Origin of the sequence: Sulfitobacter sp. W002 (assembly GCF_025142135.1) — a bacterium.
Taxonomy (GTDB): Bacteria; Pseudomonadota; Alphaproteobacteria; order Rhodobacterales; family Rhodobacteraceae; genus Sulfitobacter; species Sulfitobacter profundi.
The window spans coordinates 3,290,899-3,348,016 of record NZ_CP081126.1; the positions used below are offsets into that span (position 1 = coordinate 3,290,899).

55 protein-coding genes and 1 riboswitch (2 of these 56 running past the window's edge) are annotated in these 57,118 nt (G+C 62.1%); of the genes, 17 read left to right on the plus strand and 38 right to left on the minus strand.

Translation table 11 applies throughout. The features are described 5' to 3' along the window. The 5 genes in view from cobA to cbiT are tightly spaced (each overlapping or abutting the next) and all read right to left on the minus strand, a layout consistent with a single transcriptional unit that may run on beyond the window. Positions 1-372, minus strand: the 5' portion of a protein-coding gene (gene cobA / locus K3758_RS16360; protein WP_259946583.1) for a uroporphyrinogen-III C-methyltransferase. It extends 354 nt beyond the left edge of the window; the window shows 372 of its 726 coding nt (coding positions 1-372); it begins with the start codon at positions 370-372; its stop codon lies off the left edge, out of view. Continuing rightward, a complete protein-coding gene (locus K3758_RS16365) occupies positions 372-1,694 on the minus strand; it encodes a cobyrinate a,c-diamide synthase (protein ID WP_259946584.1) in 1,323 nt (440 codons plus the stop codon). The genes cobA and K3758_RS16365 overlap by 1 nt, the downstream gene beginning before the upstream one ends. After that, positions 1,691-2,476, minus strand: coding sequence for a precorrin-4 C(11)-methyltransferase (gene cobM / locus K3758_RS16370; RefSeq protein ID WP_259946585.1), 786 nt, complete (start codon positions 2,474-2,476; stop codon positions 1,691-1,693). The genes K3758_RS16365 and cobM overlap by 4 nt, the downstream gene beginning before the upstream one ends. Further along, the gene (locus K3758_RS16375) at positions 2,473-2,850 is read right to left on the minus strand and encodes a cobalamin biosynthesis protein (protein ID WP_259946586.1); all 378 of its coding nucleotides are present in this window, start codon (positions 2,848-2,850) and stop codon (positions 2,473-2,475) included. The genes cobM and K3758_RS16375 overlap by 4 nt, the downstream gene beginning before the upstream one ends. After that, on the minus strand, positions 2,847-4,028 hold the full coding sequence (gene cbiT / locus K3758_RS16380) for a precorrin-6Y C5,15-methyltransferase (decarboxylating) subunit CbiT (protein ID WP_259946587.1): 1,182 nt from the start codon (positions 4,026-4,028) through the stop codon (positions 2,847-2,849). The genes K3758_RS16375 and cbiT overlap by 4 nt, the downstream gene beginning before the upstream one ends. Between cbiT and K3758_RS16385 the strand changes: the two genes are divergently transcribed. Further along, the gene (locus K3758_RS16385; protein ID WP_259950130.1) at positions 4,027-4,776 is read left to right on the plus strand and encodes a cobalt-precorrin-6A reductase; all 750 of its coding nucleotides are present in this window, start codon (positions 4,027-4,029) and stop codon (positions 4,774-4,776) included. The two genes, cbiT and K3758_RS16385, sit on opposite strands and share 2 nt — an antisense overlap. Here K3758_RS16385 and cobJ read toward each other — a convergent pair. The 10 genes from cobJ to K3758_RS16435 form a co-directional block, all read right to left on the minus strand. Continuing rightward, on the minus strand, positions 4,752-5,486 hold the full coding sequence (gene cobJ, locus K3758_RS16390) for a precorrin-3B C(17)-methyltransferase (protein WP_259946588.1): 735 nt from the start codon (positions 5,484-5,486) through the stop codon (positions 4,752-4,754). The two genes, K3758_RS16385 and cobJ, sit on opposite strands and share 25 nt — an antisense overlap. Beyond that, positions 5,483-6,214 (minus strand): precorrin-2 C(20)-methyltransferase, encoded by a 732-nt coding sequence (locus K3758_RS16395; protein WP_259950132.1) that lies wholly within the window; start codon positions 6,212-6,214, stop codon positions 5,483-5,485. The genes cobJ and K3758_RS16395 overlap by 4 nt, the downstream gene beginning before the upstream one ends. A 2-nt stretch (positions 6,215-6,216) precedes the next feature. Then, positions 6,217-6,846 (minus strand): precorrin-8X methylmutase, encoded by a 630-nt coding sequence (locus K3758_RS16400; protein ID WP_259946589.1) that lies wholly within the window; start codon positions 6,844-6,846, stop codon positions 6,217-6,219. Next, on the minus strand, positions 6,836-7,984 hold the full coding sequence (gene cobG / locus K3758_RS16405; RefSeq protein ID WP_259946590.1) for a precorrin-3B synthase: 1,149 nt from the start codon (positions 7,982-7,984) through the stop codon (positions 6,836-6,838). The genes K3758_RS16400 and cobG overlap by 11 nt, the downstream gene beginning before the upstream one ends. After that, the gene (cobN, locus tag K3758_RS16410) at positions 7,981-11,223 is read right to left on the minus strand and encodes a cobaltochelatase subunit CobN (protein WP_259946591.1); all 3,243 of its coding nucleotides are present in this window, start codon (positions 11,221-11,223) and stop codon (positions 7,981-7,983) included. The genes cobG and cobN overlap by 4 nt, the downstream gene beginning before the upstream one ends. A gap of 6 nt (positions 11,224-11,229) precedes the next feature. Further along, positions 11,230-12,264: a cobalamin biosynthesis protein CobW gene (cobW, locus tag K3758_RS16415; RefSeq protein ID WP_259946592.1), complete on the minus strand. Its 1,035-nt coding sequence runs from the start codon at positions 12,262-12,264 to the stop codon at positions 11,230-11,232. Further along, on the minus strand, positions 12,261-12,635 hold the full coding sequence (locus K3758_RS16420; RefSeq protein WP_259946593.1) for a DUF1636 domain-containing protein: 375 nt from the start codon (positions 12,633-12,635) through the stop codon (positions 12,261-12,263). The genes cobW and K3758_RS16420 overlap by 4 nt, the downstream gene beginning before the upstream one ends. Positions 12,636-12,707: 72 nt before the next feature. Next, on the minus strand, positions 12,708-13,205 hold the full coding sequence (locus K3758_RS16425) for a hypothetical protein (protein ID WP_259946594.1): 498 nt from the start codon (positions 13,203-13,205) through the stop codon (positions 12,708-12,710). A gap of 11 nt (positions 13,206-13,216) precedes the next feature. Beyond that, positions 13,217-13,900 (minus strand): CbtA family protein, encoded by a 684-nt coding sequence (locus K3758_RS16430; protein WP_259946595.1) that lies wholly within the window; start codon positions 13,898-13,900, stop codon positions 13,217-13,219. 223 nt (positions 13,901-14,123) lie between these two features. Beyond that, a complete protein-coding gene (locus K3758_RS16435) occupies positions 14,124-14,294 on the minus strand; it encodes a CbtB-domain containing protein (RefSeq protein WP_082849519.1) in 171 nt (56 codons plus the stop codon). Positions 14,295-14,327: 33 nt separating this feature from the next. Further along, positions 14,328-14,545, minus strand: a riboswitch (cobalamin riboswitch). Positions 14,546-14,710: 165 nt separating this feature from the next. On the opposite strand from K3758_RS16435, the gene K3758_RS16440 reads away from it, so the two are divergent. Beyond that, complete coding sequence (locus K3758_RS16440) at positions 14,711-15,712, plus strand: PAS domain-containing protein (RefSeq protein WP_259946596.1); 1,002 nt, start codon at positions 14,711-14,713, stop codon at positions 15,710-15,712. Positions 15,713-15,715: 3 nt separating this feature from the next. On the opposite strand, the gene pncB is transcribed toward K3758_RS16440, so the two are convergent. Together pncB and pncA are read right to left on the minus strand one after the other, a co-directional pair. Next, positions 15,716-17,008, minus strand: coding sequence for a nicotinate phosphoribosyltransferase (gene pncB / locus K3758_RS16445; RefSeq protein ID WP_259946598.1), 1,293 nt, complete (start codon positions 17,006-17,008; stop codon positions 15,716-15,718). A gap of 69 nt (positions 17,009-17,077) precedes the next feature. Further along, positions 17,078-17,674, minus strand: coding sequence for a bifunctional nicotinamidase/pyrazinamidase (pncA, locus tag K3758_RS16450; protein WP_259946599.1), 597 nt, complete (start codon positions 17,672-17,674; stop codon positions 17,078-17,080). A 98-nt stretch (positions 17,675-17,772) separates the two neighbouring features. Between pncA and K3758_RS16455 the strand changes: the two genes are divergently transcribed. Then, on the plus strand, positions 17,773-18,672 hold the full coding sequence (locus tag K3758_RS16455; protein WP_259950134.1) for a rhodanese-related sulfurtransferase: 900 nt from the start codon (positions 17,773-17,775) through the stop codon (positions 18,670-18,672). Positions 18,673-18,678: 6 nt separating this feature from the next. Here the strand turns inward: K3758_RS16455 and K3758_RS16460 are convergent, their stop codons facing one another. The 5 genes from K3758_RS16460 to K3758_RS16480 all read right to left on the minus strand — a co-directional run bounded on the left by K3758_RS16460 (position 18,679) and on the right by K3758_RS16480 (position 24,012). Continuing rightward, on the minus strand, positions 18,679-20,007 hold the full coding sequence (locus K3758_RS16460) for an FAD-binding oxidoreductase (protein ID WP_259946600.1): 1,329 nt from the start codon (positions 20,005-20,007) through the stop codon (positions 18,679-18,681). After that, on the minus strand, positions 20,004-20,825 hold the full coding sequence (locus K3758_RS16465) for an ABC transporter permease (RefSeq protein WP_120352052.1): 822 nt from the start codon (positions 20,823-20,825) through the stop codon (positions 20,004-20,006). The genes K3758_RS16460 and K3758_RS16465 overlap by 4 nt, the downstream gene beginning before the upstream one ends. After that, entirely contained in the window at positions 20,822-21,697 is an 876-nt protein-coding gene (locus K3758_RS16470; RefSeq protein WP_120352053.1) for an ABC transporter permease subunit, read from the minus strand. The genes K3758_RS16465 and K3758_RS16470 overlap by 4 nt, the downstream gene beginning before the upstream one ends. Positions 21,698-21,699: 2 nt before the next feature. Further along, positions 21,700-22,827, minus strand: coding sequence for an ABC transporter ATP-binding protein (locus tag K3758_RS16475; RefSeq protein ID WP_120352054.1), 1,128 nt, complete (start codon positions 22,825-22,827; stop codon positions 21,700-21,702). Positions 22,828-22,926: 99 nt separating this feature from the next. Beyond that, entirely contained in the window at positions 22,927-24,012 is a 1,086-nt protein-coding gene (locus tag K3758_RS16480; RefSeq protein ID WP_259946601.1) for a polyamine ABC transporter substrate-binding protein, read from the minus strand. A 145-nt stretch (positions 24,013-24,157) separates the two neighbouring features. Here K3758_RS16480 and K3758_RS16485 point away from each other — a divergent pair, with 145 nt between their 5' ends. Both K3758_RS16485 and K3758_RS16490 read left to right on the plus strand, forming a co-directional pair. Further along, positions 24,158-24,859, plus strand: a complete 702-nt coding sequence (locus tag K3758_RS16485) for a GntR family transcriptional regulator (protein ID WP_259946602.1) — start codon at positions 24,158-24,160, stop codon at positions 24,857-24,859. A gap of 75 nt (positions 24,860-24,934) precedes the next feature. Further along, positions 24,935-26,329 (plus strand): aspartate aminotransferase family protein, encoded by a 1,395-nt coding sequence (locus K3758_RS16490; RefSeq protein ID WP_259946603.1) that lies wholly within the window; start codon positions 24,935-24,937, stop codon positions 26,327-26,329. Positions 26,330-26,362: 33 nt separating this feature from the next. Here the strand turns inward: K3758_RS16490 and K3758_RS16495 are convergent, their stop codons facing one another. From K3758_RS16495 to dapD, 7 genes are all read right to left on the minus strand, one after another. Then, entirely contained in the window at positions 26,363-27,658 is a 1,296-nt protein-coding gene (locus tag K3758_RS16495; protein ID WP_259946604.1) for a lytic murein transglycosylase, read from the minus strand. A 101-nt stretch (positions 27,659-27,759) separates the two neighbouring features. Then, entirely contained in the window at positions 27,760-30,024 is a 2,265-nt protein-coding gene (rnr, locus tag K3758_RS16500) for a ribonuclease R (RefSeq protein ID WP_259946605.1), read from the minus strand. A 32-nt stretch (positions 30,025-30,056) separates the two neighbouring features. Continuing rightward, entirely contained in the window at positions 30,057-30,626 is a 570-nt protein-coding gene (locus K3758_RS16505) for a TIGR04282 family arsenosugar biosynthesis glycosyltransferase (protein WP_259946606.1), read from the minus strand. Then, positions 30,623-31,768, minus strand: coding sequence for a succinyl-diaminopimelate desuccinylase (gene dapE / locus K3758_RS16510; protein ID WP_259946607.1), 1,146 nt, complete (start codon positions 31,766-31,768; stop codon positions 30,623-30,625). Before dapE ends, K3758_RS16505 begins: the two co-directional genes overlap by 4 nt. A gap of 101 nt (positions 31,769-31,869) precedes the next feature. Continuing rightward, entirely contained in the window at positions 31,870-32,208 is a 339-nt protein-coding gene (locus tag K3758_RS16515) for a hypothetical protein (protein ID WP_067622327.1), read from the minus strand. Between the two features lie 75 nt (positions 32,209-32,283). Continuing rightward, a complete protein-coding gene (locus tag K3758_RS16520) occupies positions 32,284-32,538 on the minus strand; it encodes a GlsB/YeaQ/YmgE family stress response membrane protein (RefSeq protein WP_259946609.1) in 255 nt (84 codons plus the stop codon). 56 nt (positions 32,539-32,594) lie between these two features. After that, positions 32,595-33,422, minus strand: coding sequence for a 2,3,4,5-tetrahydropyridine-2,6-dicarboxylate N-succinyltransferase (gene dapD / locus K3758_RS16525; RefSeq protein WP_067940927.1), 828 nt, complete (start codon positions 33,420-33,422; stop codon positions 32,595-32,597). 173 nt (positions 33,423-33,595) lie between these two features. Here dapD and K3758_RS16530 point away from each other — a divergent pair, with 173 nt between their 5' ends. Next, positions 33,596-34,459: an LOG family protein gene (locus tag K3758_RS16530; RefSeq protein ID WP_067622333.1), complete on the plus strand. Its 864-nt coding sequence runs from the start codon at positions 33,596-33,598 to the stop codon at positions 34,457-34,459. 20 nt (positions 34,460-34,479) lie between these two features. On the opposite strand, the gene K3758_RS16535 is transcribed toward K3758_RS16530, so the two are convergent. Continuing rightward, the gene (locus tag K3758_RS16535) at positions 34,480-35,445 is read right to left on the minus strand and encodes a nitronate monooxygenase family protein (RefSeq protein ID WP_259946611.1); all 966 of its coding nucleotides are present in this window, start codon (positions 35,443-35,445) and stop codon (positions 34,480-34,482) included. 3 nt (positions 35,446-35,448) lie between these two features. Then, on the minus strand, positions 35,449-37,062 hold the full coding sequence (locus tag K3758_RS16540; RefSeq protein ID WP_259946612.1) for a GMC family oxidoreductase: 1,614 nt from the start codon (positions 37,060-37,062) through the stop codon (positions 35,449-35,451). A gap of 278 nt (positions 37,063-37,340) precedes the next feature. Between K3758_RS16540 and K3758_RS16545 the strand changes: the two genes are divergently transcribed. The 3 genes from K3758_RS16545 to K3758_RS16555 all read left to right on the plus strand — a co-directional run bounded on the left by K3758_RS16545 (position 37,341) and on the right by K3758_RS16555 (position 42,716). Continuing rightward, positions 37,341-40,541, plus strand: coding sequence for a CHASE domain-containing protein (locus K3758_RS16545; RefSeq protein ID WP_259946613.1), 3,201 nt, complete (start codon positions 37,341-37,343; stop codon positions 40,539-40,541). A gap of 138 nt (positions 40,542-40,679) precedes the next feature. Continuing rightward, positions 40,680-42,332, plus strand: a complete 1,653-nt coding sequence (locus K3758_RS16550) for an ATP-binding protein (RefSeq protein WP_259946614.1) — start codon at positions 40,680-40,682, stop codon at positions 42,330-42,332. A gap of 12 nt (positions 42,333-42,344) precedes the next feature. Then, positions 42,345-42,716, plus strand: a complete 372-nt coding sequence (locus K3758_RS16555) for a response regulator (protein WP_067622348.1) — start codon at positions 42,345-42,347, stop codon at positions 42,714-42,716. Between the two features lie 91 nt (positions 42,717-42,807). Here the strand turns inward: K3758_RS16555 and K3758_RS16560 are convergent, their stop codons facing one another. The 5 genes from K3758_RS16560 to K3758_RS16580 form a co-directional block, all read right to left on the minus strand. Then, the gene (locus tag K3758_RS16560; protein ID WP_067940935.1) at positions 42,808-43,167 is read right to left on the minus strand and encodes an Hpt domain-containing protein; all 360 of its coding nucleotides are present in this window, start codon (positions 43,165-43,167) and stop codon (positions 42,808-42,810) included. Continuing rightward, the gene (locus K3758_RS16565; RefSeq protein ID WP_259946617.1) at positions 43,164-44,135 is read right to left on the minus strand and encodes a PleD family two-component system response regulator; all 972 of its coding nucleotides are present in this window, start codon (positions 44,133-44,135) and stop codon (positions 43,164-43,166) included. The genes K3758_RS16560 and K3758_RS16565 overlap by 4 nt, the downstream gene beginning before the upstream one ends. Before the next feature lie 286 nt (positions 44,136-44,421). Beyond that, positions 44,422-45,792, minus strand: a complete 1,371-nt coding sequence (locus K3758_RS16570) for an aspartate aminotransferase family protein (protein WP_132443896.1) — start codon at positions 45,790-45,792, stop codon at positions 44,422-44,424. Positions 45,793-45,839: 47 nt separating this feature from the next. After that, on the minus strand, positions 45,840-47,324 hold the full coding sequence (locus K3758_RS16575; protein WP_259946618.1) for an NAD-dependent succinate-semialdehyde dehydrogenase: 1,485 nt from the start codon (positions 47,322-47,324) through the stop codon (positions 45,840-45,842). A 128-nt stretch (positions 47,325-47,452) separates the two neighbouring features. Continuing rightward, positions 47,453-47,986, minus strand: a complete 534-nt coding sequence (locus K3758_RS16580; protein WP_240791552.1) for an Lrp/AsnC family transcriptional regulator — start codon at positions 47,984-47,986, stop codon at positions 47,453-47,455. A gap of 22 nt (positions 47,987-48,008) precedes the next feature. Here K3758_RS16580 and K3758_RS16585 point away from each other — a divergent pair, with 22 nt between their 5' ends. The 8 genes from K3758_RS16585 to doeB all read left to right on the plus strand — a co-directional run bounded on the left by K3758_RS16585 (position 48,009) and on the right by doeB (position 56,028). Continuing rightward, the gene (locus K3758_RS16585; protein WP_259946619.1) at positions 48,009-49,391 is read left to right on the plus strand and encodes a PLP-dependent aminotransferase family protein; all 1,383 of its coding nucleotides are present in this window, start codon (positions 48,009-48,011) and stop codon (positions 49,389-49,391) included. 131 nt (positions 49,392-49,522) lie between these two features. Further along, positions 49,523-50,533 (plus strand): TRAP transporter substrate-binding protein DctP, encoded by a 1,011-nt coding sequence (gene dctP, locus K3758_RS16590; RefSeq protein ID WP_259946620.1) that lies wholly within the window; start codon positions 49,523-49,525, stop codon positions 50,531-50,533. A 76-nt stretch (positions 50,534-50,609) separates the two neighbouring features. Continuing rightward, positions 50,610-51,248: a TRAP transporter small permease gene (locus K3758_RS16595; RefSeq protein ID WP_206054276.1), complete on the plus strand. Its 639-nt coding sequence runs from the start codon at positions 50,610-50,612 to the stop codon at positions 51,246-51,248. A 3-nt stretch (positions 51,249-51,251) separates the two neighbouring features. Then, a complete protein-coding gene (locus tag K3758_RS16600; protein WP_259946621.1) occupies positions 51,252-52,538 on the plus strand; it encodes a TRAP transporter large permease in 1,287 nt (428 codons plus the stop codon). Between the two features lie 12 nt (positions 52,539-52,550). Next, positions 52,551-52,991, plus strand: a complete 441-nt coding sequence (locus K3758_RS16605) for a universal stress protein (RefSeq protein ID WP_132443899.1) — start codon at positions 52,551-52,553, stop codon at positions 52,989-52,991. Between the two features lie 17 nt (positions 52,992-53,008). Next, the gene (locus tag K3758_RS16610; protein WP_259946622.1) at positions 53,009-53,800 is read left to right on the plus strand and encodes an aspartate/glutamate racemase family protein; all 792 of its coding nucleotides are present in this window, start codon (positions 53,009-53,011) and stop codon (positions 53,798-53,800) included. 60 nt (positions 53,801-53,860) lie between these two features. Beyond that, positions 53,861-55,042, plus strand: a complete 1,182-nt coding sequence (gene doeA / locus K3758_RS16615) for an ectoine hydrolase DoeA (RefSeq protein WP_067938832.1) — start codon at positions 53,861-53,863, stop codon at positions 55,040-55,042. Beyond that, positions 55,039-56,028: a N(2)-acetyl-L-2,4-diaminobutanoate deacetylase DoeB gene (gene doeB / locus K3758_RS16620; RefSeq protein ID WP_259946624.1), complete on the plus strand. Its 990-nt coding sequence runs from the start codon at positions 55,039-55,041 to the stop codon at positions 56,026-56,028. Before doeA ends, doeB begins: the two co-directional genes overlap by 4 nt. Before the next feature lie 15 nt (positions 56,029-56,043). Here the strand turns inward: doeB and K3758_RS16625 are convergent, their stop codons facing one another. Next, positions 56,044-57,003, minus strand: coding sequence for an ABC transporter ATP-binding protein (locus tag K3758_RS16625; protein ID WP_259946626.1), 960 nt, complete (start codon positions 57,001-57,003; stop codon positions 56,044-56,046). Further along, positions 57,000-57,118: the final stretch of an ABC transporter ATP-binding protein gene (locus tag K3758_RS16630; RefSeq protein ID WP_259946628.1), read on the minus strand. The gene runs 859 nt beyond the window's last position; 119 of the gene's 978 nt are visible here — the last part of the coding sequence; its start codon lies beyond the right edge, outside the window; the stop codon is at positions 57,000-57,002. The genes K3758_RS16625 and K3758_RS16630 overlap by 4 nt, the downstream gene beginning before the upstream one ends.

The window sequence follows — 57,118 nt, forward strand, 5'->3', positions numbered from 1 at the left end:
GGCGGCGGCTGAGGCGGCGGTAACGCCCGGTACGATCTCGAAAGGGATACCGGCGGCCCGCAGCGCGATAATCTCTTCTTCCAGCCGCCCGAACATGCCGCTGTCACCGGATTTCAACCGCACGACATTCAGCCCGGCCTGAGCGTGATCGACCAAGACCCGGCTCACATGATCTTGCTTGGGCGAGGCGCGCCCCGCCCGTTTGCCCACGCCAATGAGGTCCGCATCGGCCCGCGCGTGCTCCAAGATCGGCCCCGCGCTCAGGTCATCGAACAGCACCACATCAGCCGCCTGCAACCGCGCCACGGCTTTGACGGTCAGCAGTTCCGGATCACCCGGACCGGAGGAGACGAAGGAAACAAAGCCCCCCATCACAGCGCCGCAATCATGTGAAAGAACGTCCCCGTGGCACGCCCGCCGCCCGCGAACTCACGCACCGAACCAGTCTCGGGCACCTCAAGATCATTGGCGTCGGTGATGCGGGCCAACGGCGCGTCGGGCTCGGCAAGGATCGTGGCATAGTGGAACTCATGGCCCCGCAATTCGGCCCGCGCGGAATGGCCGGGGATCGGCGCGTTAAGATCGGCCTGACGGTAGCCCAGATGCATCTTGCGCTTGGCGAAAGAGGTCTCCAGCCCCAAAAGCCCCGCCATCGCGTGCCGCGTGCCTTCTTTGTCGATGATACCTGCACCCATCGCCATATAGCCCCCGCATTCTCCATGCACGGGACGCGTCTCGGCAAAATCGCGCAGCCCCTTGCGGAAATGCGCAGCGGCGGCAAGCTTGCCTGCATGAAGCTCAGGATAGCCGCCCGGCAGCCAGCAGCAGTCGGCGCTGTCGTCGGGGGCCTCATCCGCGAGCGGGGAGAAGGGCAAAACCTCTGCCCCCGCCGCGCGCCATCCCGCCAGCAAATGCGGATAGACAAAAGCAAAAGCGTTGTCCTGCGCCAGCGCGATGCGCTGTCCGGGTGGGGTGATCTGTGCCGGTGCAGGCGGGTTCTGCAAAGTGCCCCGCGCGGCGGCCCGCAGGGCGGGGACATCGACATGAGCGGCCACGAAAGCCGCTGCCTGTCCCAGCAGATCGGGCAGGTTCTCCTGCTCTCCGGCCTGCACCAGCCCGAGGTGCCGCTCTGGCATTTCGATCTCGACCCGGCGTGGGAGCGCGCCGAAGACTTCGATGCCAACAGCTTCCATCCCCGCGCGGACCAAGGTCTCATGTCGGGGGGAGGCGACGCGGTTTAGCACCACGCCTGCCAATTCTACATCGGGCCGCATTTCGCGAAAGCCAAGCGCCGTCGCCGCCACCGATTGCGCTGCCCCCGACACGTCGAGCACCAGCACCACCGGCCAGCCCATCAGCGCCGCGACATCCGCGCTCGCCCCATTGCCACAGGCTCCCGGTTTGGCCACACCGTCAAACAGCCCCATCGACCCTTCGCCAAGGATCAACTCGGCCCCATCGGCATTGCCGACAAGCCCTTCGATCCGGGCGCGGTCCATCGACCAACTGTCGAGGTTGAATGACGCCCGCCCCGATGCTGCCGTGTGAAAGGCCGGATCAATGTAGTCCGGTCCACTTTTAAACGGCTGCACCGCGACACCTTCAGCGCGCAGCGCGGCCAGCAGGCCCAGCATTAGGGTCGTCTTGCCGGTGCCGGAAGCGGGGGCGGAAATCAGTAGGCCGGGGGGGATCATGAGGAGGTCTCCGGGAAACGCGGCTCGGCCCCGACGGGGCGAAAGCGGCGGTCATAATCAGCGGCGTAAAGGCGGCTTTCGCCGAAATCTTCAGCGCCGAGGGCATGACCCACGAGGATCAGTGCGGTGCGGGCCATCTCCTCGCCGACCTCGGTGCGCAGGGTCGACAGCGTCGCTTTGACGATGCGTTGATCGGGCCAGCTTGCGCGCCAGACCACTGCCACGGGGCAATCGGCACCGTAATGCGGGGTCAGGTCTTCGACGACTTTATCCAGCACATGGACCGACAGATGGATGGCCAGCGTCGCGCCGGTGCGGGCGAAATTAGCGAGCGTCTCGCCTTCGGGCATCGCCGTAGCGCGACCCGAGGTGCGGGTGAGGATTACCGATTGCGCCACGCCCGGCAGGGTCAATTCGGCCCCCAATTCGGCCGCCGCAGCAGCGAAGGACGGCACCCCCGGCGTTACGTCATAAGAGATGCCCATCTCGCGCAAGCGGCGCAGCTGTTCGCCCATCGCGGACCAGACCGACAGATCACCGGAATGCAATCGCGCCACATCATGCCCTGCGGCATCGGCGGCGGCGATCTCTTCCATGATATCGTCCAGCGACAGCCGCGCGGTGTTAACGATCCGCGCGCCTTCGGGGCAGTGGCTCAGCAGCGCTTCGGGCACCAGCGATCCGGCATAAAGGCAGACCGGGCAGGCCGCGATCAGGTCGCGCCCGCGCAGGGTGATAAGATCCGCCGCCCCCGGGCCCGCTCCGATAAAATGTACAGTCACGGTGTTTTTCCTTTCGTCTCGGCAATCGCCGCTGTGGCCATGGCATCGCCTGAAACAACGCGCTCGGCAACCAATACGGCTCCCGGTCCGGCAGCGGCCAATGCGGCGGCTTCCGAGAGTGACCCGGTGCCGAAGCGGTCTTCGATCCGGGCCGATTGCGTGGGGGTTATCATGCGGGCCAAATCTTCGGTGGTGATGCCCAGCCCCGGCACGCCCAACTCTTGCGCAAAGTCGCGGAACACGGTCGCACGGGCCTTGGCCGCCTCGGTCACCAGCGCGTCGATCTTGAGGCCCTCGGGGTTTGCCCGTGCCAGCGCATCGCGCAGCGAGGCGACGCTTGCCGCGCCCCGAAATCCGATCCCGGCCATTCTCATAGTGTCACGCTCCATTGTACCACGGGCCGCAGCGGCTGCCAGCCGCGCATCCTGCCAAGCGGTGCGGCCTGCGCCAGTTCGATCCGCAACAGGGTGCCGCCATGCGCCGCGTGAAGCTGCGCCAAAAGCGCTTCGGTTTCCAGCGTCACCCCATTGGCGACCAGCCGCGTGCCTGCTGGTAGCGCAGGCAAGAGGGCATCGTAAAGCGCCGCGTTCCCGCCACCCCCGACGAAGACCACGTCAGGCAAGGGATGCCCCGCCCAGACCTCCGGTGCGCGGCCATGGGCGACCTGCATCCGAGCGGGCAGGCCGAAATCTGCGATGTTGCGGGTGATATTCTCCACCCGCGCGGCGTGCTGCTCAAAGGCGATGGCGTGGCCACTGGCGAGGCAGAACTCAACCGAGACAGAGCCGCTGCCCGCGCCGATGTCCCACAGCAGGTCCCCAGGCCGGGGGGCGAGGGCCGAAAGCGTCAACGCCCGTACTGGCGCTTTGGTGATTTGGCCATCGCTGGCAAAATACTCGTCCGGCAGACCGGGGGTGCGGGGCAAGCCGATACCTTCGGGCAGCTCCACCCCAACGGCCACAGGCGCCTGCACATCCGTCAGATCAAACCCATCCGCCTGCACCGCGCGCAGCCGCGCATCAGGGCCGCCGAGCCGTTCGGCCACATGCATTTGCGCCGTACCTGCGCCCTGTTCGCAAAGGAAGCGTGCCAATGCCGCAGGCGCATCGCCATCGCGCAGCAGACAGATCATCCGCCCTTTGGGACGCAACGTACCGCGCAATTGCGCCAGCGGTGCCGCGTGTAGCCCGTGGCAGGTGACCTCCTCCAACCGCCAGCCAAGCGCATTGGCCACCAGCGAGAATGTCGAGGGCGCGGGCAGGCTGCGCCATTCGCCGGGCTGCAACGCACCGACAATACTGCCGCCGGCGCCAAACCAAAAGGGATCGCCCGAGACCAGCATCACCACCCGCCTACCCCGCTCGGCCAGCACCGGCCCGACCGAGAAAGGCAACGGCCACGCCCGCCCGCGCGCGCCTGCGCTTGCCCGCTCGAGATGACGCGGCCCGCCAAAGATCACCTCGGCCCCAGCCAGCGCCGCGCGGCTTGCCGGGGGCAAGGCATCCGCGCTATCGTCGGGCATTCCGATGATGCTGAGCCAAGGGTCACCCATTATGCGCGTCCTTCTTTTGGGTGGCACCACCGAAGCCAGCGCCCTGGCGCGCGCCTTGGTCAAAGCCGAGATCGACGCAGTGTTTTCCTATGCCGGGCGCACCGATAAGCCAGTGGCCCAGCCCCTGCCCACCCGCGTCGGCGGGTTTGGCGGCGTGGCCGGGCTGGTGGCCTACCTCAAGGCCGAGGCGATCACACATGTCGTCGACGCCACCCATCCTTTTGCCGCAGGAATGAGCAACAACGCCTTTGTCGCCTGCGCCCGACAAGACCTGCCGCTGGTGCGGTTTGAGCGCCCCCCGTGGGAACCGCAGGAGGGGGACGATTGGACTTTCGTGCCCGACCTCACCGCGCTGCCCGCGGCCCTGCCCGACAGCCCGGCGCGGGTGTTTCTGGCCATCGGCAAGCAACAACTGGCGCTTTTCGCTGCGAAACCGCAGCACCGCTACCTCCTGCGCCTCGTCGATCCGCCGCGCGACCCGCTGCCGCTGCCACGGGCAACGGTCGTGCTGGCGCGCGGACCCTTCGACGTGGCGGGAGATACCTCGCTGATGCAGACCCATGCGATCACCCATGTGGTCGCCAAAAACGCCGGTGGCAGCGGCGCGCGGGCCAAGCTGGATGCCGCCCGCGCGCTTGGCCTGCCGGTGATCTTGGCCGACCGGCCCGACCTGCCGGGCGAGGTGGCTGCCAATGATGTGACCGAGGTGATGCATTGGCTACATCATACCGCGCTGCGCGGCGTATAGACATAGCGCCCGACCCGGCGCGTCGCGGAATTGCCGACGATAACCACGGTGCGCATATCAGCCATTTCAGGTGCCGCTTCGCCCAGCGTGACGGTGTTGAACGCCTCTTCGGGCGTGGTCACGGCGCGGGCGAAGGTGATCAGCCGATCCGGCCCGCATTCGGCGCGCAGGATCTCCAGCGCTTCGGCGAATTGATGCGGGCGCGACTTGCTGCGCGGGTTGTAGAAGGCCATGGCGAAATCGGCCCGCGCGGCCATCCGCAGACGGTGCTCGACCATCGTCCACGGCTTAAGGTTATCGCTAAGGTTTATCGCACAGAAATCATGACCCAAAGGCGCACCGAGCCGTGCCGCCGCCGCCAGCATCGCTGTGATACCGGGCAGGACGCGAATGTCGACACTCTCAAACGCCGGGTCACGCTCCACCGCCTCAAACACCGCCGAGGCCATGGCAAAGACGCCCGGATCACCCGACGACACCACCACAACCCGCGCGCCGGCTTGCGCCAATTGCAGCGCATGGGTCGCGCGGTCCAGCTCCACCCGGTTGTCAGTGGGGTGCAACGTCAGCCCGTCGCGGGGGGCGACGCGGGCAACGTAGGGAATATAGCCGATGACATCGGTGGCCTGCGCCAGCGCCTCGGTCACCTCGGGCGTCACAAGCGCGTCGTCACCAGGCCCAAGGCCCGCGATATGAAGGATGCCGCTCATGTGTCTGCCTCCGGTCTGCGGCCTTGGCCATGGACCAAGACGATCGCGAAATAGGGGCAATCGTCGTCGGCCACTTCGGAGAGTTTCGCCACCCGCTGATCGGGCATGGTGCCACGCTCCACCAGCCATGCGTCGTCCAGCTTGCCCGCCGCCGCGAGTGCTCGGCGCACAGTTGGCAGGTTGCGGCCCGTCTTCATCACCACCAGCGCATCGGCGCGTTTCATATGCTCAGTCAATTCGGCCTCAGGCAAAGTGCCCATGAGCACAGTCATCACGTCATCACCCCAAGTGAAGGGCGTATCCAGCGCGTTCCAGCAGCCCACCATGCCGGGGATTGCGGGCAGCACCTCAACCTCGGCGCGGCCCTGAAGCCGGGTGTGCAGATGCATGAAGGAGCCGTAGAAGAAGGGATCGCCCTCACACAGCACGACCACTTCGTGATCCTGCGCCAGTGCTTCGAGCCGGTCGGCCCATTCTTCGTAAAAGGCGACCATCTGGGCGCGATACTCGGGCGAATCAAACCGCAGTTCCGTAGTTACGGGATATTCCATCGCGTATTCCACTACGTCGTCGCGCAGCATCCCCTCGACGATCCGGCGCGCTTGGCCCGCGCGGCCCTTCTTGCGGAAATACGCCAGATGCCGCGCGCCGCGAATGGCACGGTCGGATTTCACGCTCATCAGTTCCGGGTCGCCGGGGCCAAGGCCCGCGCAGATAACCTTGCCCATCTTCATTCCACCCTGCTTGCCAACGCATTTACCGCCGCCACGGTGATCGCCGAGCCGCCCAAACGCCCCTGCACGATCATCGACGGTACCGGCAAGTCTTGCATTAAGGCCTCTTTCGATTCCGCCGCGCCGATGAAGCCCACCGGGCAGCCGATGATTGCCGCCGGGCGCGGGCAATCGGGGTCTTCGAGCATGTTGAGCAGGTGAAACAGCGCCGTGGGCGCATTGCCGATGGCCACCACGGCGCCTTGCAGATGGGGCCGCCACAGTTCCAGCGCGGCAGCAGAGCGGGTGTTGCTCATCTTCGCGGCCAGTGCTGGCACCGAAGGGTCGCGCAGGGTGCAGATCACCTCGTTCTCGCGCGGCAGGCGTTTGCGGGTGATGCCTTCGCTGACCATATAGGCGTCGCAGAGGATCGGCGCGCCGTCCTCCAGTGCCGCCCGCGCGGCCACGGCCATGCCTTCGGAAAAGCAGATGTGCTCCTCCAGCCCGACCATGCCCGCGGCGTGGATCATGCGCACGGCGACGATCTCTTCCTCGGGGGTGAAGCGCTGCAGCGCCGCCTCGGCCCGAATCGTGGCAAAGGACTGGCGGTAAATCTCGGCACCGTCGGTGATATAGCTATGGGGCATCGGCGGACTTTCTAAAGTGAGAGGCGATGGCGGCGGGGGTTAGCCCGCGCAGATCAGGGGCCGCATCGGCGCGGCCATTGCGGATGAGGTCATATTGGTCCCGCGCAGTGGCGGTCAGGGTGAGGTCTGTGGCAAGCGGTGCAGCACAGCCCTTGGCGCATCCTGAGATATGCAGGCATTGGCCTTGCGGCACCGAAGCGACAAGGTCGCGCGCCAGTCCGCGCGTCTCGCCGCGCGCTTGGGCGCAGCCGGGCGCGCCGATACAGGCGACGACGCGCAAGAGTGGGTCGGCGGCATCGGTGATGAGGCTGGGCAAGTCGGGGAGCTCGGTAGCGCCTTCGATCAGCACCATCCGCCACGGAGTCAGGCGGAGCGGGCCAAGGTCGGCAAGCGCGGTGAGCGTTTCTGCGTCCATTTGCCCAAAAGCGCATGCGACCAGCGCCCCTGTTGGGTAGAGGCCTAGCGTCGGAGTGCTGAGGCCGCTTTGGCGGGGATGGTTGAAACCGGAAGGCAAGGTCGCCCCTGCCGCTAAGGCGTGCGCGGCACGGGTGGCATCCTGCGCGCGAACCCATGTGGCCAACGCGATGGCTTCGGCCACGGCGGTATCGCGGGAAACCGGTTTGCCCAATGTCGCCCCCTCGGCGCAAAGTAAAAGCTGCCCATCCGCCGCCCGCTCAAAGCGAATGTCGGCGGGGTCTGCCTGCAACACTGGCTGTGGCCCTGCATCGACCGCATAGCCGAACTTGCTCGATACATCGGGCAGCGCGTGGCTCTGCGCGGCGGCGGTCAACTGCTGGGTCAGATGATCCGTATCATCGCCCGCTTGCCAGAAGGGCGTCACCATGAGGTTGCGCCGCCGTTCAGCCCCCTCATCCACATCGATCAATGCCTGCGCGCGCAGCGCGTCGATCAGCCCCTCATGCCGCGCGGGATCAATCCCGCGCAGTTGTAGATTGGCCCGGTTCGATAGATCGAACATTCCGTTGCCATAACGCAGCGCCAGCTCTGCCACGCCGCGCGCTTGAGCCGGGGTCAACCGCCCCTGCGGCACCCGGAGGCGGACCACCAACCCATCGCCGGACAGCATCGGGCGCAACGCGCCGGGGCACCAGCCCTTGATGACGGGGGCCCTGCTCACTCCACCCCGTCCAAGGTGGCCGAGATCGAATTGCGGCGCGTCACCCAAAGGCCAGCGTCCCGAAGGGCCGCAAAACGGTCGCGCATGGCCTGCAGCGCGGCAGGGTTCTCAGCCTCCATGAAGGCCACAAGATCGTCGCGGCCCAGCGTGGCGTCGAAATAAAGGTCAAAGAGATGCGCAGGCACCTCGCGTGTCAGATGCGCAAAGGCGGCAAGGTTGTCGAGCGTCGCCGCCACCTCTGCCGCGCCGCGAAAACCGTGGCGCATCATGCCGCTGGCCCAGCCGGGGTTGGCGGCACGGGCGCGCACAACGCGGGCAATTTCCTCGGGCATGGACCGCGCGCGGGGGCTACCAGCGCGGGTGTGATCAAGGTGGTACATCGCGGGCTTCTGCGCACCCAGATGCGCCATCGCGGCGGCAAAACCACCTTCGTGGCTGGCATAGTCCGACGCGAGCAGGATATCGCTTTCGGCCAAGTCCTGCACATGGGCAAAGCCATCGGCGCGGTGCAACTGCGACTCCAGCGCGGCGCGGTCTTGATGCGCTTCGCCTTGGGCGTTGATCGCCCATTCGGAGCCGCTCAGCCACGCCTCCCCCGCCGCCGCGCGGCCTGCGTCGGAATAGTCTTGTAACGCCGCTTCCATGTTCACGCCGTAAAGGCCGGGCTTGGGGCCAAAGACGCGCGGCGTGCGGGTGAGGTAGGGGTTCATGTCGGGCGCTTCTTCGCGTTCGGCCAATGCTGCGGCGCCTGCCTCAAATATCTGCCCCAGCCCCGGAAACACATCCCGGAACAGGCCCGAAATGCGCAGCGTCACGTCGATGCGCGGACGGTCCAGCAAGGTCAGCGGCAACACCTCAAAGCCCGAAACCCGCTCGCTGCCTTCGTCCCATTTCGGCGCGAGCCCCGCGAGATGCATGGCCATAGCGACCTCTTCGCCAGCGGTGCGCATGGTGGCGGAGCCCCAAAGGTCAATCACCAGCCCGCGCGGCCAGTCGCCGTTGTCCTGCAAATGGCGCCGCAGCAATTCTTCGGCCAGTTTCACGCCCTGCGCATGAGCGGCCCGGCTGGGCACGCCGCGCGGATCGACGGCATAGAGGTTGCGCCCCGTAGGCAGCACATCCGATCGCCCGCGATAGGGGGAGCCGGAAGGGCCAGCGGTGACGCGCCGCCCTGCAAGCGCGGTCAGCAGCCCATCCCATTCGCCCTCTCCCGCGCCAAAAATGTGGAGGCCGTCGCCGTATTGGCTTTCCTTGATGTCGCAGACGAAGGCGTCAATCCGGGTCAGCGCCTCGGCCGAGGAACTGGCAGCATCGAGGCCAAGGTCATCTTCGACCCCCGCCGCCTGCGCCTCGGCGCGGATCGTGTCGACCAGACGGTCGCGGCGCGCGGGGTCGAGCCCGTCGGCGGTGGAATATTCATCCAGCAGCCGTTCCAGACGCAACAGCCCCTCGGGCGTTTCGCTGTCTTTTAACGGGGGTGGCAGATGGCCCAAGGTCACAGCACCGATGCGCCGCTTGGCCTGTGCCGCTTCGCCCGGATCGTTGACGATAAACGGATAGATCACCGGCAGATCGCCGGTCAGCGCCTCGGGCCAGCAGTCGTCCGACAGGGCCACGGCCTTGCCCGGCAGCCATTCCAGCGTGCCATGCGCGCCGATGTGCACCAACGCGTGGTGCCCCTGTGCGCGCAGCCATAAGTAAAACGCCACATAGGAGTGGCGCGGGGTGCGGGCGAGGTCGTGATAGCTGTCTTCGCGGTCCGTCAGATCGCCGCGTTCGGGTTGCAGCGCGACCAGCGCGTTGCCGCAGGTTTGCGCGGCGAAGTGGAAGGCACCGTCTTGAACCAGCGGATCATCCTCAGCCGCGCCCCATGCGTCGCGAAGGTCATCGCGCAGCGCCTGTGGCAGGTTGGCTAAGGCGGCGTGATAGTCGGCAAGCGGCCAAGAGATACGCTGTTCGGTGAGACTCCGGCCAAAGCCGATTTGCGGCGTGACGCTATAGCCCTCGCCCGCCAGCCGCATCAGCATGTCTTCGACACTGGCCAGCGCGTCGAGCCCGACCGCGTGGGCCAATTGATCGTCCCGCCCCGGATAGGTCGAGAGCACCAGTGCCAGCTTGCGCCTGTCCGCAGAGGTTTGCGCCAGCAGCTGCCAGCCAAGTACACGCTCAACGACCGCTGAGATCCGCGCATCCTCGGCCCGGTGGGCAAAGCGGGAATATTGCAGATCGGGGTCGCGTTTTTCCGGGCTTTTGAAACTGACGACGCCGGTGAAGATACGGCCATCCACTTCGGGCAGAACCACATGCATCGCCAGATCGGCGGGCGAGAGGCCACGCTCGCTTTCGTCCCAATCGCGCCGCCGCGCGGTCGAAAGCGCCACTTGGAAAACCGGGCATCCCGGCGCGTCGAGTGGGGAGGTCCCGTCATCCCCGCGCCCCGAAAAGGCGGTGGCGTTGACGATTGAAACGGGTTCCATCGCGGCAAGCGCATCGCCCAAAAAGGCCCGCGCGGGATCGGACTTGAGCGAAGGGACAAACAGCCCGATGGCGTTCAGCCCCGCCGCACGCAACGCGCGGATCAGCGCATCGACGGGCGCGGTATCGGCAGCCAGCAGGTAGCTGCGGTAGAAGGTGATAGCAACCGTGTCGCCCGCCGCATCAGCGAAGGAAACAACACCTTGGTCAGGGTCGTAGTAGCCGCAGTCGGGCACCGTTTTCGTGCCCATCACCGGCCCGGCATAGAACCCCGCCGCCAGCGCCATTTGCGCAAGTGCGGCCTGCGCCGCCACTGGCCCGCCCGCGTCACATAGATGCGCAAGACGGCGCAGGGTAGAGACAGGCAGCGTTGAATGCGCGTCCAGCCCCGGGTCTTCGCGCCCATCGGCGGGCAGCACGGCCAGTGCGATGTCATTCCGGCGGGCGAAATCTTGGACCTGCATGATGCCGTAGGGCCAATAGTTCTCGCCCCCGATGAGGCGGATCAGGATGCCCTTGGCCCCGGTCAGCGTCTGTTCGATGTAGTTGTCGACCGATGCAGGATGCCGCAGCGCCACAAGGTTGCACAACCGCAGGGAGGGCAGCTTGCCCTCCTTGCCGCCACCGCGATGCCAGCCTGCCGCGAAAGCGCCCAGATCACTGTCGGAAAACGACAGCACCACCAGATCAGCAGGCGTTTGGCCCGGATCATAGGGGGTGTCGGTATCCTCCAACCCGTGGCTTTCGCGAAAGACGACATGCATGCTCGGTTAGGCTCCCAATACGTCGCGTATCGCGGCGAGGTTGATGTCGTCATGTTCGGCGATGACCACCAAATGCCCGGCGCGCGGATCGCTGCCCCATGGGCGGTCGAACTGCTGACGCACCCGCGCGCCCACGGCCTGCACCAACAGGCGCATCGGTTTGCCCTCGACAGCGACATAGCCTTTGACGCGCAGGATGTTCTGTTCGCGCGCAAGCTGTTCGATTGAAGCCACCAGTGCATCGACATCCGCCACTTCCGGCATCGGGATCACCACGGTTTCAAAATCGTCATGCTCGTGATCGTCGTGGCCATCATGATGCGAGGGGCGCGCGGCGAGGTCGTCTTCGGCAGCGGCGTTGAGGCCCAGCACGACCTTGGGGTCAATCACGCCTTCGGTCATCTCAAGGATCGGAATCTCGCGCGGGCTTTCGTCTTCGATCACCTTGCGTGCCTTGGCGAGCCCTTCTGGACCGGCCAGATCGGCCTTGGACATCAAGATGATATCGGCGCAGGAGATTTGATCTTCGAAAACCTCAGACAGCGGGGTTTCGTGGTCAAGGCTGTCATCGGCCAGACGCTGCGCGTCTACAGCAGCGACATCGGCGGCAAAAGTGCCCGCCGCCACGGCCTCGGCATCGGCCAGCGCGATGACGCCATCGACGGTGATCTTCGAACGGATCGCGGGCCAGTCAAAGGCCTTGAGCAGCGGTTTCGGCAGGGCCAGACCGGAGGTTTCGATCAGGATGTGATCGGGGCGGGTCGGCAGGGCCATCAGCGCTTCGATGGTCGGGATAAAGTCATCCGCCACGGTGCAGCAGATGCAGCCATTGGCCAGCTCGACGATGTTTTCAGCCGGGCAATCCTCAATGGCGCAGGATTTCAGGATGTCGCCATCGACCCCCACGGTGCCAAACTCATTAACCAAAACGGCAAGGCGACGCCCGCCTGCATTGGTCATCAGGTGGCGGATCAACGTGGTCTTGCCCGCGCCGAGAAAGCCGGTGATGACGGTAACGGGAATTTTGGCGAGATCGCTCATGCGGAAGGCTCCTGCGGCAGGGTCAAAGGGGGGATACGCGCAAGGCTTTGCTTGCGAAAGATAACAGGGCGTTCGCGCCATGGCACCAGCCCGTCTTCGGTGGCGGCATAGGCGGCGGCTCCGGCAAGGATGTCGGCGGCGTCTTCCTTGGTCAGACGGCCATAGACATAGGACCATTTGCCCGGCGCAGACAGCGCCACGGCGGCCCCCTGCGAACAGGCGGAAAGACATTGCACCGGCACGATGGTCACGCCCTCGGGCGCGCCTGCGGCGTCGAGGGCGGCTTGAAGCTGCGCGCCGGGGCGCGGGGCGTCTTCTTCTAACACCTCACCGGCGCGGCAGGTCATGCAGACATGTAGGGTCGTGCTCATTGATCTGGTCCCATCGGGTTATGCGTGCCGGGTATGCGCTCCGGCCCGTTATGAAAAGGGGAAGCGGGGCGATTATTCAACTGTCAGCACCTCGCGCGCGGTAATCGGCGCACCGTTTACCGCCAAGGGGCGGTGGTCATTGGCGTTGAGCGTGACCTCAACTGTGACCGCGCCCTTGGGCAGATCAGGCAGATGCAGCCATGGGCCATAAAGCCGCCCGATCTTGGCACCGTTGACATAGACATGGGCATGGCCCTCGCCCGGTTGGTTGTCCCCGCTGGCGTTTTGCGGGGCAAAGGCAAAGCCTTCGGTCTCTACGTAAAGGTTATGGCCTGACATTGGGTCAGGTGTCACGCGGATCGCGAGGCTGGGGGCGTCTTCGGCGGCAAGCGCGATAGGCTGGCCGTGCATACGTGCGTGGTCTGCGCCGCCGTGGTCCATCCCGCCATGGGCGGCAGGGTCGCCATGGTCATGGCCGTCGAAGGTCACACCGTTGCTTGCGGCGATGGCAAAACCGATGCCACCGCCAAAGACCAACCCGATGGCGAAAAGCGCCAGTGATCTGTCCATCTTGACCTCCCTCAGGCGCTGCGCGCGCCTTCACGTTGCCAAAAGAACCCGGCGAAACTGCCCAGCAGCACCCATGCGGCAAGGCCGATGCCAAGCGCGCGGGCGGCGAACAGCGCGCCGATCTCGGTGGGCACCGGGCCGCTGAAACTGTCGGGCTCGGGTGCACCGACGACATGCGGGGCCATCAGCAACACCGCCGCGCCGATCCACGCGGCCCAACCATTGCCGAAGGCCAGCAGCCAGAGCGCCACCAGCGCCGCCCCGGCCGTGGCAAACCACCAGATTTGCCGCGCGGTAATGTCTGCTGCGGCCACGCCGGGCACCTCGGGCGCAAGGCTGAAGCCCGGCGCGAGGTGGAAAGCAACGAAGCCCGCCACCCCCCAAAGGATACCCCAGCGGCCATCAATCATCGCGCCGCGATCTTCGCCAAAGCTCATCGCGCCAAGTAGGATCAACGCATAGGCAGTATAGGTCAGCATGGTGAAGATCAGGCTCAGCCCATCGCGGACAGCGTCGAAACCGGGCAGATCGGGATGCGCGCTGACCGCGTCGGCACCGAAATGCACAAGTGCGCCGGTCTCATAAAGTTCGGCGTGCAGCAGAACGGGCTGCACGAAATAGAGCTGCAACAGGCCGGTCAGCAAACCGGCAGACGCCCCGGCAAAGAGGGCGGAGGTTAGGAAACGAGAGAACATCGAAATGGTCCTTGGATACGAAATGAAAGACGGCGCCGCGCATAAAGCGGACCGAGGGCATCACCAGACCTCGAGACATGGCAGTACCCTTCCCGCCGCAACAAGCGATGGGAGATTGGCACGGCTAGTCAGCGAAAGGCTGGCAAAAGCAGACGGACGGCAGATTCACAGATAGCCGGACTGCGTGTTGGCAGCCCGGACCCCTGTGATAGTGACGTGGCGCTTAGTGGCAGGGAAAGCCTGTCGCGTGGCGTACGTCATGGGCGGCATCGTGCAATGCTGCGGCCTGCACATGGCCAGTCAGAGCCATCAGGGCAACGCCCAGCACAGCGGCAAACAGTGCCGGTACGAGTTTGCTGCGCGTGGCGCCGGCGGTCTTAATCATCGTCGTCATATTCATTCTCCTTACCGTCACACCCGACGGCATCTAGCGTTTCACTTGCCTGGCAGGTCTCCTGGCTCGCGGGTCGTGACCTTTGCCCGCCTTCCCCGTCCGAATGGACAAGTGGCACGAGGGGCATTGGCTCACCGCTTACAGTCGCGGGGGCGGCTTCGGCTTCGGGGTCATGCGACCCCTTACTGAATTCCCTTTTCGGTCCCACACCAAAAGGCGCTTCTCGGGACACCAAGCGCCCTCAATTACGCATTTTCGACCCTTCATGACAAGCCGCATTTATTGAGCACGACGAAACGCGATCGCGCATACAGCATCTAGTAGACAAATATGGCCCAAACCCCAGTATGCGGGTTGACCCAAAAGCCACGCGCGGGGCACATTGTCGGCCAGTTTCGAGCGAAGGGCGGCAATTCATGAACGACAAGACGGTTTTGGCCGCTCGGCAGACCCTGACCGATGACGTTTTAGGCAAGGTCGTGCGCTACGCCCGCTTGCCGTTGTGCATCACCGACCCGACCCTGCCGGACAATCCGATCGTCTATGTTAATGAGGCTTTCACCGATCTTACCGGCTATCGCTTGGAGGAGATCGTCGGGCAAAACTGTCGCTTTCTGCAAGGGCCGGATACCAAGCGCGAAAGTATCGACGCAGTGCGCAACATCCTGTTGGATCGCCGGGTCGATACGGTCGAGATCGTGAACTACCGCAAGGACGGCAGCCGCTTTCTGAACGCCCTGCAACTGGGCCCTATCAATGACGAAGACGGCAACCTGATCTATTTCTTCGGCTCGCAACTCGATGTCTCCGAACGCCGCCGATTAGAAAGCGAGCACCGCAAACTGGCCGATGATGAGTTGCTGCACCGGCTGCGCAACATTGTGAACGTCATGACCGCCATGGTCCGTTTGACCGCCCGCGAAGAACCGACCCCAGCAGCCTTTGCCAACAAGGTGATCGACCGGCTTTCGGCTTTGGGCGCGGCGCATTTCGACACGATTGGCCGCAGTGACCAGCAAGAGGTGGATTTCAAGACCCTGATAGGGCCGATCATTCGGGCCTATACCTCGGCCACCGAAGAGCAGATCAACCTCTCGGGGGCGAACCCGCTGATTTCGCACCGCCTCGTCTCGCCCCTGACGCTGGCCCTGCATGAGCTGGCGACAAACGCGGTGAAACATGGCGCGCTCAGCACCGAGACGGGGCGGGTGTCGCTGGACATCGCGCTTCTTCAAGCGCCCGCCCGGTTGCGATTCGTTTGGCAGGAAATCGGTGGACCAGAGGTGACGAAATCCGACCGCGACAGCGGCTCGCGGATCATCCAGTCGCTGACCCGCGCGGTCGGTGGCACCTTGCAATACGATTGGCAGCCCGACGGATTGATAGCCACGGCGGAATTCCCGATTGGTCAGGATTGACCCTTAGACGATCACCTGCTGCGCGGCCTGCTCTCCCACCCCGAAGACCCGTTTGTAGCGCGCGATTTCATCTGCCGGACCCATCGCTTTGTTGGGGTTGTCCGACAGTTTAACCGTGGGCCGCCCATTGGCGCTGACCGCTTTGCAGACAAGGCTGAAGGGTGCCAGCGCATCATTCGGCACCAACCCGCGGAAGTCATTGGTCAACAACGTCCCCCAGCCGAAGGAGATTTTCGCCTTGCCCGCAAACTGCGCGTGCAATTCCTTGATCTTGTCGACATCCAGCCCATCGCTAAAGATCACCCGCTTGGTCGTCGGGTCTTCGCCGCGCGCGCGCCACCAGTCGATGGCCGTCTGCGCCGCCGTGGCCGGATCACCGCTGTCGACGCGGATGCCGGTCCAGCCCGCCAGCCAATCCGGCGCGTGATCAAGGAAACCCTTTGTGCCGTAAGTGTCGGGCAAGATGATCCGCAGATTGCCTTCGTGTTCGTCATGCCAATCCGACAGCACGTCATAGGGCGCGCGGGCGAGTTCGGCATCATCATCGGCCAGCGCGGCATAGACCATCGGCAACTCATGCGCGTTCGTACCGATCGCCTCTAGCTCACGCATCATGGCAATGCGGCAGTTAGAGGTGCCGGTGAACGCATTGCCCAGCCCCTCGTGCATCGCCTGCACGCACCAATCCTGCCAGAGGTACGAATGCCGCCGCCGGGTGCCAAAATCAGCGATCGAGAGGTTATCCACCTCGCGCAGCGCTTCGATCTTTTCCCAGACGCGGGTCATGGCACGGGCGTAAAGCACCTGAAGCTCGAACTTACCCATCGGGTCGAGCGCGGCGCGGCTGCGCAGCTCCATCAGCACCGCCAGCGCGGGGATCTCCCACAGCATGACCTCGTGCCATTTGCCTTCAAAGGTCAGTTCATATTGATCGCCCTTACGCTCCAGATGATAGGGCGGCAGGCGCATGCCTTCGAACCACTCCATGAAATCGGGGCGGAACATCTGGCGTTTGCCGTAAAAGGTATTGCCGCGCAGCCAAGTGCTTTCGCCCCGGCTGAGGCTGAGCGAGCGGATATGATCCAACTGCTCGCGCAGTTCGCCTTCGTCGATCAGCTTGGCCAACGGGATATGGGTAGAGCGGTTGATCAGGCTAAAGGTGACCTGCGTGTCCGGCTTGTTGCGAAACACCGACTGGCACATCAGCAGCTTATAGAAATCCGTGTCGATCAGCGACCGCACGATGGGGTCGATCTTCCACTTGTGGTTATAGACGCGGGTGGCGATGTCGACCATGGGAGGTTCCTTATTGCGTGCCCCTTCATGCCAAGGGGGTGGGCAGATGGGCAAGGGGAAAGCGGCGGATTAGGCCAGCGTCACCCCCGCCGCGCGCATGCCTTCGCGGGCTTTGGCAAGCGATCCATCCAGATCAATGGCGCGGCACAGGTCTTCGCGCACATCGACCTTGAACCCAAGTTTTGCCGCGTCCACAGCCGAGAAGTTTACGCAGAAATCTAGCGCCAGCCCCACCATGGTCAGCCGCTCGATCCCGCGTGTGCGCAGGTAGCCTTCGAGCCCCGTGGGCGTGCGGTGGTCATTCTCGAAAAACGCTGAATAGCTGTCGATCTCGGGGTTATAGCCCTTGCGGATGATCAGATCGGCGCGGTCGGTTTGCAGCTCGGGGTGGAACTGCGCGCCAATGCTGCCTTGGATGCAGTGATCGGGCCAAAGTACCTGCGCGCCGTAGGGCATGTTGATGACCTCGTAAGGCCCGTTGTTCTTATGCGATGAGGCAAAAGACGAATGCCCGGCCGGATGCCAGTCCTGCGTCAGGACCACGGCGTCAAACTCGGGCATCAGCGCGTTGATGCCGCGCAGAATCTCATCGCCTTGCGGCACTTCCAGCGCGCCGCCGGGGCAGAAATCATTTTGAACGTCGATCACGATCAGGGCATGGGTCATGGGCATTCTCCTTACCAAAAGGGGTAGGGCTGCGGATGGGGTAGGTCAATGGCACGCGCCGGATTGAGCTTTGCCGCCGAAGCGCTTATTTGACGCTCATGTATACCATCGCCGCCCTATATCACTTCACCCGCTTCGACGATCCCGCCGCGCTCAAACCCGCGCTTTTGGCGCTTTGCGAGGCGCAATCGGTCATGGGCACGCTGCTGTTGGCCCCCGAAGGGGTGAACGGCACCATCGCCGGGCCGCGTGCCGGGATCGACGCGGTGATCGCCCATCTGCGCGCCCTGCCCGGCTGCGCCGATCTGGAGTGGAAAGAGGCCACCAGCGACAAGCCGCCTTTTGGCAAGATGAAGGTGCGGATCAAACGCGAGATCGTGACGATGGGCCAGCCCGATGTCGATCCGCGCGCCAAGGTTGGGCATTACGTCGACCCCAAAGAATGGAACGACTTGATCCGCTCTCCCGATGTGGCGGTGATCGACACGCGCAACAATTACGAAGTGGCCATCGGCACCTTTGAAGGGGCGGTCGACCCGCAGACCGAAAGCTTCGGCGAATTCCCCGAGTGGTGGGAGGCGAACAAAGACCGCTTCCACAACAAGAAGATCGCGATGTTCTGCACCGGCGGCATCCGTTGCGAAAAGTCGACCAACTATCTGATCGGTCAGGGGGTTGAAGATGTCTTTCACCTTAAGGGCGGCATCCTGAAATACCTTGAAGAGGTGCCTGAACAAGAAAGCACGTGGGAAGGCGATTGCTTTGTCTTCGACAACCGCGTGAGCGTCGGCCATGGGCTGCGCGAAGGGCCGCATATGCTCTGCCACGGGTGCCGCCGTCCGATCCTGCCTGACGATACGACACACCCCGCCTATGAGGCTGGCGTGTCCTGTCATCAGTGCGCGGAGGAGACATCGGACGCCGACAAAGAGCGGTTCCGCGAGCGTCAGCGGCAGATCATGCTGGCGAAAGAGCGTGCAGCGTCGGAGCAGGATTGAGCGCCGTCAACGATCCGACAGCGCGAACCCCGCATAGGCAAAAGGCATGACCGCCCGGCGAAAGCGGCCCAACTCGAACCGTGCTAGCGGGGCGCGCATGGGGGCTGGATAGGGCCGCTCTGGCGTCTTGCCGCGTACCAGATCAGCCAAAAGCGCACCGGAATAGCTGGCCATCGCCACGCCATTTCCATGATAGCACAGCCCCGCGAACATGCCCGGCTGATCCGGCACCTCGCCCACAAAGGGCATGCGGTTGCGGGCGATACAGACCATTCCGGACCATCCATGCGGTGTCTCTACATCGCGCCACGCGGGGAACATCGCCTCGAAATCTGCCCGCGCGCGGCGCAGGGCGCGCGCCTCGGACGCCGGGTTAGACAGCAGACCGCCGCGCACACCGAACAACATGCGATTGTCAGGCATCAGCCGGAAGTAATGAAGCAGGTGGCGGCTGTCATAGCAGGCCTGTCGGCTGGTCCAGCCTTGGGCAGACAACTCTGCCTCGGTCATTGGGCGGGTCACGATCACGCTGGACTGCGTTGGCATGTAACGCGCGGCAAGCCATGGCGGCAGGTCGTCGGATGAATAGCCGTTGGTGGCGATGATCACCCGCTCGGCGCAGATGCGGCCCTTGGGGGTGGTGACATCGAATGTACCATTACGCCGGGTCACGTTGAGGGCTGGGCTGTTGTGATAGATCGTGGCACCCGCGTCTTCGGCGGCCTGTGCTAGGGCGGTCACATATTTGCGGGGGTTCAGGCCAAATCCAATCGGCACGGTGATCGCACCTTCGAAGCCCGCGTTTAGCCCCTCTGCGGCCAAATCGGCCTTTTCGGTCAGCCGTGCCGTGACGCCGTAATTCTCTGCGTAATAATCCAGCTTGCCGCGCATCTCATCGAAATCGCGGGGGCGGTGGGCAAGCTGGGTTTCGCCTTGGGAATGACGGTCTACGTCGACATCGCGGGTGGTGATGAAATCCTCCACCTGCCGGATCGCTGCCCTCTCGGCCTGCCGCCAGCCGAGCCGCTCTTGCCGCCCGAATTTGCGGTCGAGCGCCGCATCGTCGAGCATCCCGCCGCCCAAACAGCAAAAGCCCCCGTTGCGGCCAGATGCGCCAAAGCCCACACGCTCGGCCTCCAGCACCGTGGCCCCTACCCCGGCTTGCGCCAGATGCAGCGCCGCGTTGAGACCGGTGAACCCGCCGCCGATGATCACCACGTCGACCTGCCCGTCGCCCTGCTGCGCCGGCCGGTCCGGCGCGGCGCAGGTTTCATCCCACCAGCAGTCCGCGCGCGGTGCCTCGGAATAGGCGAAATCCGCGTAGATGCGCCTCATGAGGCGGGCCGTTCCGCCGCACGGGCCTCCTCTTGCGCACGTAGGCTGGAGCGTTTGCTGACCAACGACGCGGTGATGACCCCCACGGTGACGATGGCGATCATGATCGTCGACAGCGCGTTGATCTCAGGCGAGACGCCCAAACGCACGGCGCTGAAGATTTTGATCGGCAGCGTCGTCGCCGACGGCCCGGCGGTGAAGGAGGCGATCACCAAATCATCAAGGCTCAGCGTGAAGGCCAAGAGCCAGCCCGAGATCACCGCAGGCGCGATGATCGGCAGGGTGACCAGACGAAATGCCTCCCAAGGGGACGAGCCGAGATCGAGCGCGGCCTCCTCCAACGAGCGATCGAAAGACACCAGCCGCGAAGACACAACGACCGAGACGTAGCACATCGAAAAGGTCGTATGCGCCAGCACGATAGTGAGCACGCCGCGGTCCAGCCCGATGCCGATGAACAGCAAAAGCAGCGACAGACCGGTGATCACTTCAGGCATCACCAGCGGCGCATAGATCATGCCGGAAAACAGCGTTCGCCCCATGAACCGCCCGCCGCGCACCAGCACATAGGCGGCCATCGTGCCCAGCACCGTGGCGATTGACGATGAAATCACCGCGACCTTGATTGTGACCCAAGCGGCGTTCAAGAAGGCTTCGTTTTGCAGCAACTCGCTATACCAGCGGGTCGAAAAACCGGCCCAGACCGTCACCAGTTTTGAGGCGTTGAAGCTGTAGATCACCAGAATGATCATCGGCAGGTAAAGAAAGGCAAACCCCAGCGTCAGCGAGGTCACGTTGAACCATGTCATCCGCTTCATTGTTCGGCCTCCGCCTGTTTCTGCTGGTTGCGCTGGAACAGGATGATCGGGATGATCAGGATCAGCAGCAAGATCACGGCAACGGCGCTCGCCACCGGCCAGTCGCGGTTGTTAAAGAACTCTTCCCAAAGCACTTTGCCGATCATCAGCGTGCCCGACCCGCCCAGCAGCGAGGGGATCACGAATTCGCCCAAGGCGGGGATGAAGACCAGAAAACTGCCCGCCACGATGCCATTGCGCGACAACGGAATCGTCACCAGCCAGAAGGCTTGCAACCGCGAACAGCCCAAATCCTCAGCCGCCTCGTTTAGCGATTCATCCAGACGGTCCAGCGCAGCGTAAATCGGCAAGATCATGAACGGCAGATAGGTATAAACGATGCCGATATAGACTGCCGTATTGGTATTAAGGATCTGTAAAGGCTCTGCCGTTAGACCCAACCCCATCAGCAATTGATTCAGGAGCCCTTCGTTGCTGAGAATGCCCATCCACGCATAGACGCGGATCAGGAAGGAGGTCCAGAAGGGTAAGATCACCAACATCATCAATGTGGCGCGCCACTCTTCGGGGGCGCGGGCCATGCCGTAGGCGATAGGATAACCGACCAACAGCGTAAAGACGGTCGAGACCACAGCGATGCGCAGCGAACTAAGGTAGGCTTTCCAATACAGATCGTCGGAGGCGAGGAAGGTGAAATTCTCGAAATCCAATTGGGCGATCAGCGCGCCGATGCCATCCTTGATGGTCGGCGTGTAGGGCGGAATCGCCAGCGCCGTGTCAGACAAGGAGATTTTGAAAACAATCAGGAAAGGCACCAAAAACAGCGCCAGCAGCCAGAAATAGGGGACCGCGATCAGGGCGAAGCGACGCATATTCATTGCGCCAACAAGACGCCTGCGGTGGCGCTCCATGAAATCCAAACAGGGTCTTCCCAAGTGATGTCACGCCGCGCGATGCGCCGGGTGTTAGCGGTCTGCGCCTTGATCACCTGCCCGCCGGGCAGTTCGACGTGATAGGTAGAGAGGTTGCCCAAATACGCGATGTCGAGCACTTTGCCCTGTAGCGCATTGGGCGCATCCTCGGGCCGGTCGGTCGAGATACGAATTTTCTCAGGTCGGATCGCCAGATGGGCCTGCTGCCCCTCGCTGAACGGCACGGCAGAGGTCGCGGTCAGCGGCGGCTGCCCGTCGATCCAGTTCAGATGATATTGGTCTTGGCCAATGGCCTTGGTGCTGGCTTCGATGATGTTCACGTCGCCGATGAAGTCGGCCACGTAGACGGAATTCGGTGCCTCATAGATTTCAGCCGGGGTGGCCACCTGAATGACGCGCCCCTCGTCCATCACCGCCACGCGGGAGGCGACGGTCATCGCCTCTTCTTGGTCGTGGGTCACGATGACAAAAGTGGTGCCGGTGGATTCTTGAATATCCATCAGCTCGAACTGGGTGTCTTGGCGCAGCTTTTTATCGAGCGCGCCCAAGGGTTCATCCAAGAGCAAGAGCTTCGGCGCTTTTGCCAGCGACCGGGCCAGTGCAACGCGCTGCCGTTGGCCGCCGGAGATCTGATGCGGTTTACGGCGGGCGAATTTCTCTAGCCGGGTCAGTTTCAGCATCTCGGCCACACGGGCCGCAATCGCGTCCTTGTCCATTTTGTCGCGGCGCAGACCAAAGGCGATGTTGTCCCAGATGCTGAGATGCGGGAACAGCGCATAGGACTGGAACATCATGTTCACCGCCCGTTTGTTCGGCGGCACCGGGCCGATGTCTTGCCCGGCCAGTTCGATCTGCCCGGAGGTTGGGTTTTCAAACCCCGCCAGCATCCGCATCATCGTCGTCTTGCCGCAACCCGACGGGCCCAGCAGAGCAAAGAATTCCTGCGCATAAATGTCCAAAGACAGGTCGTCGATGGCGACGAATTCACCGAATTTCTTGGTTACATTCTTAAAGCGAATGAGCGGTTTTTCGTCGGGGTCGTTCCAGGGGGCGAAGACGGTTGGGCTCACGGTTGAGGCATCCTTTGATCGGGCTTTGCTCGGGCTTTGATCGGGTCGCGGGGCAAGAAAAAGGGGCGCGACCAGACTGGCCGCACCCCCTGTCTCAGATCAGGTACCAGACTTAATCTTGGTCCAGAGCCGGGTCACCACGCGCTGCACTTTCGGCGGGTAGGGTGTGGTGGTGAACAGGTTGTCCAGCGCCGCTTCGGAAGGGTAGATCGCCGGGTCGCCGATCACATCCTCGACCAAATGCTCTTGCGAGGCCTTGTTGCCGTTCGCGTAGTACACGTAGTTCGACGCTGCCGCCATATTCTCGGCGTCCATGATGAAGTTCAGGAACTTATGCGCGCCCTCGGGGTTCGGCGCGTCGACCGGGATGGCCATCTGGTCGAACCACATCTGCGCCCCTTCGGAGGGGGCGTTATAAGCGATCTCAACGCCGTTGTCAGCTTCGGCCGCGCGGTCGCGGGCCTGTAGAATATCGCCGGACCAGCCGACTGCGACGCAGACATCACCGTTGGCCAAAGCATTGATATATTCCGAGGAGTGGAATTTTTGGATGTGGGGGCGGACCGGCATGAAGACCTCCTCCGCCTTTGCGATCACATCGGGGTCATGGCTGTTGGGGTCTTCGCCGATGTAGTTCAGCGCCGCCGGGATCATCTCGGCCGGGGCATCAAGAAAATGCACGCCGCAATCGGCCAGTTTCTCCATATTGGCAGGGTCGAAAACCAGATCCCAGGAATCAACCGGGGCGTCTTCGCCCAAAGCCTCTTTGACTTTGCCGAGGTTTACGCCGATGCCTGTGGTGCCCCACATGTAGTTGATCGAATGCGCGTTGTCGGGATCATATTGTTCGGTCCGCGAGGAAACCACATCCCACATATTTTCAAGGTTGGGCAGCTTGGAGGCGTCCAGCGGCTGAAATGCACCGGCAGTGATCTGGCGCTGCAGGAAGGTGCCCGAGGGGACAACCACGTCATAGCCCGACCCACCGGCCAGCATTTTGGTCTCTAGCACTTCGTTGCTGTCGAACACGTCATAGACCAGTTCGATGCCGGTCTCTTCTTCGAATTTATCCAGCAGGGATTCGTCGATATAGTCCGACCAGTTGTAGACGCGGACCGTTTCGGCAGTGGCGGCACCTGCCGTCAAGGTGGCGACGGCGACGCTGCTTAGTAGCACATGTTTCATTTCATACTCCCGTTAGACAGGTCGGGTTGATCCCCACCTTTCGTCAATTTGATCAAGTTTTGCCTCCTCGGGCAAGATGGTTTATGCTTTCATGCAGAATGAAATGCTGCAACACACGGCGAAACAAGACGGAAAGACCGCTCCCATGGGTTCAGAAAAGACCGATCCGAGACTGCTTCCCGCCGCCGATGCGGCGGTCAAGACACCAATCCATCAGCATGTTTACGAACGTCTGCGCAAGATGATTCTCTTTGGCGATTTGGCCCCCGGACAGGGGGTTACGATCCAAGGTCTGACCGCCGCGTTAGATGCGGGCATGACGCCCGTGCGCGAGGCCATCCGACGCCTGATATCCGAAGGGGCGCTGACCCATTTGGGCAACCGCCGTGTCACCGTGCCAGAGCTGACCCACGCCGGGCTGGAAGAGCTAGGATTCATGCGTGAAACGCTAGAGCCGGAACTGACCAAACGCGCCGCAAATCGCATGACAGACGGCCGTTTGAACGCTCTGCATGATTGCGACAGCGCGCTGAACCTTGCCATAGATCGGGGCGATGTCGGTGGCTATCTGATGCAGAACTACAGCTTTCACAGGATGATCTACGACCTTGCCGAAGCGCCCATCATGGCCGCCACGGTGGACCGGTTGTGGCTGCGTTTCGGCCCCTCGCTTCGCGTGGTTTGCGGGCGCTATGGCACCAGCAATCTGCCCGACAAACACGCAGAACTTCTCGCGGCTTTTGCCGAGGGCGACGCCGCATTGGCGGGTGAGGTCATGACAGGCGATGTTGCACAAGGAATGACCCAAATCCGCGCCGCCCTTGATGGGTTGCCCATTCCGCGTTGATTCGATTGACATGCTATAATTTGATCATATTCTGCAGCGAAGCTTATTTTTCACGCAGATAGAAGGTGCACAGACATGCCGCCCATTACGAATCACCTCCCCACCGCGGACCTTCAGGCGCTTGATGCGGCGCATCATATGCATCCTTTCACCACCAATGATGATTTGGGCGACAAGGGCGCGCGCATCATCACACGGGCCAAGGGCATCTATTTGACCGACAGCGAGGGGAATGAAATCCTCGATGCGATGGCGGGGCTGTGGTGTGTGAACCTTGGCTATGGCCGCGAAGAGATGGGCAGGGTCGCCGCACGGCAGATGAACGAACTGCCCTATTACAACACCTTCTTCCAAACGACCCATGTGCCCGCCATCGCGCTGGCCAAGGAACTGGCCGACCTCGCCCCCGGTGATTTGAACCATGTCTTTTTCGCCGGGTCCGGATCAGAGGCGAACGACACCAACCTGCGCATGGTCCGCACCTATTGGGCGCAAAAGGGCAAGCCAGAGAAGAGCCACATCATCAGCCGCAAGAACGCTTATCACGGCTCCTCCGTCGGGTCGGCCAGTCTGGGCGGCATGACCTATATGCATGAGCAAGGCGGCCTGCCGATCCCCGGCATCCATCACATCGGCCAGCCCGATTGGTATGCCGAGGGCGGGGATATGTCGCCCGAGGACTTCGGCCTGAAACGGGCGCAGGAGCTTGACGCGAAGATCGTCGAACTAGGCGCGGACAAGGTTGCCGCCTTCATTGCCGAACCCGTGCAGGGCGCCGGCGGGGTTGTCATTCCGCCCAGCACTTACTGGCCTGAAATCCAGCGCATTTGTGAAAAGCACGACATTCTGCTGATCGCGGACGAGGTGATCTGTGGCTTTGGCCGGACAGGCAACTGGTTCGGCTCGCAAACTATGGGGATCAAGCCGCATATCATGACCATCGCCAAGGGGCTCAGCTCGGGCTACGCGCCGATTGGCGGGTCGATTGTGTGTGACGAAGTGGCCGAGGTCATCAACGCCTGCGAATTCAACCACGGCTACACCTATTCCGGTCACCCGGTCTGTGCCGCCGTGGCGCTGGAAAACCTGCGCATCATGCAAGAAGAGAACATCGTCGACCATGTGCGAGACGTCGCCGCCCCCGCGCTGAAAGAGGCGCTGGATAAGCTGGGAGAGCATCCGCTGGTTGGCGGGGTCAACGTCTCTGGCCTGATGGCGTCTCTGCCGCTGACGCCGGATAAGGAAAGCCGTGCGCAATTCGCGGATGGGGGCGTCGCTGGCTACACCTGCCGGGAGCATTGCTTTGCCAATAATCTGGTAATGCGCCATGTCGGCGACCGGATGATCATCTCTCCGCCGCTGGTCATCACGCCCGAAGAGATCAAAATCTTCGCCGAACGGGCAACCAAGGCACTGGATGCGACCTATGCCGATCTGAAAGACAAGGACATGCTCAAAGCTGCGTCCTAAAATATCGGGCTGCCCCCAATCGGGGGCGGCCCCTCACTCGGCGCGCAGTCGGGCCAGCAGCCGGGGGGAGGCATAGCCATCGGGCGCGATCCCCTCGGCCTTTTGATAGCTGCGCACGGCATTGACGGTCAGCGGCCCGATCTTGGCGTCGATCTTTTGCGTGTCAAAACCCGCCTTCGTCAGCAGGGTCTGCAATTCGATCCGCTCATCAAAGCTCAGCGCGCGGTCCTCGCGGGGCCACTCTTGCTTTATCTCCCCGGCGCCACCGATCCGGTCGGCCAGATGGCCCACCCCGATGACATAGGCATCCGCCGTGTTATAGCGCTCGATCACCGCGAAATTCGGGAAGATCATAAAGGCCGCGCCCTGCGCGCCTGCGGGCAGCAAGATCGACGCAGGCCCGTGATCCGCCACCGTGTCGCCATTCAACGCGGTCACGCCAAGGTCGGCCCATTCCGCCGGGGTCTTGGTCACCTCCCGGTCGGCCAGCAGATAGTCGAACCCCTCGGGCAGCGCCACTTCGACCCCCCAAGGCTGGCCCGTCGTCCAGCCGAAATGCTTGAGATATGCCGCGGTAGAGGCCAACGCATCGCTGGGGTTGTCGCCCCAAATGTCCCGCCGCCCGTCACCGTCCCAATCGACGGCATGGGCGTGGAAGGACGACGGCATGAACTGCGTATGCCCCATCGCGCCCGCCCAAGAGCCGCGCAACTGCTCTGCATCGGTATCGCCCGCCTGCAAAATACGCAGAGCGTCCAGCAGTTCGCCCTCGAAAAACTCCGCCCGCCGCGCGTCATAGGCGAGAGTGGTCAGCGAATTCAGCACGCTGTCGCCGCCCCGGAAACTGCCGTAGGCGCTCTCAAGCCCCCAGATCGCGGTGACGATCTCTTTCTCCACGCCGTATTTGATTTCGATATCTTCCAGCGTGCGCTCCCACTGGGCCAACGCCTTCTGCCCGTTCTGCACCCGCAGGTCCGAGGTCGCGGTGTCGAGGTAATCCCAGATCGTTTTGGTAAACTCCGACTGGTTGCGGTCGCGGCGGATCACCTCGGTATCATAGAGCACCGTATCCAGCGCGCGGTCAAAGACATCCGGGTCGATGCCCTGCTGCAGGGCGCGGGGCCGGAATTCCGTTACCCAAGCGCGCAACCCGGCCTCATCGCCGGCGGCCTCTGGGGTGGCTTGCTCTGCCGGGGTGGCGGAAACAACCACGGCCTGTGACGTGCGCGGCGCGGGCCGCGTGGATTCAGCAGGACCAGACCCAAAGGCCGGAGCCCCCATGCCTGCGGTCGCAAGAATGCCTGAAATCATTGCGTAGTGCCGGATCATAATCGCCTCACCTCATAGAGTTGCGACAAATCCTATGCCCGCCCCGCCCCGGTGGAAAGGGAGGGGCGCGACCATCCGCGAAGCTCCGCCTGTTTGCCGCCTCAGCGGCGGGTGCGGGTCACTTTGCGCTTGATCTTGTCCTTCTTGCGCTTGGCTTTCACAGCCTTGCCGCGCGGATTGCGGCCCGCGGGGCTTCGGCTGCCACTCCCACCCTGCTTGACCTTTTTATCTTCGATCTCAAGCAGTTCCAGTGCGATGCCCCCGGTGACGGGCACCGCCTCGGCCAGCCGTACGGTCACCCGTTGGCCGATGCCGATGATCATGCCGGTATCGGACCCCATCAGCGTCTGCGCCTCTGGATCATGGTGAAAGTACTCGCGCCCCAAAGACCGCATCGGCACCAGCCCATCCGCTCCAGTCTCGTCCAGCTTCACGAAGGCCCCGAACCGGGCGATGCCGCTGATCCGACCGGTGAACTCATTGCCCACACGCTCTGACAAGAAGGCGGCGAGGTAGCGGTCAGTCGTGTCGCGCTCTGCCACCATTGAGCGCCGCTCGGTGTCCGAGATATGCGCGCCGGTCTGTTCCAGCCCTTCGATCTCTTCCGGGGTCAAACCGTCCTTGCCCCAGCCATGCGCCGTGATTAGCGCACGGTGCACAATCAGGTCGGCATAGCGCCGGATCGGAGAGGTAAAATGCGCATAAGACCGCAGGGCGAGGCCAAAGTGCCCGATATGCGCGGGCCCGTAATAGGCCTGCGTCATCGACCGCAGGGTGCTGAGGTTGATCAGCTCCGCATCATTCGTCCCCGCCGCCTGATCCAGCAGGCGGTTAAGATGCGCGGTCTGCAAAACCTGCCCCTTAGCCAGCGTAAAGCCTGCCGCCTGCGCCGTTTCGCGCAATGATTCCAACTTCTCCGGAGAGGGTTCCTCGTGAATGCGGAACAGCAGCGGTGTCTTCTTCTTGATCAGCGTTTCGGCGGCGGCGACATTGGCCAGCACCATGAACTCTTCAATCAGCTTATGCGCGTCGAGCCGTTCGCGGAAATTGACCGATTTCACCTTGCCGTCGTCACCCAACTCAATCCGGCGCTCTGGCAGGTCCAACTCCAGCGGTTGCCGCTCGGCCCGCGCGGTTTTCAGCGCGGCGTAGGCGGCATAAAGCGGTTTCAGCACAGGCTCCAACAGCGGGCCGGTGCGGTCGTTGGGGTTGCCGTCAATGGCGCCCTGCACCTCTTCGTAATGCAAGGATGCAGGCGAGCGCATCAGCCCGCGATGGAACGTATGGCCGATCTTGTTGCCCTTGGCATCCAGCACCATACGCACGGCGATACAGGCGCGCGGGACACCTTCGTGCAATGAGCACAGATCGCCCGACAGGCGATCCGGCAGCATCGGCACAACGCGGTCGGGGAAATAGGTCGAGTTGCCCCGTTTGCGCGCCTCGATATCCAGCGCTGAACCGGGCGTGACATAGGCCGCCACATCCGCGATGGCGACCCAGACGACATGACCGCCTTCGTTCTTGGGGTCCTCATCCGCATGGGCATAGCAGGCGTCATCATGGTCGCGTGCATCGGACGGGTCGATGGTGACCAGCGGCAGGTCACGCAGGTCTTCGCGGCCCTTAAGGCCCTGCGGTTTGGCGGCATCGGCCTGTTCGACCACCTTATCGGGGAAATCATCGGGAATGCCATGCTGGTGGATCGCGATAAGCGACACCGCGCGCGGCTCTGACGGGTCGCCCAACCGCTCGACAATACGCGCACGGGGGGAGCCCATGCGCCCCTTTGGCCCGGCCTGCTCGGCTTCGACCAGCTCACCGTCTTTGGCCCCGTGGGTATGGTCCGCCCCGACGCGCCATTCACGGTCAGCGCCCTTGTCGATCGGCACGATCCGCCCGCCCTCGGCAGCCTTGCGGAAGATGCCCAACACCTTTTTCGGATTGCTGCCAATGCGGCGGATCAGCCGCGCCTCATAATGGTGGTCTTCGCCTTTCACCAGCGTCAGCCGTGCCAGAATGCGGTCGCCTTCGCCAAGGGCGGGATCACTGTCGCGCGGGATCAGTAGCACGACGGGCTCTTTCCCCTCGCCATGCCATTCCATCGGCTTGGCAAACAGATCACCATCCTTGTCCGGCCCGGTGACCAGCAGCACCGACACAGGCGGCAAGCGATCCGGATCCTGATAGCTGCGCTTGCGCTTTTCCAGATGGCCTTCGGCCTCTAGCTCTTTCAGCACGCGCTTGAGATCGATCCGCGCGGCGCCTTTGATGCCAAAGGCTTTGGCGATGTCGCGCTTGGCGGTCAGCGTGGGGTTCTGTTCGATCCAGTCGAGGATCTCGGATTTGCTGGGTATCTTGCTCATACCTCAGCAGGTAGCACGCAGCCCCCCTGTCGTCATGGCAAATCGTGAATTTCGTCCACGTCGCGCAGGGTTGAGACTTCGGCGATGCGGTAGCCCGGCAGGGTCGCGCGGCTGTCGGCCAGCGCGTGCGGGCCGGACCAGCGTACAGCGTCGAACAGGCTAGGCGGTGCGCGGCGGGGGTGTTTCAACCCCACCAGCCAGTAGCCCCCATCGGGCGCGGGGCCAAAGACCGCGTCATGTTCGCCAAGCGCGGCAAAGGCCCGCGCAAGTTCCTTGCGGTTGATGCCCGGAATATCCGCCCCGATCACACAGGCCGGGCCGGGTGCTGCGCGCAGCATCCGTGCCATGCGATCGCCCAGATTGCCCCTGCCCTGCGGCCAGCGGGGCAAATGCGCGGGCCAAACCCGGCTTTGCAGCCCTTCGATATCCGGCGCGACAGCCAGCACCACCTGCCAGCGCGGGTCTTCGATGCGGCGCAGCAGACGGCGCGTCTGATGGCGAAACCACCACGCCGCGCCGACCATGCCAATGTCGCGTCCCAGCCGGGTTTTCACCCGACCGGGATGCGGCTCTTTTACCATAACGATGAGCGTTGGTTTCACGTGAAATAATTCCGCAGCACGCGGGTGTAGATGGATTTGAGCTGTTCGATATGTTCGACCCGCACATGTTCATCGACTTGGTGCATGGACTGGCCGACCAAACCGAACTCGACCACCGGGCAATGCGCTTTGACAAAACGCGCGTCCGAGGTGCCGCCGGTGGTCGAGAGTTCCGGCTTCACCCCAGTCTCCGCCTCGACCGCGCCCGAAACCAGATCGGACAGAGCGCCCGGCGGGGTGATAAAGCTCTCGCCGGAGATCTTGATCTCCACCTCCACCTGTAGGCCGAATTCCTCGGCGATTTTGTCCGCTTCGCCGCGCAGCCAATCGCTGAGGCTTGCGCCTGAATGGTGGTCGTTGAACCGGATATTCACCGCGCCGCGGCACTGCGCCGGGATCACGTTGGTGGCTTTGTTGCCGGTGTCGACCGTGACAACCGCCAGCGTGGATGGATCGAAATGATCGCTGCCCTGATCCAACTCATGGCTGTCCAAACGGTCCATCAGCCGCATCATCGCGGGAAGCGGGTTGTTGGCGCGGTGCGGATAGGCCGCGTGGCCTTGTTTGCCCGTCACCTTGAAATGCGCGTTCATCGACCCGCGCCGCCCGATCTTAATCATGTCGCCCATGGTTTCGGGGCAAGTCGGCTCCCCCACAAGGCAGACATCCATCCGTTCGCCGTTTTCGGCCATGTAGTCCAAAAGCGCTGTTGTCCCGTCGAGCGCGTCGCCCTCTTCGTCCCCGGTGATCGCCAGCACGATGGCGCCATCGGGCGGTGTGTCCTTCACAAAATCAACCGCCGCCGCGACAAAGGCCGCCACGCCGGATTTCATGTCGGTGGTGCCGCGGCCATACATGGTGCCGTCTTTGATCTCGGCTCCGAAGGGGGGCATCGACCAATCGGCCTCATCCCCGATGGGGACCACATCGGTGTGACCGTTAAAGCCGAAAGACTTGGTGTTGCCCTTGTTGCCCCAGCGGGCAAAAAGGTTGCAAATGCCGCCCCGGTCCACGCGGGTACAGTCAAACCCCGCCGCGCCCAGCACCTCTTCCAGCACTTCCAGCGCACCGTCGTTGACGGGGGTGACAGAGGCGCAGCGCACCAGTTTTGCGGTGAGATCAACAGGGTCGAGACCGGACATATCGGCTCCTTTTCAGGGGTTATCGCTTGTCCGGTAACTTGTGTGGGCAAATCGCGCCGATGCCAAGGGGGCGCACTGCAATTCCCTGTGTGGGGCCGTGGTCAGTCGAAAAACGGGGTCATTTGGGCGACGATGACCGAGTTTTCCTCTAGTGCGCGCTGCATCAACTCACGCTCTTCGCCGTCGATCTCTTGGCCCTCGGCCTCGCGCTCTTCCAGCGTGCCATAGCCGGTCACGTCCAGCGGGTTGGTGTCGGCCTGTTTGAGGATCGCCACGGTCTCTCGCACGGCTTCGGCCTCGTCGATACCAGAGGCGAAACACATCAGCGCGGCCCCGGTGGCCTTGTCGGGCAGGCCATCGCCATCCTTGCGGCCGATCTGAACCAAAAGGGTAAAGACCTGCTGGCGCGAAGGTTTCTTGGTTTTCTTGGGTTCAGACATGATTAGGGCCGCCGATTGCTTTCGGCAGCCCTAACCTTTTCGCTCAGATTTGGAAAGGGGCCGCGCCCCTCGCCGTTAGGTCCTGCCGCGGACCAACCGTGTGACCCAGATCAGCAAGCAGGCACCGATGATGCCGACCACCAACTGACCGAACCAACCGCCCAGCGTGCTGCCAACGATCAGCATCAAGAGCCAGTTCGCGACCAAGGCACCAACGATGCCGAGGATGATGTTCATGATCAAACCCATGTCCGATTTCATGATTTTTTCTGCGATCCAGCCTGCAAGGCCACCCACGATGATTGCGGCAAACCAACCGATACCCGTCATGTCGTTAATCTCCTTTGAATTCAGGTCTCAACGCAATGGCAGGGCATTTGGTTCCCTCAGTCGCGCAGCAGCTCGTTGATCGAGGTTTTGGAGCGGGTCTTGGCGTCCACCCGTTTCACGATCACGGCGCAGTAGAGGTTCACGTTGTTCTTTGATGGCATGGTGCCTGCGACGACAACCGACCCTGCGGGCACTTCGCCATACATGATCTCACCGGTTTCGCGGTCAACGATCTTGGTCGACTGGCCGATGAAGACACCCATGCCCAGCACCGAACCTTCGCGCACGATGCAGCCTTCGACGACTTCCGACCGCGCCCCGATAAAGCAGTTGTCTTCGATGATAGTCGGGCCTGCCTGCATCGGTTCCAACACGCCGCCAATGCCGACGCCGCCCGAGAGGTGCACGTTCTTGCCGATCTGCGCGCAGGAGCCGACGGTGGCCCATGTATCAACCATGGTGCCGCTGTCGACATAGGCGCCGATGTTGACGAAAGACGGCATCAACACCACACCCGGCGCGATATAGGCCGAGCGGCGCACGACGCAGTTCGGCACGGCGCGGAAGCCGGCCTCTTTCCACTCGGCATCGCCCCAGCCTTTGAACTTGCTGTCGACCTTGTCCCACCAGCCAGCGCCCTGCGGGCCGCCTTCTTGATGTTCCATATCCTTGATGCGGAAGCCGAGCAGCACGGCCTTTTTGGCCCACTGATTGACATGCCACTGACCATCATCCTGCTTTTCCGCCACGCGCAGCTTGCCGCTGTCGAGCGCGTTCAGCGTCTCTTCGATGGCGTCGCGGGTCTCTCCGGTGGTGGCGGATGTGATCTGGTCGCGGGTATCCCAAGCGGCTTCGATGGCGGTTTCAAGTTGGGCGTTGGACATGGGGCAAGTCTCCGAATGATGAAAAGGCCTTTTGAGGGCTATAGCCTTGCACCGCCAAGGGTGCAATTGCCGGGCGATGAGGGGCGTGGTCATTCTGTGATCAACAATGCATGTTGACCTGAGCGGCCATCGCGCCACCTGAGCCAAGCCCTAGACCAAGGAAAGACCCGAGGATGACCGAGGAACACCGCCACCCCCTGCGCCGCGCCAATGTTGACCGCGCCAAGGCCCAAGACGCCCCCGACACGCCGCAAACCCGTGCGCCCGCCTACCGTCTGGCCTTTACCGACGACGACTTCATGTGCCGCGATGAGCTGCGCCCGGTGCGCCTGCAACTGGAATTGCTCAAGCCCGAACTGCTGCTCGATGCCCACGGCATCCAATCGACCATCGTGCTCTTTGGCGGCGCACGCATTCCTGCACCAGCTGAGAAACACACCGCCCGCACTAAAACGTTGGCCGATCTGTCGCGGTTTTATGACGAGACGCGCACCTTTGCCCGGCTGATGACCGAAAAATCGATGGAGACCGGCGGCGTGGAGAACGTCATCGTCACCGGCGGCGGGCCGGGTGTGATGGAGGCAGGCAACCGTGGCGCACTGGACGCGGGTGGCCATTCCATCGGCCTCAACATCGTGCTGCCGTTTGAGCAGGCGCCCAACGAATATGTCACGCCGGAGCTTTGCTTTAACTTCCACTATTTCGCGATCCGCAAGATGCATTTCCTGATGCGCGCCCGCGCGATCTGTGTCTTCCCCGGTGGTTTCGGCACGATGGACGAACTCTTTGAGGCGCTGACGCTGATCCAAACAGGCCGCATGAACCGCGTGCCCTTCTTGTTGTTTGGCCGCGAGTTCTGGGAGAAGATCATCAATTGGGACGCGCTGGCCGATGCCGGAACGATCTCTGCCGAAGACCTCGACCTGTTCCGCTTTGTCGAAAGCGCGGATGAGGCGATGGAGGTGATCGAGAATTGGGAGACCGCCCCCGCCCGCGAACATGTGCCGGGCCGGGAAGAGGTCGAAGATCACGGCTGATCGGGCTTTGCCCGGCCGCGTCACCGGGTAAAGGTCTGGCCTAAGGCCACTTCGGCCCCTTGGACAATATCGCGCAGGATATCGGCGGCGGGACTGACCGCGCCGATCAACCCTGCGACCTCTCCGACAAAGGCGTTGGCGGTGCGGGCGTCGCCCTCTGCCACCGCCGCCTGCCAACGTGGCAACTCCTGCGCCAGCGCGGCGCGCAGCCCGTCAGGGTCATCATGCCAGCGGTCGGTGAACTCATTACGCAGCACGCGGCCCGTGTAGCGTTTGGGCCAGTCATAGCCGCGCATGATGTCGGTCACGGTGCTGCGCAGCGTGTCATCGCCACTGGCCTTGATCGCGGCCTTTAGCATCGCGGGATGCACCAGCGCCTCTTCCGAGGCCCAGAACCGCGAGCCGACGACCACCCCATCGGCCCCGAGCATCAGCGCTGCAGCCAACCCGCGCCCATCGGCTACACCGCCCGCCGCACAAAGCAGCACCTCAGGCGCTTGGCGGGCGATGTGATCGGCAATTTCGGGCACAAGGGTAAAGGTCGCGCGTTTTTCGCCGTGGCCACCGGCTTCGGCCCCTTGGGCGACGATGATTTCGGCCCCCAGATCAATCGCATGGGCGGCATCGCGCAGGGTTTGCACCTGACAGATCAGCGGCGCTTTGGCCGCTTGGATCGCGGGGACGAACTCTGCCGGATCGCCGAACGAAAGAAAGACCGCCGCCGGGTCGCGGGCAAGTACCTGCTCCAACGCCTGCGGATGCTCCCGCAGTTTCCAAGTGATAAAGCCGCAGCCGACCGATTGGTTGCCCGCCAGTTCTTGCTGCTCAGCGATCCATTCGCCGGAATCGTAAGCACCGCCGATCATGCCCAAGCCCCCCGCGCCTGAGACCGCAGCCGCCAGCCGCCCGCCCGCCGCAAAGGCCATGGGCGCTTGGATGATCGGATGGCTGATCCCCAGCCGTTTGGTCAGCCGCGTGGTTAGCATCCCCTACCGCCCCGCCAGAATGGCGTCAGCCGCCTTTTCGGCGATCATCACCGTGGGCGATGCCGTGTTGCCCGAGACGATCTTGGGCATGATCGAGGCATCCACCACCCTGAGCCCCTGCAGCCCGTGCACCCGCAGATCGGCATCGACCACCGCCATCGGATCACTACCCATCTTGCAGGTGCCAACGGGGTGAAAGATCGTCGTGGCAATATCGCGCGCCTTGTCGAGCAGGTCTTCATCGCTCTGCACAGCAGGGCCGGGCAGAATTTCCTCGGGCTGATAGGGGTGCAGTGCCTTGGCCGTCATGATGTGTCGCGCCTGTTTCATGGCCGCGACCGCGACGCGCTTGTCGCTCTCGGCGGAAAGATATTTCAGACGGATGTCGGGCTGCACCGCGCTGTCGCGGCTGGTCAGATGGCAAGAGCCGATACTCTCGGGCCGCAGGTTACAGACCGAGACAGTGATCGCCGGGAACGGGTGCAGCGGATCGCCCAGCTTGTCGGTCGACAGGGGCTGCACGTGGTATTCCAGATCGGGCGTCTCAAGCGCCGGATCGGACTTGGTGAACATGCCGAATTGGCTGGGCGCCATCGCCAAGGGGCCGCTGCGCCGCATGAGATATTCCAGCCCCATGCGCCCCTTCCCCCAAAGCGAATGGGTCATCGTGTTGAGCGTTTTGGTGTTTTGCACTTTATAAACGGTGCGGATCTGCAAATGGTCCTGAAGGTTCTCCCCCACACCGGGCAGTTCATGCAGCGTGGTGATGCCCATGCCGCTCAAAAGCTCGCTCTGCCCGATGCCCGAAAGTTCGAGGATCTTGGGTGAGTTGATTGCCCCCGCCGACAACAGCACTTCGCCCTCGGCCAAAGCCCGCAGGGCGCGGCCTTCGTGGGTAAAGCGCACGCCGGTCACGCGCTTGCCTTCAAGGATCAGCCCATTGGTATGGGCATGGGTCATCACCCGCAGGTTGGGCCGCTGCATCGCGGGACGCAGGAAACCGCGCGCCGTGTTCCAGCGCACACCGCCATGTTGGTTCACCTCAAAAAAGCCCGAGCCTTCGTTGTCGCCATCGTTAAAATCGGCACGCGGTTCGATCCCGAACTCCCGCGCGCCCTCCTGCACGGCCTCCAGAATGTCCCACCGCAGGCGCTGTTTGCTGACCTTCCACTCGCCTCCGGCGCTGTGCATGTCATTGCCGCCCGCGTGGTGATCCTCGGACTTGAGGAAATAGGGCAGCACGTCGTCCCAGCTCCACCCGGTGTTGCCAAGCTGCCGCCAATGGTCATAGTCCGCCGCCTGCCCGCGCATATAGATCATGCCGTTGATAGAGCTACAGCCGCCCAGCACCTTGCCGCGCGGGTAGGTCAGAGAGCGCCCGTTCAACCCCGGCTCGGGCGCGGTTTTCATCATCCAATCAGTGCGCGGATTGCCGATGCAATAAAGATACCCCACCGGCACCTTGACCCAGTGGTAGTTGTCATCCCCCCCGGCCTCGAGCAGCAGGACGTTATTGGCTGGATCAGCGCTGAGACGGTTGGCCAAAACACAGCCCGCGGTGCCAGCTCCGACAATGATATAGTCATAGCGACCCTCTAGCTGTGTCTCGTCATTCATGGTGATCTCTCCCGATATTCTGGCCCGCCTCCCCGGCGCGTTATTGGTAGAGCGCCCGGCGACAGGTCACAATCCCTGCCGTAAGTCGCCCGCCCACCGCGGCATTTGCCGCAAAGCCACATTCCTCGCGCTTTGCCCGCGCAGCGCATCCGTTTGTTGATTTTTTCGACCCTTAGGTGAATATGGCCGAACTGGATATATTGCCCCGATGCGTTAGGTTTTGCCTTGGGGTTGAAATTTCGCTGCCTTCTGGTGGCCAGAACTAAGGGCTATGATGAGTGCGGCGACCCGAATTTATACTGTTTCTCGGATGTCTCGCCATCACCTTTGGGGTGTTTCTTTATAGCAATCGCAGCAATGATCTCGCCACCGAAAGGGCCTTTGACCGGATCGCCGAGGAAAGCCTGCAAAGCCTCGACGCGCGGATGCACACCTATTTGCAAAGCCTCAACGGCATCGCCGCCTTTATGAACGCCTCTGACGAAGTGACCGCCAGCGATTTCGCGCATTACGTCGATACGCTGGAGATTGACACCTTCCTGCCCGGCATCAACGGCATCGGCTTTGTCGCCCCGGTCGCCCGAGGGACCGAAGAGGATTTCATCGAAGAGGTAACCGCCCTCGGGATAGAAGATTTCCGGATCCACCCCAACACCGGCAACGCCGAGAAGATGGTGATCCAATATATCTACCCCCAAGGGCCGAATGCAGAGGCCGTGGGCCTTGATATCAGCTTTAACGAGGACCGCCGCCGCGCGGCCCTGCGGGCCCGCGAGACCAGAGAGCCGCAACTGACACCGCGCATTCTGCTGGTGCAGGACAAATCCCGTCAGCCCGGTTTTCTGTTGCTGCGTCCAGTCTATGCCGCCGGCAACCGTCCGGCGCAGGATACGGCAGGCTTTATCGGTTGGGTCTATGCGCCCTTTGTCGGTGCAAACCTGCTGAACGCGCTGACCCCGGCTCAGGGGGAGGCCTATAATATCAAAGTCTTCGATGGGCTGACCACCGCCCCGGAGAACCGGATTTTCGACAGCACGCCCGAAGGTGTCGAAAGCGGGCATCACAGCATTACCCAAACGATCGAACGCTTTGGGCGCCCTTGGACCGTGGTCCATGTCAGCACGATCAGTTTCGACAGGGCAACGCACAGCGCCGTGCCGGAGATCCTGTTGATTTCCGGCATATTGCTGGCGATCCTTTTCTTCGTCTCCTTCCGCAGCCTGCGCCAGCGCAGCGCGGCCCTAAGCGAGCTTGCCGTGCTGCGCGAACGCCAGATCGACGCCCATGAAGAGGAAAACCGCGCCGTCATCGATAACGCTGTGACGCCTGTATTCCTGCTCGACAGCGAGGACCGCGTGCTTTTCGCCAACCAAGCGGCGCTGGTCTGCTTTGGCTATGGGCATGAGGCGCTCAAGGGGATGGATTTCCGCAATCTCGTCACCGATTTGATCGAAGACCATGACCACGAGCAGGTCAACGCGGCAGGCAAGACCTGCTTTGGCCAAGACCTGAAGCTTGATCTACAACGCAACAGCTGGACCACCTACACCGGCGAGCGGCGCGTGACGGCCATCGTGCGCGATCTGACCTCGGAACTTGCGGTGCAGGATGAACTGGCGAAGAACAAAGCGCTCTATGACCTCGCCCTCGAAGGCGCGCAAATCGGCGTTTTTGACATCGACCTGCGCACCGGGAAATCCGAGGTGTCCGACACATGGCGGCGCATTCTGGGGATGGCCGATTTCGAGCGGCTGACCGATCCGCAGGCGGAATTCCTCAAGCGGGTCCATACCGAAGACCTGCCGCTGCTGACCCAGACCGATCAGGCCTGCATCTCAGGCCAGCAACAACGTTCCGTCACCGAATACCGGCTCAAGATTGGCACCGGGGAATGGCGCTGGATGCGCTCGGACGCGGTGGTCACCGAACGCGATGAAAACGGCACTGCCTTGCGGATGGTCGGCACCCAAACCGATGTGACCGACATCGTCCATGCCCGCAATGCGCTTGAAACCAGCGAGCGGCGGTTTCGGCAGGTGCTGGCAGCGGCCCCAGTCGGCATGGCGATCCTGGGCGAAGGGGGCGTGTTCAATAGCGTCAACAGCGCGCTTTGCACCCTCTGCGGCTATAGCGAAGAGGAACTTCTGTCGAATACCAAACTGGGCGATCTGATGCCCGAGGGCGATTTGCAAAAGCTCTATGGTGAGGTGCGCGGGCTCGTCGATTCGCGCAGTTCACAGAACTATCAGGCCGAATACCGCATCACCCATAAGCTGGGCTATGAACGCTGGGGCCTGTTCAACGTCTCGTGGACCTTTGACAAGAACACGCGCGGCTATGTCTTTATCGTTCAGATCAACGACATCACCGACCAAAAGAAGCTTGAGCAGATCAAGAGCGAGTTCGTCTCGACCGTCAGCCATGAGCTGCGCACGCCGCTGACCTCGATCAAAGGGGCCTTGGGTCTGATCGACACCACGGACAACAGCCGCTTCCTCCCGGCGCATATCCGGCTGATCGACATCGCGCGCAGCAATGCCGACCGGCTGTCGCATATCGTGAACGATATTCTGGACCTCGAAAAGATTTCGTCGGGCGAGGTGCAGTTCGATTTCCACGATGTCGATCTGAACAAGGTGATCAACGACTCGGTCAACGAAATGTCGCCCTTCGCGATCACTCATAACAACACCTTGGGCGTGCAACTGCCCGACAAACCGCTGACGGTTCGGGTGGATGAAAGCCGCACGCGGCAGGTGCTGGCCAATCTGATCTCAAACGCCTGTAAATATTCCGATGCCGAGAGTGAGGTGCAAATTCGCGCCGAGCGGCTGGGGGACCGAGCGATTGTCTTTATCCAGAACACCGGCCCCGGCGTGCCGGAAAACTTCCGCCCGCGCATCTTTCAGGCGTTCTCTCAGGCTGATGGGTCCGACACCCGCGCCAAGGGCGGCACCGGGCTGGGGCTCAACATCACCCGGCAGATCATCAAACGTCAGGGCGGCACCATCGGATTTGAAAGCATCCCGAAGGGCGTCACCGTCTTTTGGTTCACCTGCCCCATCGCCGAGGCCGAAACCGTGCAATCGCCCGCCGCGCCCGACGCGGAAATCGGGGAGCGGGACAGGAAGCTGCGCGTGCTGCATATCGAAGACGATATCGACTTTGCGGAGGTGATCCGCACCGGATTGGACAGCGTGGCAGAGGTGACCAATGTCACCAACCTCGCTCAAGCGCAGAAGTTGATCGGCCAAGGAGAGCTTGATGTGGTGATCCTTGATTGGTCCCTGCCTGACGGCGATGCCCGCTCTTTGCTGGAGGACATCATCCGTCTGCATCCAGAGGCCAAGATCATCAGCCTATCCGCCGACAACAACCGAGAGCCCGATCCCCGCGTCGGGATCAACCTTGTCAAATCACGGAGCGGGATCAGCTCGGTGGTCAACTCAATTACGGGAACAACCGCACGCGCATCTTAACCTGTCGCGTCTTAGCGAAGTGACGCTAAAGTGCGACATGCCATATTATTGCCAATATGCTCTGGCATTTTGATTAAATTACAACGCACATGTCATGCTATAGTTCGAGCATGTCCGCTTCGGGGCGAGGAATTACGAGTGTCGTCAAAGCCATTTACCAAGCGTACCGCCGCCACATTTTTTCTGGGCACTGTCATTTCCGGCAGTTGGTACACCGCAACCTCCGCGCTTTTCGCGGGTCAAACGGGGGAGGTTATCCCCGTCGTCGGCGCGATCATTCTGGCGGGGCTAACGCCCTTCGCCGCGAACGCGCTCCAGTCAAGCCCTGAGAGGGGTACTGATAGTTCCGATATGGAACAAAGGCTTAGGGCATTTGATAGCCACGCCATTGTGAATATCGTCGATACCGGCGGAATGCTGGAACAGGTTAACGACCGTTTCATCGAACTGACGGGCTATACCCGCGATCAGTTGATCGGCCAGCCTGTGTCGATGCTTTACCAAGATGAGTTTCGCGAACTTCTGGCAGAAATCCGGGCCACCTTGATGGCCGGCAAGACATGGCAGGGAGAGACCCCGCTGCGCTGCGCCGATGGTCGGGTGATACAGACGCAATGCACCGTGATGCCCCTTTTCGACAAGAAAGGGGCTTGGGCCGGATCGATCTCAGCCCGTACCGATGTGACCCACGCCAAAGAGCTTCTGGCCGAACGCGACACGGCGGAAACGCTTTATGAACTGCGCGATGACATTTGGATCGTGGATGCCGAGACCGAGCGTTTCAGCTATATGAACCGCGTCGCCATGAGCCGAAGCGGCTGGTCTACCGACACCTATACCGAACAAACGCTCGAAACCTTGGCAGAGAAAAGCGACAATCCAGCCCTTCTTGATGCCTGCCGGGATCTAAAAAAGTCGGGCAAGGCGATAACGCAGTTCGACACGCAACTGTTTGGCAATCATTTCCAAGTCACGATCAAACTTCTGCCCACCGGCGGCGCGGCGGGGCGGTTCCTGGTCATGTTGCACGACGTTTCGGATATCATCAGCGAAGAGCGGATGAAGTCGGAATTCATCTCTATGGTCAGCCATGAACTGCGCTCGCCCCTGACCTCGATCAAGGGCTCCATGGGGCTGCTTTTGTCGCGGGCGGCGGGTGAATTGCCGAGCAAAGCGCGGGCGTTGCTAGAAATCTCCCACCGCAATGCCGACCGGCTTGTGCTGATCATCAATGACATCCTCGATCTGGAAAAGATCGCGAACGGGCGGCTGGAGTTCAACCTCGAAGAGGTTGATATCGCAGAACTTCTGCACGAGACCAGCGCCGCGAACGCCTCGCTTGAACAGCGCCACGGCGTGCGCATTCAAGTGGAAGGCACGGATGACCTGAACAAAGTGACCACAGATCCGAACCGGGTCATTCAGGTGCTGACGAACTTCTTATCCAATGCGTCCAAATTCTCCAAACCCGGAGAGCGCGTTACCATTCGCGCCGAAGAGAATGAGAACGAATTGCGCATCTCTGTGGCGGACCGCGGCCCGGGCATTCCGGCCTCTGAGCAGCACAAGGTGTTCCAGCGGTTTGCCGATCTGTCCAACTCCAACCGGGCCGACAATGGCGGCACCGGGCTGGGCCTCAGTGTTTGCAAAGCCATCGTCGAGAATCTTGGCGGTAAAATAGGTTTTGACAGCCGCGAGGGATTTGGTACGACATTTTACTTTACCCTGCCGAAGAAAAATTCTCAGGTAGCGGCAGAGGAACCGGCCGCGTTGCTGCGCGAAGCCTCCTAGAGAGAGTATGGAATGATCAAACTGCTGCACGTCGAGGATGACGCCGATATTCGTGAAATCGCGCTGATGGCGCTTGAGCTAAGCGGCGATTTCGACGTCGTCCAATGCGAGACCGGGGAAGCGGCGCTGAACCAGGTTCAGTCCTATACGCCCGATGTGATCCTGCTCGATATGATGATGCCCGGCATGACCGGTCGCCAGACCCTTGAGAAGATGCGCGAAATGGATAGCCTGCGCGACGTGCCAGCGATCTTCATGACCGCTCGCGCCCAGCATAACGAGATCGAAGAGCTGCGCGATCTGGGGGCCGCTGACGTGATCAGCAAACCCTTCGACCCCATCGCTCTCGCGGATCAGGTCAAGGCGGCGATGCAGGCCAACTAGGCCAGCGGTCACTTGGCCTGCCCTATGGGGCAGCTTCTAGATAAATTGTCTGAATGACTTGGGGCCGGGGCAAACCACGGCCGCCGCGCCCCTAGGCTTGGGCGTCGATTTGCTGCCGGCAATGCGCGACGAAACCATCCAGTTCCGAGATGATCTCGATCGGGCAATCCGCGCGTTCAGCGCGAGGTCCGGCGAGATGCTCGACGATTTGGGTTTCGCACTGACGCGCCAGCCGGCCAAGCTCTTCAAAGCCGAGCGACCCGGCGCTGCCTGCGATCTGGTGCAGAATGGCCTGCGCGCTGGCCAGATTGCCTTTGATCTCATCCACGGTCGTCCCGTCCCAAGCGGCCAAGCCATGGGTTGCGATCAGCGTCTGGCGCTCGTCCAGCATTTCGACAAAGCGCTTGCGAATGCGCTCTATGCCGGGAAGTTCAGCTAACATTTTAGTCATGCCTGTTGATCATTCTGCCAAAAGTCATTGAGCGATTTCGTATGTGCCTCACTGGCGGCTTCTGCGCTTGCATGAGCCTGCGCCAGCGCATCCATGACGGAATTGCCGCTCTTCCAGATCAGCCGCACGGCCTCCCCCGCGCTGACACGCGGGTGAACACGTTCGCCATTATTGTCGAACAATTCGGTTTGAGACAACTCCAAGTTAACCGCATCCATCAAACCGCCCATATTCGGACGCCATCCGCTTTCCGTAACGCACACGAAAGTGCCATTGCCCGCGTAGGACATGAGCACCTGATGGTCGACAAGCGTATCAGACAGGATCTCGGCCACATCGGACACAAGGCTATAAAACTCAAATGAGGTCATCGTCGCGTGGAAGGCGTCAACCTCGCGGATGGTAAAGGCAAAGGCGGTGGAGCCGAAAAGCGCGCTGCGTGACAGCTGTGCGACGTAGTTTTCCATCGCGGTGTAGTCGATCACATTGTCCACGTCGTAGATCGGGACCGGCTCGAACAATTCCATATGGGTGGCCTGATCGGCGATGGTCTTGGCGGCGAAAATCTTCTTGGTCCGCTGCTGACGCTCTTTCACCATGCCTTCGACCAGCCCGATGCGTGATTTCAGCTCGGCAATCTCAAAAGGCTTGGTCACATAGTCGGTGGCCCCGGCGGCAAAAGCCGCGTCGATATAGCGTTTGTCGGACATCGCGGTGAGCATCAAGATTGGCGTATCGGCATGGCGCGCCGAGTTGCGAATGTGCTGCGCCAGTTCGATCCCGTCCATGCTCGGCATCTGAATATCAAGCATGAAGCAATCAATCGGACCGAGGTCGGGATCACCCAACATATCGACCGCATGCAGTGCAGATGGGGCGGTCGTCAGATCATGCGCACCGATAATCTCTACAAATTGCCCAAGCAATTCGAGGATAATCGGATCGTCATCCACCGCCAGAATTCTCATCACATCTCTCCACAGATCAAAATCTTTGGGCCCCAAACTGGACGGACCGCTGCTTTGTCCTAATTTCTCTGGGAACTGTGGCCTAATTTTGACGAATTCTTAGTAAATAGGCGACAAACCGGGGCACTGTTTCCATATCGGGGGAATTTGACCCGAAAAGCGGCCATCTTTACCGCATTTTCATTTTTGATCGGACGACTCGCCACTTCGCGTCCAAGAGTGATTCCCCTCAACGCAAACGGCCCGACGTTTCCGCCGGGCCGCTCTATCCTCATCCCCTTGGGTCTTAGCCCAAGCTTGCCTTGATCGCCTCGGCGGTGGCGCCCACGACCTTATCCGCTTCTTCGCGGGTCAGGCAGAAGGGCGGCGCAAAGCCGATGATGTCGCCTTGGGGCATGGCGCGGGCAATGACCCCGGCCTTGAGCATATCGCCGACGATGGTCGGCACCACTTTGCGCGCCGGATCAAACTGCGTGCGGCCATCGCGGTCTTCGACCAATTCCACGGCGCAGAGCATCCCTTCGCCGCGAATATCGCCCACTTTGGGGTGATCGCCCAACGCCGCCTTCATCTGCGCATTGAGATACCCCCCCACGTCCGAGGCATTCTCAATCAGTTTCAGATCGTCGATCAGCTTGAGGTTCGCGATCCCGGCAGCGGCGCCGATGGGGTGCGCCGAATAGGTCCAGCCGTGGCCGATGGGGCCGTTTTCATCGGTGCCCTGCTCCAGCACCTTCCACATTTTGTCACCCACGATCGAACCCGAAAGCGGCGCGTAGGCCGAGGTCAGACCCTTGGCGATGGTGATCAGGTCCGGCTTCATGCCGTAGTGATCCGAGCCGAACATGCTGCCCAGACGGCCAAAGCCGGTAACGACTTCATCCGCGACCAGCAGGATGTCGTGTTTGTTCAGCACTTCCTGCACGGCGGCCCAATAGCCTTCGGGCGGCGGCACGATGCCCCCGGTGCCCAGAACCGGCTCACCGATGAAGGCGGCGATGGTGTCGGCGCCCTCGCGTTCGATCAGCGCTTCCAATTCGCCCACCAGATGCGCGGTGAACTCTGCTTCGCTCATGTTGGCGTCGGGGCGGCGGTAGTAATAGGGCGCGTCGGTGTGCACCACCTGTGCCAGCGGCAGGTCGAACTTCTTGTGAAACAGCTCCAATCCGGTCAGCGAGCCCGTCACCAGACCCGACCCGTGATAGCCACGCCAGCGCGAGATGATCTTTTTCTTCTCAGGACGGCCAAGGATGTTGTTGTAATACCAGATCAGCTTGACGTTGGTCTCATTCGCGTCCGAGCCACCAAGGCCAAAATAAACCTTGCTCATGCCTTCGGGCGCGCGGTCGAGGATCATTTTGGACAGGGTGATGCTCGCCTCGGTGCCGTGGCCGACGTAGGAGTGGTAATAGGCCAGTTCATGTGCCTGCTCGGCAATCGCCTCGGCGATCTCTGTCCGGCCATAGCCCACGTTCACGCAATAGAGGCCGGCAAAAGCGTCGAGCATCTGGTTGCCGTCGCGGTCGGTGATATGGCTGCCTTTGGCGGTCTTGATCACACGGGTCGGGCTTTCGCCGCGCGCGTGCTGCGCCAGATGGGTGGAGGGGTGAAAGAAATTTTCACGGTCCCATTGTTCGAGCATATCGTTCTTCAGCATTGGTCTTTCCTTTCTTCCGACGCGCCTTTGCGCCGTATCTTCACATCTCAGGCCCAGTCACGGCAGACGTATTTCACTTCCGTAAAGGCTTCGAGCCCCAGCCGCGACCCTTCGCGTCCGATGCCCGATTGTTTCGTGCCGCCAAAGGGGATCGGCGCGCCGGTCACCTTGGTGCGGTTCACCGCCACCATGCCGAAACACAGCGCCCGGCTGGCGCGGTAGATGCGGCGTGGGTCTTGGCTGTGGACATAGGCCACCAACCCGTACTCCGTGTCATTGGCCCGTGTGATCGCTTCATCCTCACTGCCGAAGGCCGCGATGGCGGCCACGGGGCCAAAGGTTTCCTCACGCATGATCAGCGCGTCCGCAGGCACATCGGCCAACACCGTCGGTTCAAAGAACAGCGGCCCCGCCGCGTGACGTTTGCCACCACAAAGCAGCCGCGCCCCACGGTCAAGCGCATCTTTGACGTGCTCTTCTTGTTTGGCGACGGCTTTCTCGTTCATCAACGGCCCGATGTCGGGATCATCCGCGCCGACGCCCACGGTCAGCGCCTGCGTCGCTGCGGTGAATCGCGCGCAGAAGGTCGCATAGCTGTCGCGGGCAATAAAGAAGCGGTTGGCACCGAGGCAGTCTTGACCAGAGGTGGCGAACTTGGCCTTGATCGCCTCTTCGACCGCGCGGTCCATATCGGCATCATCGAACATGATGAAAGGCGCATGGCCGCCGAGTTCGAGCACCAAGCGTTTCACACTGTCGGATGCCTGACGATACAGCAGCTTGCCGATCTCGGTAGACCCGGTGAAAGAGATTGCCCGCACGCGGTTGTCCTCCATCCAGGGCTTCACGATTTCCGGCGCTTCGCCAGTGACGACGTTGAACACGCCTTTGGGCAGCCCCGCCTGCTCGCCCAATTCGGCCAGTGCCAGCGCCGAGAATGGCGTCTCTGCCGACGGGTGCGCCACCACGGTGCAGCCCGCCGCCAGCGCGGCACCTGCCTTGCGGGTCAGCATGGCGGAGGGGAAGTTCCACGGTGTGATCAGTGCGGCCACGCCCACCGGCTCGCGCCAGATTTCCACCTCGGCATCCGGCAGATGCGAGGTGACGCCTTCGATGTTGGGGCGGCGCGCCTCTTCGGAATAGAACTCAAAGAAGGACGCGGCATAGTCGATCTCGCCACGGGATTCCGAGATGGGTTTGCCCTGTTCGGCGGTCATAATCCGCGCCAAATCCTCGCGATTTTCCAACATCAGATCGCGCCAGCGGCGCAGGATGGCACCACGCTCTTGCGGCAACAGCCCGGCCCAATGGGGAAAGGCGGCATGGGCGGCATCCACCGCGGCGCGGCTGTCATCGGCGTTAAGCTTGGCAACCGACCCCAAGACCGCACCGCTTGCCGGGTCAGTCACCTTGAAGTCATCGCTCTGCGCGCCAGCGACCCATGCGCCGCCGACATAGGCGAAATGGCGGGCCAGCTCGCCCCGCGTCAGCGCGGGCAGACCATCGGCAGGGGTTGGGATCATCTTGGTCATCGGGCACCTCCTTGGGATGAATTGCCCCGAAGGTAACGCAGGATGTGGCGCGGGATTGACCGAATATCACACCATCGGCAGGAGGTTTTGCGGCGCAGCACCCTGCCCGCCGCAAAAACTACGGCGGCTCAGCTTTCGTCTTCGGGCAAGAGCAGCGACAGCGGCAGCGGCGCCGATTTGACCGATTTGGTGACCACATAGGTGAAATAGCGCGTCAGCCCGGCCTGCTGATCCAGCAGCGCATCCATCAGACGTTGGTAGCTGTCGATGTCGCGGGTGACGACCTGTAGCAGATAGTCAAAGCCGCCGCCCAAGGCCCAGCACTGCACAATCTCATCATGCTGCGCGATCACGGCCTCGAACCGCTGAAACGCCTCGGCCCGGTGGTTGCCCAGTTCGGCCTGCACAAAGACGGTGACATGCGGGGCAATGCGGCGCAGGGCGACATGAGCCTGATAGCCGGTGATGATGCCCGCAGACTCCAACCGCGCCAGCCGTTCGCCGCAGGCGGTGGGACTAAGATTAACCTTGTCGGCAAGCGCAGATTTGGCGATGCGCCCCTCGCGAGAGAGGATCGACAGCACCGCGATATCGCGTTTATCCAGTTTAACAAAGCTCATGCCAGTTTCATGCGAGCGCAGGTCAGACTTGTCAATTGTCATGATTGTGGTGATCATCCTGATCATGACAAAATGGCGCCCAGACCCCGGATCCCTGACCCGACCTGCCTACCGTTCACTCGTTCAGACGATTGAAACGGCGATTCAGAATGGTGTGCTCAAACCCGGAGACCGGATGCCGACGCAGCGGCAACTGGCGTTCGATCTGTCGCTTAGCGTGCAAACCGTCAGCCGCGCCTATGACAAGCTGGTCGAGGCGGGCAAGATCGTCGGAGAGGTGGGGCGCGGCACTTTCGTCCGCGCGGCGAGCGATGATATCTCCATGCCCTTCGTCAGCCGCAAGGCTGCCGGGCGGTTGCTGGATATGTCGATCCTGAAACCCGTGCTGGATCACGCCCATGAGGAGGCGATGCAAAAGACGCTACGCGCGATGGCACGCTCCCTGCCCCGCGCGATGATGGGCGGGTTTCGCCAAGACCTCCGCGCCGGTGACAGCAGCAGCGCAGTGCGGCGCTGGCTCTCGCTTTGTGGGTTGGATCTGCAGGGGATGGCGGTGATCCCCACCAATGGCAGCACCAGCGCGATGACCGTGGCGATGATGACGGCGGCCCAACCCGGCGATCTGATCGTCAGCGAAGACATCGGCCATCACACCCTGCGCCCCCTCGCCCGTTTTTTAGGCATCCGCCTGCAAGGAGTGAGCGTCGACGCGGGCGGCATCTGCCCCGAGGCGCTGGAGCGGGTCTGTGCGAAAGAGCCTGTCAAAGCCGTCTACCTGATCCCGAATGGTGCCAACCCGTTGGCCTTTACCATGACCGAAAGCCGCCGCGCTGCGGTGATCGAGGTGGCACGACGCCATGATCTGCTGATCATCGAGAACCAGTCATGGGGGCCGCTGCAAGACGCGCCGCCACCGCCGATGGCAGCCATGGCGCCAGAACGGGTGCTCTATTTCACCAGCCTCACCAAATGCCTGATGCCGGGGTTGCGGGTCGGATATCTGGTGGTGCCGGACCACCTTGGGGCCTCGGCGGCCAACCGGCATATGGTGACCAGTTGGATGGCCACCAATATGATGACCGAGATCGCCGGGCGCTGGATCGAGGAAGGCACCGCCCAAACCCTGCTCAACCGTCAGCAACTGGCCCTGCGCGACCGCGCCGATTTCGCCGCCAACGTCTTTCGCGGGCTCGACATGCGCACCAGTCCAAACGGGCTGCATCTTTGGTTGCCCTGTCGTGACATCTACGAAGAGGCTGAACTGGTCAAATCCATCCGCGAGAGCGGCGTCGCCGTGGCCAATGGAGCCAGTTTCGCCATCGGCCCGCCAGACCGCCACCCCGGCCTGCGTATCGCCGTCGGGGGGCAATCCTTTCCCGAATTTGCCCGCGGGATTCGCATGATCGATGCAAGATTACGCAACAGGGGTAGGACGGAAGGACTGTGAGAGCGGCTCAAATTGTCATGGATCAATATTCACATTGACATGATTGAGATCGGTTTAAATGATCTAACAGTCAGGACATTAGTTTCGCTGCGGCCTTTGTGCTGCGCGGGCAATAAATGAAAGGGAGTAACATGGCTATTTTCAAGACCGTAATCACCGGGGGTATCCTCGCAGCCGTGACGAGTGTCGCAGGCGCGGCCTCTGCCGAAACATGGCGCTATGCCTTCGAAGAAGCGCTCGACGAAGTGCAGGGTAAATACGCCCAGAAATTCAAAGAAGAAGTCGAAGCGAACTCCGACCACGAAGTTCAGCTTTTCCCATACGGCACCTTGGGTGAATCCGTCGACACGATGGAACAGGCGCAGGCCGGCATCCTGCAGTTCGTCGACCAGTCGCCCGGCTTTACCGGCGCGTTGATCCCCGAGGCGCAGGTCTTCTTCGTGCCTTACCTGCTGCCGCAGGACGGTGAGCAACTCAACGAGTTCTTCCGCACTTCCAAGGCCATCAACGAGATGTTCCCAGAGCTCTATGCAGAGCAAGGTCTGGAACTGCTCAAGATGTTCCCCGAAGGCGAGGTCTGCATGACCACGCAAGAGCCGGTCAAAACGCCCGAAGACCTCAATGAGGTCAAGTTCCGCGTGATGACCAACCCGCTCTTGGTGGAAAGCTACAAAGCCTTCGGCGCCACGCCAACACCGCTGCCATGGGGCGAAGTCTATGGCGCGATGCAGACCGGCATCATCCAAGGCCAAGAAAACCCCGGCTTCTACCTGGAATCCACCAAGATGTATGAGGTGACAGACGTCATCACCTGCATCGGCCACAACAACTTTACCACTGCTGTGATGGCCAACAAGGATTTCTATGACGGTCTGTCCGATGAGGACAAAGAGGTTGTGGAAAACGCATCCGACGCGGCGTTCGAATATATCCTCGAATACCAGTCCGGCCTGCAGGAAAAGTCGCTGGAAAACATCGCAGCGGCGAAGCCTGACATGCAGATCAACATCCTGTCCGAAGAAGAGCGCCAGCCCTTCAAAGACAAGGCTGCATCGGTCGAAGAAGCCTTTATCGAGATGACAGGCGACAGCGGCAAGGAAATCCTTGAGCAATTCAAGGCTGACCTCGAAGCCGTGAAGTAAACGCATCCTTTCACCCTCCGGCACTGTCCGGGGGGTGACCTTATTTTGACGCGATCCATTTTGAACCATTCACGGGATGACGCCGGTGACGGAAGACAACCACAGTTCGCAACTGCAATCGCAGACAGACACCACCGGCACTGATGACGCCCCCGTTGGCACCTACAAATCCACCCTACCCGGCCCTTTGGGCACAATCGACAACGCGATCAGCTGGCTTGAGTCTGTGATGCTCGCCGCTGGTGTTTTGTTGATGGCCGCCAATACGATTGCCAATGTGGTGGGCCGTTTCGTCTTTCAAAGCTCGATCTTCTTTTCCGAAGAATTGAACAGCATTCTGATCATTCTCATCACTTTCGCGGGCATTTCCTATGCCGCGCGGCACGGGCGGCATATCCGCATGTCAGCGATTTTCGACGCCCTGCCCCCGCGCCCCCGCAAGGTGCTGATGATCTTTATCGCCTTCGTCACCGCCGTCTTCATGTTCGGCCTCGCGTGGTATGCGCTGCAATATATCATGACCCAAGCCGGGCGTGGCCGCCTGCTGCCCGCGCTGCAAGTGCCGGTCTGGTGGACGCTGGTCTGGGTGCCCTTCGGCTTCTTCATGACCGGGCTGCAATACCTGCTGACCGCCATCAAAAACATTATCGAGCCTGACATTTACCTGTCGACCAGCGTGCTGGAAGGCTACGACGACAACGAGCGGGAGGTCTAAGCGATGGGCACTACCATTTTCTCCATCATGGTCGTCCTGCTGCTGCTGGGCTTTCCCATGATGATCCCGCTGATCGTCGGCGCGTTTGTCGGTTTTTACTCTCTCTTCGGCGGTTTCGGCCAGCTAGAGACGATGGTGCAACAAATGATGGCGGGCGTCCGGCCCGCTTCGCTAATCGCCGTGCCGATGTTCATCTTTGCCGCCGATATCATGACGCGCGGCCAGTCCGCCGGGCGGCTGATCGACATGGTGATGTCCTTCGTGGGACACATGAAGGGCGGGCTTGCGGTTGCCACGGCTGCGGCCTGTACCATGTTCGGCGCGGTCTCAGGCTCTACGCAGGCCACAGTGGTTGCGGTGGGCTCCCCCCTGCGGCCCCGGATGCTCAAAGCAGGCTACAAAGACAGTTTCGTGCTGGCGCTGATCGTGAACTCGTCCGACATCGCGTTTCTGATCCCGCCCTCCATCGGGATGATCATCTACGGCGTCGTCTCCAACACCTCAATTGCCGAACTGTTCATCGCGGGCATTGGGCCGGGGCTGCTGATCCTCGCGCTGTTTTCGGTCTATTCGGTGATATACGCCTACCGCCACAACGTCCCCACCGAAGAGAAAGCCACATGGGGCGAGCGTGCCCGCGCGGTACAACAAGCGCTTTGGCCGCTGGGGTTTCCGGCGATCATCATCGGCGGCATCTACGGCGGCGTCTTCTCTCCGACCGAAGCGGCGGCGGCCTGCGTGCTCTATGCCATCTTCCTTGAGATGATCGTCTTTCGTGAGATCGACTTTGCTGGCATCTATGAGACGGCGAAATCCACCGGGCTGATCACCGCCGTGGTCTTCATCCTTGTCGCGGCAGGCGCGGCCTTCTCTTGGGTGATCTCTTTTGCGCAAATCCCGCAGGCGGTTTTGGCGGGCATCGGGATCGACAGCATGGGGCCGATTGGCGTGCTCTTTGTGATCTCCATCGCCTTCTTCATCGGCTGTATGTTCGTGGACCCGATCGTGGTGATCCTCGTCTTCGTGCCGATCTTTGCACCGGTGGTCGACTCGGTTGGCCTTGACCCGGTGCTGGTCGGGACGGTCATCACTTTGCAGGTCGCCATCGGTTCGGCCACGCCGCCCTTTGGCTGTGATATCTTCACCGCCATCGCGGTCTTCAAACGGCCCTATATGGAGGTTATCCGCGGCACCCCGCCCTTCATCGTCATGCTGCTCAGCGTGTCTGTCGCGTTGATTTTCTTCCCACAGATTGCCCTGTTCCTGCGCGATCTGGCCTTTTCGAAATAAGAGGAGAGCGTCATGTTCACCCATATCCTCGCCCCCTATGACGGCTCGGTGAATGCCGACCGCGCGCTAATGAAGGCGGCAGAGATGGCCAATCTGACCGGGGCGAAGGTGACGCTGCTGACGATCTACCGCCATCATTCGATGCTGGAGGCGTCGCTCTCGATGGTGCGGGTGAATGATCCGGGCAATATCGACGATGCGATGCAGGCCCATGCGACCGAGATCATCAGCCACGGCAAACAGTTGATGAAAGACGCGGGCGTCGAGAATGTGCGCGCTTTCGTGCGCTCGGGCCGACCGGCGCGGGCGGTGACCGAATTCGCCAAGAAACATGATGCCGACCTTATCGTCATCGGCTCGCGCGGGTTGGGCGCGACGGGCGATAGCTATCTGCTCGGATCGGTGTCACACAAAGTCACGGGGCTTGCGAAATGCCCCGTGCTTGTCGTCTAGATCAAAGGAATATTCAGGTGACACCCCCTGTGCAAAGCGAAACGCTTGAGTGCCGTTTGCGTGAAGATGACCCCGTGCGCCTTGGTGCGATGCTGCTGTCGACCGACATGACCTTTGAGCGTGACGCGGCGCGGCTGATCGACTCCGCGCAGGCCGCATTGCATGTGGCGCGCATCGCGTTTGAGAACCCCACCACCCCCGAACGCCTGCGCGCCATGACCCCCGATATGGCCCGCACCGCGGCGCTGCTGGTGCCGGGGATCAAGCTTTCGGCCATCGCCTTTTGCTGCACCTCGGCCTCTGTCGCCATCGGCAATCCTGCGGTGCGTGAAGCCATCGGCGAAGGGCTCCCCGGCGTGCCGGTCATCACCCCCGCCTCTGCCGCCATCGCGGGCTTTGCAGCACTTGGCGTGAAACGTGTGGCAATGCTCACCCCCTATCTGCCGGAAACCGCCGCCCCCCTCGCCGCCTATTTCGAGGAACAGGGCCTACAGGTCATGCGCAACGGCGCCTTCGGGCTGGAAGACGACCGCGATATGGCGCGGATCGACGACGAAAGCATCATTAACGGCGCCAAAGCACTGGACGGACCAGAAGTAGAGGCATTTTTCCTCTCCTGCACGTCTTTGCGCGGTGTCGACGTAATCGACCGGATCGAAGCCGCTTTGGGCAAACCGGTCGTGACCTCCAACCAAGCGCTGTGCTGGGCATTGCAACGAATGGGCGGGCTGTCGGGCCGCCCCGATGGCTATGGCCGTCTGTTCGACTGCGACATGCCAAGCGCCCATGCACAGGGCATCATTCCGTGATCCCGGCCCCTCTGGCCGGATCACAATATTCGGGTAACCAGACATGAAAGGGGCTGGCCTATGACCACGTATGAGGCGAATTTTACAAACAGCGAGTACCAGCGCCGGGTCGACCGAACGCGCAAGACCATGGCCGCGCGCAACATGGATGCGATCGTGGTCAGCGACCCGTCGAACATGTCTTGGCTGTCGGGCTATGACGGTTGGTCGTTCTACGTCTACCAAGCGGTGATCGTGACACATGAAGGCGAGCCGGTCTGGTGGGGCCGCGGCATGGACGCGCTTGGCGCACGGCGGACCGTCTTCATGGAGGATGACTGCATCCGCGGTTACGATGACAGCTACGTCCAGAACCCAGAAAAGCACCCGATGGAAGACCTCTCTGCCCTTCTAAGCGAGATGGGGTTAGAGAACGCGCGCATCGGCGTGGAGATGGACAACTACTATTACTCCGCCCGCGCCCATGACACGCTCAAGACCAAATTGCCCAAGGCGACCTTTATGGATGCCACGGCGCTGGTGAACTGGGAACGCGCCGTGAAATCCGAGCGCGAGATCGAATACATGGAACGCGCCGCCCGCATCGTTGAGGAAATGCACGTCCGCATCCTCGAAGTCGCCGTGCCCGGCATGCGCAAGAACGATCTGGTGGCCGAGATCTATGCCACCGGTATTCGCGGCGCGCAGGGGTTCTGGGGAGACTACCCCGCCATCGTGCCCATGGCCCCTTCGGGCATGGACGCCACTGCCCCGCACCTCACGTGGGACGACCGCCCGATGCAGCCCAATGAGGCCACCTTCTTCGAGATCGCGGGCGCGCATCGGCGCTATCAATGCCCGCAGTCGCGCACGCTGTTCTTTGGCGATGTCCCGCAAAAATACCGCGACGCAGAAAGCGCCGTACTGGATGCCATCGACGCAGGGCTCGAACAGGCCAAACCCGGCAACAAGGCCGAGGATATCGCCAACGCTTTCAACAAAACGCTCAACAAGGCGGGGTTTGAGAAAGACAGCCGCTGCGGCTATGCCATCGGCATCAGCTATCCCCCCGACTGGGGCGAGCGCACGATCTCTTTCCGTCGCGGCGACACGACGATCCTAGAGCCGGGCATGACCTTCCACTTTATGCCCGCGCTCTGGCTCGACGACGGCGGGCTAGAGATCACCGAGCCGATTCGCATCACCGAGACCGGCCATGAATGTTTCTGCACCACACCGCGAAAGTTGTTTGTTTCCGCATGACCAGCAATCCCATCACCCCGACCATCCCCCTCGACAAACCCGGCGCGCATCACGGGTTTCTCCGCCTACCCTACAGCCGCGATGACAGCGCCTGGGGCTCTGTCATGGTGCCGATCACCGTCATCAATGGCGGCGACGGCCCCACGGCGCTGCTAACAGGCGGCAACCACGGCGATGAATACGAAGGGCCGATTGCCCTGCAGGAACTGGCCGCCACGCTGGATCCGGCAGAGGTCACGGGCCGCGTCATCATCCTACCGATGATGAACCAACCCGCATTTGCCGCTGGCCGCCGCTGTTCGCCCATCGATGGCGGCAATATGAACCGCAGCTTTCCGGGCAGCCCCGGCGGCACGGTGACCCAGAAGATCGCGCATTACATCGCGACCGAACTGGTGCCACTGGCCGATATCGTGCTGGATTACCACTCAGGCGGGCGCACGCTGGATTTCCTGCCCTTCGCGGCCGCGCATATCTTGCCCGACAAGAAACAAGAGGCCGCCTGCATGGCCGCGATGGAGGCGTTCAACGCGCCCTATTCGATGAAGATGCTGGAGATCGACAGTCGCGGCATGTTCGACACGGAAGTGGAGGAACAGGGCAAGGTCTTTGTCACCACCGAGCTCGGCGGCGCGGGAACCTCCACTGCCAAGAGCGTTGCCGTGGCCCGCAAAGGCGCACGCAATCTGTTGATCCATGCAGGGATTTTGGCTGGTGAGCCCGAGATGGCAGAGACCGTGATGCTCGACATGCCCGATGGGCGCTGCTTCACCTTTAGCGAGACGAATGCGCTGCTAGAACCGCTGGTCGATCTGGGGGATGAGGTGACCGAAGGCCAGCCGATTGCGCGGCTCTGGCCGAGTGACCGCAGCGGTCAGTCTGCAAGCACCGCCCATGCGCAGCTTGGCGGCATCCTGACCGCACGGCATGTGCCGGGACTGGTCAAGATGGGCGATTGCATTGGCGTGGTGGCGCAGGTGGTCTGACCCACCTGCAACGCCTCACTCGTCGACGGGGAAGTAGCAGGCTGCCGGATGCGGTGCGCCCTCAAGCACGGGCCGCTCTTTCCGGCAGACATCCTGCACCTTCCAGCAGCGCGGGGCAAAGGGGCAGCCCTCGGGGATCGCCAGCGGCGAGGGCAATTCGCCCTGTAGCTTGATCCGCTCCTTGCCGCCTTCGGGGTCGGCGCGGGGCGTCGCGGAGAGCAGCGCCGCCGTATAGGGATGGCGCGGGTTCTCAAAGACTTCGTCCTTCGGCCCCTTCTCAACCGCGCGGCCCAGATACATGACGATCACATCGTCAGCCACATGGCGCACGACCGAAAGGTCATGGCTGATGAAGAGATAGGCCAGCTGCATCTTTTCCTGAAGGTCCACCAACAAGTTCAGGATGGCCGACTGGATCGACAGGTCCAAAGCCGAGACCGGCTCATCCAGCACCAGCACCTTCGGGTCCAGCATCAAGGCCCGCGCCACTGCGATCCGCTGGCGCTGACCGCCCGAGAACATATGCGGGTAGCGGTCGTAATGCTCAGGCCGCAGCCCGACGAGGCGCAGCATCTCGCGCGCCTTTTCCTCGCGCTGCTTCTTGGACATGTCCTTGCGGTTGATCACCAGCGGCTCTTGCAGGATCGTGCCGATCTGCTGGCGCGGGTTAAGCGAGCCGTAGGGGTCTTGAAACACGATCTGAACATGCTGGCGCAGGTCGGCCCAATCCTCGGGCCGGACCGCTTTGCCGTCAAGCGTCAGCGAGCCTGCGGTCGGCTCTTCGATCATCGTGACCATGCGTGCCAGCGTGGACTTGCCACAGCCGCTTTCGCCCACAACGGCCAGCGTCTTGCCGGGGTGCAGTTGGAAATCGAGGCCCGCGACGGCCTTGAGCGTCTGGGTCTTGCGCAGGAAGCCGCCACCAACCTGATAGTGACGCTCCAGCGCGTCGGCGGTCATTACGGGGGCAGTCATGACGCGACCCTTTCATCGGTATTCAGCGGATAGAAACAACGGGCCTTGCCCAGTTCCTCGCTCAAGGGGGGCGGGTTCTGGTTGCGGCATTTGTCGTTGGCGAACTTGCAGCGCG

Coding starts and splice junctions, on each gene's coding strand:
- K3758_RS16365 (WP_259946584.1), bottom strand. CDS start 1,694: ATGATCCCCCCCGGCCTACTGATTTCCGCCCCCGCTTCCGGCACCGGC.
- K3758_RS16375 (WP_259946586.1), bottom strand. CDS start 2,850: ATGAGAATGGCCGGGATCGGATTTCGGGGCGCGGCAAGCGTCGCCTCG.
- cbiT (WP_259946587.1), bottom strand. CDS start 4,028: ATGGGTGACCCTTGGCTCAGCATCATCGGAATGCCCGACGATAGCGCG.
- cobJ (WP_259946588.1), bottom strand. CDS start 5,486: ATGAGCGGCATCCTTCATATCGCGGGCCTTGGGCCTGGTGACGACGCG.
- K3758_RS16395 (WP_259950132.1), bottom strand. CDS start 6,214: ATGGGCAAGGTTATCTGCGCGGGCCTTGGCCCCGGCGACCCGGAACTG.
- K3758_RS16400 (WP_259946589.1), bottom strand. CDS start 6,846: ATGCCCCATAGCTATATCACCGACGGTGCCGAGATTTACCGCCAGTCC.
- cobN (WP_259946591.1), bottom strand. CDS start 11,223: ATGCATGTCGTCTTTCGCGAAAGCCACGGGTTGGAGGATACCGACACC.
- cobW (WP_259946592.1), bottom strand. CDS start 12,264: ATGAGCGATCTCGCCAAAATTCCCGTTACCGTCATCACCGGCTTTCTC.
- K3758_RS16420 (WP_259946593.1), bottom strand. CDS start 12,635: ATGAGCACGACCCTACATGTCTGCATGACCTGCCGCGCCGGTGAGGTG.
- K3758_RS16425 (WP_259946594.1), bottom strand. CDS start 13,205: ATGGACAGATCACTGGCGCTTTTCGCCATCGGGTTGGTCTTTGGCGGT.
- K3758_RS16430 (WP_259946595.1), bottom strand. CDS start 13,900: ATGTTCTCTCGTTTCCTAACCTCCGCCCTCTTTGCCGGGGCGTCTGCC.
- K3758_RS16435 (WP_082849519.1), bottom strand. CDS start 14,294: ATGACGACGATGATTAAGACCGCCGGCGCCACGCGCAGCAAACTCGTA.
- K3758_RS16440 (WP_259946596.1), top strand. CDS start 14,711: ATGAACGACAAGACGGTTTTGGCCGCTCGGCAGACCCTGACCGATGAC.
- pncB (WP_259946598.1), bottom strand. CDS start 17,008: ATGGTCGACATCGCCACCCGCGTCTATAACCACAAGTGGAAGATCGAC.
- pncA (WP_259946599.1), bottom strand. CDS start 17,674: ATGACCCATGCCCTGATCGTGATCGACGTTCAAAATGATTTCTGCCCC.
- K3758_RS16455 (WP_259950134.1), top strand. CDS start 17,773: ATGTATACCATCGCCGCCCTATATCACTTCACCCGCTTCGACGATCCC.
- K3758_RS16460 (WP_259946600.1), bottom strand. CDS start 20,007: ATGAGGCGCATCTACGCGGATTTCGCCTATTCCGAGGCACCGCGCGCG.
- K3758_RS16465 (WP_120352052.1), bottom strand. CDS start 20,825: ATGAAGCGGATGACATGGTTCAACGTGACCTCGCTGACGCTGGGGTTT.
- K3758_RS16470 (WP_120352053.1), bottom strand. CDS start 21,697: ATGCGTCGCTTCGCCCTGATCGCGGTCCCCTATTTCTGGCTGCTGGCG.
- K3758_RS16480 (WP_259946601.1), bottom strand. CDS start 24,012: ATGAAACATGTGCTACTAAGCAGCGTCGCCGTCGCCACCTTGACGGCA.
- K3758_RS16485 (WP_259946602.1), top strand. CDS start 24,158: ATGGGTTCAGAAAAGACCGATCCGAGACTGCTTCCCGCCGCCGATGCG.
- K3758_RS16490 (WP_259946603.1), top strand. CDS start 24,935: ATGCCGCCCATTACGAATCACCTCCCCACCGCGGACCTTCAGGCGCTT.
- K3758_RS16495 (WP_259946604.1), bottom strand. CDS start 27,658: ATGATCCGGCACTACGCAATGATTTCAGGCATTCTTGCGACCGCAGGC.
- rnr (WP_259946605.1), bottom strand. CDS start 30,024: ATGAGCAAGATACCCAGCAAATCCGAGATCCTCGACTGGATCGAACAG.
- dapE (WP_259946607.1), bottom strand. CDS start 31,768: ATGTCCGGTCTCGACCCTGTTGATCTCACCGCAAAACTGGTGCGCTGC.
- K3758_RS16515 (WP_067622327.1), bottom strand. CDS start 32,208: ATGTCTGAACCCAAGAAAACCAAGAAACCTTCGCGCCAGCAGGTCTTT.
- K3758_RS16520 (WP_259946609.1), bottom strand. CDS start 32,538: ATGACGGGTATCGGTTGGTTTGCCGCAATCATCGTGGGTGGCCTTGCA.
- dapD (WP_067940927.1), bottom strand. CDS start 33,422: ATGTCCAACGCCCAACTTGAAACCGCCATCGAAGCCGCTTGGGATACC.
- K3758_RS16530 (WP_067622333.1), top strand. CDS start 33,596: ATGACCGAGGAACACCGCCACCCCCTGCGCCGCGCCAATGTTGACCGC.
- K3758_RS16535 (WP_259946611.1), bottom strand. CDS start 35,445: ATGCTAACCACGCGGCTGACCAAACGGCTGGGGATCAGCCATCCGATC.
- K3758_RS16540 (WP_259946612.1), bottom strand. CDS start 37,062: ATGAATGACGAGACACAGCTAGAGGGTCGCTATGACTATATCATTGTC.
- K3758_RS16555 (WP_067622348.1), top strand. CDS start 42,345: ATGATCAAACTGCTGCACGTCGAGGATGACGCCGATATTCGTGAAATC.
- K3758_RS16560 (WP_067940935.1), bottom strand. CDS start 43,167: ATGACTAAAATGTTAGCTGAACTTCCCGGCATAGAGCGCATTCGCAAG.
- K3758_RS16565 (WP_259946617.1), bottom strand. CDS start 44,135: ATGAGAATTCTGGCGGTGGATGACGATCCGATTATCCTCGAATTGCTT.
- K3758_RS16570 (WP_132443896.1), bottom strand. CDS start 45,792: ATGCTGAAGAACGATATGCTCGAACAATGGGACCGTGAAAATTTCTTT.
- K3758_RS16575 (WP_259946618.1), bottom strand. CDS start 47,324: ATGACCAAGATGATCCCAACCCCTGCCGATGGTCTGCCCGCGCTGACG.
- K3758_RS16580 (WP_240791552.1), bottom strand. CDS start 47,986: ATGACAATTGACAAGTCTGACCTGCGCTCGCATGAAACTGGCATGAGC.
- K3758_RS16585 (WP_259946619.1), top strand. CDS start 48,009: ATGACAAAATGGCGCCCAGACCCCGGATCCCTGACCCGACCTGCCTAC.
- dctP (WP_259946620.1), top strand. CDS start 49,523: ATGGCTATTTTCAAGACCGTAATCACCGGGGGTATCCTCGCAGCCGTG.
- K3758_RS16595 (WP_206054276.1), top strand. CDS start 50,610: ATGACGCCGGTGACGGAAGACAACCACAGTTCGCAACTGCAATCGCAG.
- K3758_RS16600 (WP_259946621.1), top strand. CDS start 51,252: ATGGGCACTACCATTTTCTCCATCATGGTCGTCCTGCTGCTGCTGGGC.
- K3758_RS16605 (WP_132443899.1), top strand. CDS start 52,551: ATGTTCACCCATATCCTCGCCCCCTATGACGGCTCGGTGAATGCCGAC.
- doeA (WP_067938832.1), top strand. CDS start 53,861: ATGACCACGTATGAGGCGAATTTTACAAACAGCGAGTACCAGCGCCGG.
- doeB (WP_259946624.1), top strand. CDS start 55,039: ATGACCAGCAATCCCATCACCCCGACCATCCCCCTCGACAAACCCGGC.
- K3758_RS16625 (WP_259946626.1), bottom strand. CDS start 57,003: ATGACTGCCCCCGTAATGACCGCCGACGCGCTGGAGCGTCACTATCAG.